General features: G+C 71.6%; 36 protein-coding genes and 1 pseudogene (1 of these 37 running past the window's edge). 10 read left to right on the forward strand and 27 right to left on the reverse strand.

Features of this window, described 5'->3' with window-relative positions; translation table 11 throughout:
- Window positions 1-164 precede the first annotated feature (164 nt).
- Window positions 165-1,037 (reverse strand): HPF/RaiA family ribosome-associated protein, encoded by an 873-nt coding sequence (locus tag ACGF13_RS35845; RefSeq protein ID WP_392883425.1) that lies wholly within the window; start codon window positions 1,035-1,037, stop codon window positions 165-167.
- On the opposite strand from ACGF13_RS35845, the gene ACGF13_RS35850 reads away from it, so the two are divergent.
- Window positions 976-1,851 (forward strand): universal stress protein, encoded by an 876-nt coding sequence (locus ACGF13_RS35850; protein WP_392883426.1) that lies wholly within the window; start codon window positions 976-978, stop codon window positions 1,849-1,851. The two genes, ACGF13_RS35845 and ACGF13_RS35850, sit on opposite strands and share 62 nt — an antisense overlap.
- Window positions 1,852-1,925: 74 nt before the next feature.
- Here ACGF13_RS35850 and ACGF13_RS35855 read toward each other — a convergent pair whose 3' ends face one another.
- From ACGF13_RS35855 to ACGF13_RS35865, 3 genes are all read right to left on the reverse strand, one after another.
- On the reverse strand, window positions 1,926-2,498 hold the full coding sequence (locus ACGF13_RS35855; RefSeq protein ID WP_392883428.1) for an SMI1/KNR4 family protein: 573 nt from the start codon (window positions 2,496-2,498) through the stop codon (window positions 1,926-1,928).
- Between the two features lie 89 nt (window positions 2,499-2,587).
- The gene (locus tag ACGF13_RS35860) at window positions 2,588-3,148 is read right to left on the reverse strand and encodes a hypothetical protein (protein ID WP_392883429.1); all 561 of its coding nucleotides are present in this window, start codon (window positions 3,146-3,148) and stop codon (window positions 2,588-2,590) included.
- A 412-nt stretch (window positions 3,149-3,560) separates the two neighbouring features.
- Window positions 3,561-4,283 carry an ArsR/SmtB family transcription factor gene (locus ACGF13_RS35865; protein WP_392883430.1) on the reverse strand — a complete coding sequence of 241 codons (723 nt, stop codon included), beginning with the start codon at window positions 4,281-4,283 and terminating at the stop codon, window positions 3,561-3,563.
- Between the two features lie 132 nt (window positions 4,284-4,415).
- Here ACGF13_RS35865 and ACGF13_RS35870 point away from each other — a divergent pair, with 132 nt between their 5' ends.
- Window positions 4,416-4,916 (forward strand): GNAT family N-acetyltransferase, encoded by a 501-nt coding sequence (locus ACGF13_RS35870; protein ID WP_392883431.1) that lies wholly within the window; start codon window positions 4,416-4,418, stop codon window positions 4,914-4,916.
- Between the two features lie 129 nt (window positions 4,917-5,045).
- Here ACGF13_RS35870 and ACGF13_RS35875 read toward each other — a convergent pair whose 3' ends face one another.
- On the reverse strand, window positions 5,046-5,324 hold the full coding sequence (locus ACGF13_RS35875) for an alpha/beta fold hydrolase (RefSeq protein WP_392883432.1): 279 nt from the start codon (window positions 5,322-5,324) through the stop codon (window positions 5,046-5,048).
- Here ACGF13_RS35875 and ACGF13_RS35880 point away from each other — a divergent pair.
- On the forward strand, window positions 5,313-5,681 hold the full coding sequence (locus tag ACGF13_RS35880) for a PxKF domain-containing protein (RefSeq protein WP_392883433.1): 369 nt from the start codon (window positions 5,313-5,315) through the stop codon (window positions 5,679-5,681). The genes ACGF13_RS35875 and ACGF13_RS35880 overlap by 12 nt on opposite strands.
- Window positions 5,682-5,878: 197 nt before the next feature.
- Here ACGF13_RS35880 and ACGF13_RS35885 read toward each other — a convergent pair whose 3' ends face one another.
- The 9 genes and pseudogenes from ACGF13_RS35885 to ACGF13_RS35925 form a co-directional block, all read right to left on the reverse strand.
- The gene (locus ACGF13_RS35885) at window positions 5,879-6,631 is read right to left on the reverse strand and encodes a thioesterase II family protein (RefSeq protein ID WP_392883435.1); all 753 of its coding nucleotides are present in this window, start codon (window positions 6,629-6,631) and stop codon (window positions 5,879-5,881) included.
- Between the two features lie 68 nt (window positions 6,632-6,699).
- Window positions 6,700-7,440, reverse strand: a complete 741-nt coding sequence (locus tag ACGF13_RS35890) for an alpha/beta fold hydrolase (RefSeq protein WP_392883589.1) — start codon at window positions 7,438-7,440, stop codon at window positions 6,700-6,702.
- A gap of 29 nt (window positions 7,441-7,469) precedes the next feature.
- A pseudogene (locus ACGF13_RS35895) lies at window positions 7,470-7,955 on the reverse strand (ATP-binding protein); the annotation flags it as partial.
- A 435-nt stretch (window positions 7,956-8,390) separates the two neighbouring features.
- On the reverse strand, window positions 8,391-9,704 hold the full coding sequence (locus ACGF13_RS35900; RefSeq protein WP_392883436.1) for a hemopexin repeat-containing protein: 1,314 nt from the start codon (window positions 9,702-9,704) through the stop codon (window positions 8,391-8,393).
- 45 nt (window positions 9,705-9,749) lie between these two features.
- Window positions 9,750-10,871 carry a hypothetical protein gene (locus ACGF13_RS35905; RefSeq protein ID WP_392883438.1) on the reverse strand — a complete coding sequence of 374 codons (1,122 nt, stop codon included), beginning with the start codon at window positions 10,869-10,871 and terminating at the stop codon, window positions 9,750-9,752.
- 30 nt (window positions 10,872-10,901) lie between these two features.
- Window positions 10,902-12,674, reverse strand: coding sequence for a hypothetical protein (locus tag ACGF13_RS35910; protein WP_392883439.1), 1,773 nt, complete (start codon window positions 12,672-12,674; stop codon window positions 10,902-10,904).
- Between the two features lie 22 nt (window positions 12,675-12,696).
- On the reverse strand, window positions 12,697-14,856 hold the full coding sequence (locus ACGF13_RS35915) for a hypothetical protein (RefSeq protein ID WP_392883441.1): 2,160 nt from the start codon (window positions 14,854-14,856) through the stop codon (window positions 12,697-12,699).
- A complete protein-coding gene (locus ACGF13_RS35920; RefSeq protein ID WP_392883443.1) occupies window positions 14,853-18,143 on the reverse strand; it encodes a DUF6603 domain-containing protein in 3,291 nt (1,096 codons plus the stop codon). Before ACGF13_RS35920 ends, ACGF13_RS35915 begins: the two co-directional genes overlap by 4 nt.
- 520 nt (window positions 18,144-18,663) lie before the next feature.
- Window positions 18,664-19,143, reverse strand: a complete 480-nt coding sequence (locus ACGF13_RS35925; RefSeq protein WP_392883444.1) for a hypothetical protein — start codon at window positions 19,141-19,143, stop codon at window positions 18,664-18,666.
- Window positions 19,144-19,578: 435 nt separating this feature from the next.
- Between ACGF13_RS35925 and ACGF13_RS35930 the strand changes: the two genes are divergently transcribed.
- Window positions 19,579-20,130: an EF-hand domain-containing protein gene (locus ACGF13_RS35930; RefSeq protein WP_392883445.1), complete on the forward strand. Its 552-nt coding sequence runs from the start codon at window positions 19,579-19,581 to the stop codon at window positions 20,128-20,130.
- Between the two features lie 420 nt (window positions 20,131-20,550).
- Here ACGF13_RS35930 and ACGF13_RS35935 read toward each other — a convergent pair whose 3' ends face one another.
- A complete protein-coding gene (locus tag ACGF13_RS35935; RefSeq protein WP_392883446.1) occupies window positions 20,551-21,264 on the reverse strand; it encodes a VIT1/CCC1 transporter family protein in 714 nt (237 codons plus the stop codon).
- Window positions 21,265-21,729: 465 nt separating this feature from the next.
- Here ACGF13_RS35935 and ACGF13_RS35940 point away from each other — a divergent pair, with 465 nt between their 5' ends.
- Window positions 21,730-29,355 carry a LamG-like jellyroll fold domain-containing protein gene (locus ACGF13_RS35940; RefSeq protein ID WP_392883447.1) on the forward strand — a complete coding sequence of 2,542 codons (7,626 nt, stop codon included), beginning with the start codon at window positions 21,730-21,732 and terminating at the stop codon, window positions 29,353-29,355.
- A 114-nt stretch (window positions 29,356-29,469) separates the two neighbouring features.
- On the opposite strand, the gene ACGF13_RS35945 is transcribed toward ACGF13_RS35940, so the two are convergent.
- The 4 genes from ACGF13_RS35945 to ACGF13_RS35960 form a co-directional block, all read right to left on the reverse strand.
- Window positions 29,470-33,789 carry a hypothetical protein gene (locus tag ACGF13_RS35945; protein WP_392883448.1) on the reverse strand — a complete coding sequence of 1,440 codons (4,320 nt, stop codon included), beginning with the start codon at window positions 33,787-33,789 and terminating at the stop codon, window positions 29,470-29,472.
- 82 nt (window positions 33,790-33,871) lie between these two features.
- The gene (locus ACGF13_RS35950; RefSeq protein ID WP_392883450.1) at window positions 33,872-35,407 is read right to left on the reverse strand and encodes a hypothetical protein; all 1,536 of its coding nucleotides are present in this window, start codon (window positions 35,405-35,407) and stop codon (window positions 33,872-33,874) included.
- A 198-nt stretch (window positions 35,408-35,605) separates the two neighbouring features.
- Entirely contained in the window at window positions 35,606-36,025 is a 420-nt protein-coding gene (locus ACGF13_RS35955) for a VOC family protein (RefSeq protein ID WP_392883452.1), read from the reverse strand.
- On the reverse strand, window positions 36,022-36,144 hold the full coding sequence (locus tag ACGF13_RS35960; protein ID WP_392883593.1) for a hypothetical protein: 123 nt from the start codon (window positions 36,142-36,144) through the stop codon (window positions 36,022-36,024). Before ACGF13_RS35960 ends, ACGF13_RS35955 begins: the two co-directional genes overlap by 4 nt.
- Before the next feature lie 521 nt (window positions 36,145-36,665).
- On the opposite strand from ACGF13_RS35960, the gene ACGF13_RS35965 reads away from it, so the two are divergent.
- Both ACGF13_RS35965 and ACGF13_RS35970 read left to right on the forward strand, forming a co-directional pair.
- On the forward strand, window positions 36,666-37,175 hold the full coding sequence (locus tag ACGF13_RS35965) for a hypothetical protein (RefSeq protein ID WP_392883453.1): 510 nt from the start codon (window positions 36,666-36,668) through the stop codon (window positions 37,173-37,175).
- A 438-nt stretch (window positions 37,176-37,613) separates the two neighbouring features.
- Window positions 37,614-37,757 carry a hypothetical protein gene (locus ACGF13_RS35970; protein WP_392883595.1) on the forward strand — a complete coding sequence of 48 codons (144 nt, stop codon included), beginning with the start codon at window positions 37,614-37,616 and terminating at the stop codon, window positions 37,755-37,757.
- Window positions 37,758-37,847: 90 nt separating this feature from the next.
- Here ACGF13_RS35970 and ACGF13_RS35975 read toward each other — a convergent pair whose 3' ends face one another.
- Window positions 37,848-38,543 carry an alpha/beta hydrolase gene (locus ACGF13_RS35975; RefSeq protein ID WP_392883455.1) on the reverse strand — a complete coding sequence of 232 codons (696 nt, stop codon included), beginning with the start codon at window positions 38,541-38,543 and terminating at the stop codon, window positions 37,848-37,850.
- A gap of 332 nt (window positions 38,544-38,875) precedes the next feature.
- Window positions 38,876-39,862 carry a hypothetical protein gene (locus ACGF13_RS35980; RefSeq protein ID WP_392883457.1) on the reverse strand — a complete coding sequence of 329 codons (987 nt, stop codon included), beginning with the start codon at window positions 39,860-39,862 and terminating at the stop codon, window positions 38,876-38,878.
- Window positions 39,863-40,481: 619 nt separating this feature from the next.
- Here ACGF13_RS35980 and ACGF13_RS35985 point away from each other — a divergent pair.
- Window positions 40,482-42,875 carry a CAP domain-containing protein gene (locus ACGF13_RS35985; RefSeq protein ID WP_392883459.1) on the forward strand — a complete coding sequence of 798 codons (2,394 nt, stop codon included), beginning with the start codon at window positions 40,482-40,484 and terminating at the stop codon, window positions 42,873-42,875.
- Between the two features lie 147 nt (window positions 42,876-43,022).
- Here the strand turns inward: ACGF13_RS35985 and ACGF13_RS35990 are convergent, their stop codons facing one another.
- Complete coding sequence (locus tag ACGF13_RS35990) at window positions 43,023-44,807, reverse strand: S8 family serine peptidase (protein WP_392883591.1); 1,785 nt, start codon at window positions 44,805-44,807, stop codon at window positions 43,023-43,025.
- 899 nt (window positions 44,808-45,706) lie between these two features.
- Window positions 45,707-46,081 (reverse strand): transglycosylase SLT domain-containing protein, encoded by a 375-nt coding sequence (locus ACGF13_RS35995; protein WP_392879002.1) that lies wholly within the window; start codon window positions 46,079-46,081, stop codon window positions 45,707-45,709.
- A 975-nt stretch (window positions 46,082-47,056) separates the two neighbouring features.
- Between ACGF13_RS35995 and ACGF13_RS36000 the strand changes: the two genes are divergently transcribed.
- Window positions 47,057-47,689: a hypothetical protein gene (locus ACGF13_RS36000; RefSeq protein ID WP_392883460.1), complete on the forward strand. Its 633-nt coding sequence runs from the start codon at window positions 47,057-47,059 to the stop codon at window positions 47,687-47,689.
- A 124-nt stretch (window positions 47,690-47,813) separates the two neighbouring features.
- On the opposite strand, the gene ACGF13_RS36005 is transcribed toward ACGF13_RS36000, so the two are convergent.
- The gene (locus ACGF13_RS36005; protein ID WP_392883462.1) at window positions 47,814-48,020 is read right to left on the reverse strand and encodes a hypothetical protein; all 207 of its coding nucleotides are present in this window, start codon (window positions 48,018-48,020) and stop codon (window positions 47,814-47,816) included.
- Window positions 48,021-48,099: 79 nt separating this feature from the next.
- Between ACGF13_RS36005 and ACGF13_RS36010 the strand changes: the two genes are divergently transcribed.
- The gene (locus ACGF13_RS36010; RefSeq protein WP_392883592.1) at window positions 48,100-48,993 is read left to right on the forward strand and encodes an IS5 family transposase; all 894 of its coding nucleotides are present in this window, start codon (window positions 48,100-48,102) and stop codon (window positions 48,991-48,993) included.
- Between the two features lie 43 nt (window positions 48,994-49,036).
- On the opposite strand, the gene ACGF13_RS36015 is transcribed toward ACGF13_RS36010, so the two are convergent.
- The 3 genes from ACGF13_RS36015 to ACGF13_RS36025 form a co-directional block, all read right to left on the reverse strand.
- Window positions 49,037-49,432: a contact-dependent growth inhibition system immunity protein gene (locus tag ACGF13_RS36015; RefSeq protein ID WP_392883463.1), complete on the reverse strand. Its 396-nt coding sequence runs from the start codon at window positions 49,430-49,432 to the stop codon at window positions 49,037-49,039.
- 1,529 nt (window positions 49,433-50,961) lie between these two features.
- Window positions 50,962-51,411, reverse strand: a complete 450-nt coding sequence (locus ACGF13_RS36020; protein WP_392883464.1) for a hypothetical protein — start codon at window positions 51,409-51,411, stop codon at window positions 50,962-50,964.
- Between the two features lie 9 nt (window positions 51,412-51,420).
- Window positions 51,421-57,671 carry the 3' portion of a polymorphic toxin-type HINT domain-containing protein gene (locus ACGF13_RS36025; protein WP_392883465.1) on the reverse strand. Its footprint extends 1,495 nt past the window's final position, so the window shows 6,251 of its 7,746 coding nt (coding positions 1,496-7,746); its start codon lies beyond the right edge, outside the window — the gene reads right to left on this strand; the stop codon is at window positions 51,421-51,423.

Consider the following 57,671-nt stretch of genomic DNA (forward strand, 5'->3'; position numbering starts at 1 on the left):
GTCTTCCGGGGCTTGACGCCCTGTCCGACGTTTCAAACTCTAGCCGATCCCCGCTCCGAAAAGCGAATCCGACCGCAACCCGATAAAACGAGCACGCCAAATAAGCGCCGAGCCGCGACGCGGAAATGCCGACGCGCCCCAGCCCGAACCTGGGAAGTGGAGTTTCAGAGGATTGGCCGCCCCGGGACCGTCCGCGCCGATGCGTGTCCGGTGCTCCCAGTCGAGCGACTTGGAGACAGTACTCCTCCTTGGCGCCCGAGACAAACGCCCTGCGCGAAGGGCCGTCCATCACGCCCTGTCCGACCCGTAGACGGCGATCCAGGCACTGAAGACCGCCTTCGGCTGAGCGCGCGACGGCTCCCCGGGCCGAGCGGCCGAGGGCGTGCACCCGGGATGTCCCGGTGCACGCCCTCGGCCGTCGGCCGGTGTTCGCGCCCGGCGGCCGGGGGTGGCCCGGCGTGGTGGCGGTGGTGCTGCCGGTGGGCCCGGACGCGGGCGATCCTGGCGTTCAGGCGGTCCTGGAGCAGGTCGATGGCTTCCTGGACGGTGGCGGCGGCGACGTGGGCGCGCACGGGACGGCCGTTCAGGTCGAGCGTGGCCTGGGCGGTCGACGGCTTGGCCACGGCGTGGTTGGGCTCCTGGGTGAGCCTCACCCGGGCGGAGAGGACCGGCTCGTCGAGACGTTCGAGTACGGCGAGCAGCTTGGTCCGGGCGTATTCGGGTGCGGCCAGGGAGACTTCACCACGGGTCGTCACCAGGACGTCGGCGGCGGGACGGCTCTGCAGACGGGTCATCGGAGTTCCTTTCCGGGTGGGCTCCAGCCTCCCGTGCGCCGACCGGCCGGGCCGAGGGCTGAAGGTCCCGGCGGTGGGTTCCGTCGGTCCCTGGGCTCCGACGGGGCCGGGCGGCAGATTGGTGGGGCAGCCGGGCGGCAGTCGCTCCCGGCGCTCTCCACTCGATCCCAGGGGGATACCTGTGACGACACAGAAGATCCTGGTCGGCCTCGACGGCTCACCGCGGAGCGAGACCGCCGCCATGTGGGCGGCCGCGCAGGCCCACCGGCTCGGAGCGCCCCTGCGCCTGCTCCACGTCTGGCCCTGGCTGAGCGGCGAGAACGTGGACCGGGCCGAGCCCGGGGACCTGCGGCCCGCCGCGCTCGACGCCCTCACCCGGGTCGCCGACCGGATCCGCCTCGCGCACCCGGACCTGACGGTGGAGACCGCGGTGCGGCCCGACGATCCGGTGGACGGGCTGGTCGCCGAAGCGCGGGACCAGGAGATGCTGGTGCTCGGCTCCCGGGGCCTCGGGGGGTTCGTCGGCCTGCTGGTCGGCTCGGTCTCCCTCGCCGTGGCCGCCCGCGCGACCGTTCCCACGATCCTCGTCCGCGGGGCCGCGCCCCTTCCCCACGGGAACGCCGGAACCCCCGGTGAGGTCGTGGTCGGGCTCGACTCCGACGATCCCGGGGAGGCCGTCCTCGCCTTCGCCTTCGCGGAGGCGGAACGCCGCGGCGCCGCACTGCGCGCCGTGCACGGCTGGGAACCGCTCCCCGCCTGGGCCTACGGCAGCATGCTGCCGCCCCCGATGGACCTCCCCGAGCAGGAGCGGACGGAGACGGCCCTGCTCTCGCAGCTCCTCGCGGACCACCGCCGGAGGCATCCGGACGTGGCGGTCGTCGAGGACGTCCGGCTCGGCGGCGGGGCGAGGGCCGTCCTGGACGCGGCCGCCGGAGCCGATCTGGTCGTCATCGGCCGACGCGAGCGCCGTCACCGGCTCGGCATGCTGCTCGGTCCCGTCGCCCACGCCGTGCTCCACCACTCCGCCGCCCCGGTGGCGGTGGTCCCCCACCCGTGAGGCCGGACCGCGCCCTCCGCCCTCCGCCGCCCAGGAGTACCAACGCGGCAGGAGGCGCCCGGCCGCCTGGTGCGTCAGAAGGCGGTCACATCGGCGCGGACCCGGGGAAGAGCCCAGGGTTCCAGCACGCCGCCCACCAGGTCGGCCAGGAACTGCACCGCTCCTCCGGTGTAGTGCCACCACGCGGAGCTCCTTGAGGCGACCGTGACCGTCCACTCCTGTGGGCCGGCGGGGCCGGTGGTCCACAGGAAGAAGTCCCCCTGGTTCGACCCGGCCCACGGCAGGAGGCCGCCCGGGGTCGGATACGGGTGCAACGGGTCGGTCAGGTCGGTCTCCTCACACCACTCCCCGACGGTCTCCAGTTCTTCCCTCATGCCCCGCAGCCAACGGTCCTCGTGACCTGGTGTCGGACCGCCGATGCCGAGGAAGTCGCCGAGCACGAAGGGCCGGTAGCGCTCGCACAGCAGCTTGTAGTCGGCGGGCAGAGCCGTACCGAGCCCGGCCTCCACCAGCTGCCAGTCGATGGACTCGGGAGCCGGGAGGCGGAGCTCGGACAGGCCCGGCACGACGGCCTCCAGAGCGGCGAGGGCCTCGTGGGGGTCGGTCAGGCGACGTGCCGGTGCCTGCGTGCCAACAAGATCGTCCATGCGATCAGGGTGCCAGCGCGGATGGCGGGTTCCGTCACCGGCCCGTTCGGGGGCGCGGGGCCGATGACGGGCTGTCGGGCGGGGTCCGCTCAGCCGACGGCCGGCCTCGGCCGGTGGGTCAGGCGGAGCACCATCGTGGAGGCGACCTTGCGTGCGGCGGCCGACGAGCCGCACCCGGTGCTGACGCCGGTGCCCACCCCGTGCAGCGTGTCACCGGCGAAACGCGCGCTGTCGGAGGTGACACCGCCGGCGGCGACCAGCGAGGCGGTCCCGTCGGCCTTGACGACGTCGGTGTGTTCGAACCCGAACGTGGAGACTGCGCCGTCGGCCCAGGTGACGCGGGTGGCCGAGGTGTCGCCGTGCTCGTCGGCGGTGCATTCGGTGCGTGGCAGGGAGACGGTGTGGTCGACGGTCCCGGCGGCGAGGGGTTTGCCTGCCGGGTCGACGCACGTCAGGGTGCCCGTCATGTGCAGGGTGTCGGCCTGGGACGCGTTGCCGCGGCCCGGGGCGGCGGGGCCGTCGAAGGTGCCGTGGAGGGTGCGCACGCAGGTGGCGTCGACCTCGGGCTCGGCGGAGGCGGCGAGGGCGGGGATCGCTGCTTCGAGGAGTGCCACGGCGGTCAGTGCGGCGCCGACGAGAACGGGTTTCATGGATCGGCTTTTCCTGTCGAATTCCGGTAAGAATGATGAAATTCCTGCGGCGCGATGTCGTTCCCGTATCTGGGAGCCACAGCAGGAGTTTCCCGTAACTGCGAAGTCCGTGATCGCGGTCGGACGGTCGTCACGCTGGACGGGGCCGTCGAGTCAATGCCGTCTCCACGCCGGCCTGTTGCGCCCCTGCGGCAGTGCGCCGGTGGACGGGCTCGGCTTGGCCCCGGCGCACGTCGCCGTCCCCGTCCCCGTCCGCACACCGCCACCCAAATCGGACACCGAGAAAATGCGACGTTTCGCATCATCGGACACGGTGGCCCCCTTCGGAATTCGGCTGCGGATTTCTGGAACCGCAGAATACCGAGGAGCAGTGGGCGGCGCCCCCGGCCACACCGTCGCGACCGCCGAAGGATCAGAGGTCGGCGGGCGACAGACCGAGGTGGTCGTGCCACGCCCGGCGGCCGGCGGGCGTCACGAGGAGAGCGCGGGTGGTGCCGATGCGCGTCATCCATCCGCTGGCGAGTGCGTGGGCGCACAGGGCGGCGCCCACGGCGCCGGCCAGGTGGGGACGGCGCTCCGTCCAGTCGAGGCAGGCGCGCACCGGTGGTCGGCGTGAGCCGGCGGGCAGCGTGACACCGGTCTCGGCGAGCCAGCGGGCGCCCTTGTCGGTCAGGCCCGGCTCGGGGCCCCACTCCAGCAGTCCGTGCTCGACCATCGCGTCGGTGATCGCCAGCGCGACGGTTCCGGCCAGGTGGTCGTAGCACAGTCGCGCACGGGCCAGTGCCTGCTGCCGGCCGGAGGCCGCCAGCGAACGCGGCGGGGCGCTGTGCCGGGGGGCCAGTGCGGCGAGGCTCTCGATCAGCTCGATCACCCTGCGGTCGGCCACCTGTACGTAGCGATGGCGTCCGTGCCGTTCCTCGACGAGGAGTCCGCCGTCGACGAGCAGGTTCAGGTGCGAGGTCGCGGTGGACGGTGCGACGCCGGCATGGCGCGCGAGCTCGTTGGCCGTCCACGCCCGGCCGTCGAGCAGGGCCAGGCAGAAGGCGGCCCGGGTGCCGTCGGCCAGCAGCCTGGCCACGCCCGCCAGGTCCACACCCACGTCCTGGCCCGCACGCTGAATGTCCACGGTGCCCATTGTCGTCGACGTCCCTTCGACCTCCGTCGAAGTGTCCCCGCCCTACCGTCGGGCTGCGCGCAGGGCTCACCGGCCCCGCGCCGTCATCCGCCCGCGAGGCCGTGCCGCCCTCGCTCACCCACTGGAGCCACCATGACCGCGTCCGACCCGACCGTCACCGCCTCCCGCCGTCCCGGACTCCCGATGGGCCTGGTGGTCACCGACGCCCCCACCCCGGCGGACGTCGCGGTGATCTCGGACGCGCTGGACCGCTTCAACACCGAGCACACGGGAGTCGCGGACCGCAGGCCGCTGTCCGTCCTGGTCCATGATCCCGAGACGCGCCAGGTGGTCGGCGGACTGACCGGGCGGACCTCGCTCGGGCTGTTCTTCCTCGACCTCTTCTACCTGCCGCCACGGCTGCGCGGCGGTGGGCTGGGAACGGAGGTCCTCGAACGGGCCGAGAGCGAGGCCCGCGCCCGCGGCTGCCGCACGGCCGTGCTCTACACGATTACCTTCCAGGCCCCCGGCTTCTACGAGAAGCAGGGATGGAGGCGTCTGGGAGAGGTGCCCTGCGACCCGCCGGGCGCCGGGCGGGTCTTCATGACCAAGGAACTCGCCGCCCCGACCGGCGAACCGGCTCGGTCGCGGTGACGTCGGCGGGCGCACGGCCGACCGGAGCGGTGGCGGATCGCCTTGGCGGTCGCGGCTGCGCCCGCCACGGCAGCACCACCGCTGCGGCGCCCGCCGTTCGGCTCCCCGCCCAGGAGGGTCCGGACGGTCCTAACGGGTCAGCAGCCCGGCCACCGCGTCGGCGAAGGCGGCGGGGACCTCCTGCGGGACGTTGTGTCCCACGCCCAGGAGGAGGCGGTGTTCGTACGGTCCGGTGAAGCAGTCGCGGTCCTCCGCCGCGCTCGGGCCGCCCACGCCGTCGGCGCCGCTTTCCAGCACCACGGTGGGTACGGAGACCGGCGGCTGGGCGGCGATGAGGTCTTCGGGACCCTGGTAGCGGGGGTCGCCCTCGACCAGGCCGTACCGGTGCCGGTAGGAGTGGATCACCACGTCGACGAGTTCCCGTTCAACGGCTTCCTGCCGCCGGTCGCCAACCCGCCCGCGGTCAACCGGGCCCACGCCGGACAGACCGTCCCGATCAGGTTCGGCCTCGGCGGCGACCGCGGCCTCGGCGTCATCGCTCCGGGGTACCCGACCGCGCAGCACGTCGACTGCACCACCGGCGCGCCGCTCGACCCGCCCACCCCCACCAGCAGCCCGGGCCACGTCGGCCTCCGGTACGACGACAGCACCGGCGTCTACACCTATCTCTGGAAGACCGACCGGGCCTACGCCCTCACCTGCCAGGTGCTCACCCTCGGCCTGGTCGACGGCAGCACCCACACCGCGCTCTTCCGGTTCGGCTGAACCTTCGGGACGGCCCGATGGCGTCGGCCCCCGGTGTGCGGACACATCGGGGGCCGACGGCGGTGCCGCGACGAGGGACCCGTCCTGATGGCCGCCCCATGAAGCCGGCGGCGCCGACCTCGTTGCCGGCGCGGCGGGGCCGTGCCGTGACGGCCCGGAGCGGTCGCTGCCGGTCCGGGCCGTCACGGGCGGGGTGCTCAGGCGGCGGCGGTCGGCCGGTCCGTCATCGTGCGGACGATCGCGGCCTGGTGGGCGGCCAGGTAGAAGTGGCCGCCGGGGAAGACCCGCAGGTCGAAGGGGCCCTCGGTGTGGTCGGCCCAGGCGGCGACCTCGTCGACGGTGGCCTTGGGGTCGTTGTCGCCGGTCAGGGCGACCAGCGGGCAGCGCAGGGCCTCGCCGGGCTCGTAGGCGTAGGTCTCGGCTGCCTTGTAGTCGGCGCGGGTGGCGGGGAGGATCATGCGCAGGATCTCCTCGTCGCCGAGCAGTTGGGCGTCGGTGCCGTTCAGGCTCCGCATCTCCTCGATGAGGCCGTCGTCGCGCAGGTGCACCGTCTCGTGGCGGTGGGTGGAGGGGGCGCGGCGGCCGGAGACGAACAGGCCGGCCGCCACCAGGCCCTTCTGCCGCTCCAGGCGCCGGGCCACCTCGAACGCCAGGGTGGCGCCCATGCTGTGGCCGAAGAACGCCAGCGGCCGGTCCGTCCACGGCAGGAGCGCGGCGAAGACCCGGTCGGCGAGGTCGGGGATGTTGTCGAGGAACGGTTCGGCGCGGCGGTCCTGGCGTCCGGGGTACTGGACGCACAGGACGTCCACGGACGGCGGCATCGCCTGGGAGACCGGGAGGAAGAAGCTCGCGGAGCCGCCGGCGTGCGGCAGGCAGACCAGGCGCGCCCCGGCGTCCGGGCGCGGGTGGAACCTGCGGATCCACAGGTCGTCAACGGGAGGGTTGTTCACGGGAGGTGTCGTTCCTTGCTTCGTGGACGGGAGGTGGATTCGGGGGGAGGGCGGCCGGCCGGCGGCGGTCACTCCCCCACCGGGCGGAGCTTGTCCAGCCACTCGTCGACCGCCGCGGCGGCCTCGTGGGCGTGGCGCTCCATCAGGGTGTAGTGGTTGCCGGGCACCTCGGTCACGGTGTCGGCGTGCTCGGGGGCGGCGGGGCGGTCGTCGGCGTCCGCATCGTTGCGGGCCATCCAGTCCGCGGCCCGGACGACCAGCGTCGGGGCGGCGGCCTGCGGGGCGTCCCAGTCCTCGAAGATCCGCAGGTACCCGCCCATCGCGGTCAGCTGGGTGCCCGGCGCGGAGACGAACTCGAAGCGCTCCGACTGCCCCTCCACCACCGCCGACTGGAAGCGCTCGCCCATGCGCTGACGCCGGGTGAAGCTGTCCAGCATGACGATCCCCGCCACCGGACGGCCGAGCCGCTCCAGGTGGCAGGCGACCGCGTGCGCGACCCAGCCGCCCGAGGAGTAGCCGACCAGCACGACCGGCTGATGGCCCAGGCTGCGCTCGATGGCCGTCGCGTGCGCCTCGATCAGCGCCTCGACGTCCCCGGGCAGGTCCTCCCCCGGGGCGAAGCCCGGCTCGGACAGCGCCCAGATGCCGCGCCGGCCGCCGAACGCGGCGGCGAACCGGGCGTACTGGTGGACTCCCGACGGCGCCATGTACGGGCCCAGGCAGACCAGTGCCGGGCCGTCCTGGCCCTGCGCGAACTGCACCGGCTCGGGCAGGTGGTCGGCGGCGGACGCGGCGTCGGGCCCTCGCACGCGGTGCGCTGGGACAGCAGCACCAGCAGCGGGCGCGAGGCCGCGCGGCGCAGCAGGAAGTGCACGCACCGCAGCGACTCCTCGTCGCACCACTGCGCGTCGTCCAGGACGAGCGCCAGCGGGCCGGCGGCCAGCAGGTCCACCGCGTGCGCGTAGACCTCGCGCTGGGCGACGAAGGCCGCCGCCGCGCTTCCGGCCCGGGTGAATTCCGGCTCCACGCCGAACAGTTCGCGAACGGAACGGTAGCCGCGCCCGCCTTCCTCCCCCGCGCTCCCCGGCGCCGGGCCCGTCGAGCGGCGCACCGTCATGCCACCGGCCGACATCCGCCGGGCCACCGCGTCCAGCAGCCCGGTGCGCCCGATACCGGCGGGTCCGCGGACCAGGACCGCCCGTGCGGCGCCCCCGCGCACCTGGTCGGCCAGTTCGAGCAGTCGCGCCAGTTCACCGGCCCGATCGATCCCGCGTTCCCCGGTTCCCCACCCCATGGCGCTGTGCACGCCCATGACGTCTCCCATCCCCGAAACCCTGCATCCCCGCCCCCGAGTGATAGACGTGATTCGGTCGGCTGCGGCTCACCGATGGAGCCGGCCATGTCCGATCAAAACCGATAATAACCTTAGTAAGACTGGCAATCCTTACCTGCGGTGATGAACAATCAACTTTGCGCTAGCGCGTCCGGAGCGCGCCCCTCCCCCGCAGCCGGGCCCCGGCCAGGCCCGATGCCCGGACGGCGACCGCACCGGACGCGACGGCGTGAACCGCACCACACGGACCCTGCCGGCCACGGGAACCGGGTGGCGCGGGCAGCCGTACGGGGCGGTACGGCCGGTCCTGCGGGGGGGCGCGGCAGGCGGTTCCGGCGTCGGATGACCGACGATCGGCGCGGTCAGCGCAGGCGACGGATCGCCGGGCTCGTCGCGACCGGGCCCGACCGACCGCGCACCGGCCCGTCAGCTGGTGGGGAAGGCGAAGAGGTCCAGGACCGGCCGGGGCCAACCGTCGAGCACGCGCTTGTTCACGAGGTCGTAGGAGAGCATCAGGCTCCCGGAGAAGAGCCACAGGCGATCGGGGTTCGAGTCGTCGCAGTCGTCCCAGACGGCGGCGTCGATGCCGCTCCGGAACTCGTCGGGAAGCCCGGGGAAGGCGTCCGTGGTCTTCGAGATCGAGTCGGTCTTGGTGTTGTAGACGGTGTCGCCGCGGAACGCGTAGGTCTCGAAGTCGATCGTGGCGTTCCCGATGGCGTCGATGCCCTGGTCGAACGGTGACGGCAGCCCGTGCAGCCACTGGAAGACGTCGTCGGTGAGGTCGGCCAGCTTGCCCTGGCGGCGGACCGCCTTCCCGAGGTAGTCGTACTCGACGAAGGCATCCTGCTTCATGAGGATGACGGTCGCGACGGGGCCGGGCTCCAAGTCGAAGTAGCTCGCGTCGATGTCGGACCGGAACTCCTCCGGCAGGCCCGGCAGTTCGTCGGCGATCAAACGGGGGTACCCGTCGTAGAGCCGGTGGTCCTTCCTCCCGAAGTACAGGCATCGGACGCCGCTGAAGAACAGGTACCCGTCCCGACCGTCGTCGTCGGTCATGGTGTACGAGTTGACCGCGTCGATGACCGGGCCGGCACCGCCGAAGGTCGACGGCAGGCCGGCCCACGCCGCGGCGATCGTGTTCGGCGCCGCCGTGACGGGGGCGTCCAGGCGGATGTAGTTCGGCACCTTGAAGAGGTAGCGCCTGCCGTCGGCCGAGTCGAGGGCGGCGTGGACACCGGTGGTGAAGTCGGGGCCGTGGTCGGCGAGCCCGGGGAAGGTCGCGGCGACGGTGTCCTCCCCCTGCACCTTCATGGAGCGGGTGTCGTAGAGCGCGCACCGGCCGCCGGAGAACAGGTACAGCAGGTGGGTGTCCGGGCCTCGCAGGGCCGCGTCGATGCCGCCGCGGTACGGGTCGGGCAGGTTGGGGAAGCTGTCGGCGATGGACGTCACGCCGTTCGCGTCCGGGGCGTCCTTCACGAAGTCGTAGCGCACCACCTGATCGCCGGAGAAGACCCAGACGTACGGGTCGGTGTCGAGCGCCGCGGCGTCGATGCGCGCACTGAACGGCGTGGGGAGGTTCGGCCAGCGCGTGGACAGGGGCACGGGCCTGCCCTTGGCGTGGTCGGTGTCGCCGAAGAGGGTGTACTCCTGCACCTGGTCGTCGCGGGTGAAGAAGACGGCGTGGTCGCCGAGGGCGCCGAGGGCGAAGACGGCGTCGATTCGCGGGGTCCAGTCGGTCATGTTCGGGCGGCTCCTGTCTGATGGTTCGCCACGTGGGACGGGTGGTCAGCTCGCCGGGTTCAGCGGTCCGCTGCCGAAGGGCAGCCACGCCAGGTCGAAGACGGCGTCCGGGTCCGATCCCGGCTTGCCCGACTTGGTGAGGCGCAGGGCTGCTCCGGCCGGCAGCGGGAGGGTGATCGGGCGTTCGTCGCCGTCGGTGGACGAGCTGTAGGTGCGCAGGTAGCTGTAGTCCGTGCCGTCGGGCTGTCCGCCGGGCACGGTGACCTCGGCCGTGACCTTGATCGAGCCGCCGTAGGGCGCGGCGATGCCGCCGGTGAGGAGGCCGTCGGTGGTCGCGACGTAGGAGCGGGACGGTGCGCCGAGCGGGTCGTCGACGAAATCGGTGAGGGGGACCACCCGGCGCAGCAGTTTGACCGTGCCGTCGGCGGACAGATCGCTGGCCGCCACGTCGGGATGGTCGACCGTGACCAGGGTGGTGAGGGCGTGGGTGACGGTGTCGCCGTGGTCGGTGTAGCCGGCCTGGAGCAGGAAGCCGGTGGTGTGGTGCAGGGAACTCACCGTGTAGGACTGGGTGTTGCTGACGTCGACCTGGTTGGTGTCGCAGTAGAGGGTGTAGCGGGCCGGGGAGTTGGCGACCCAGGTGAGGGTGCACGGGTCACCGTTGGCCACCATCGCGCGGTCGGGGCGGAAGTCGCCGAAGACGAACCCGGCGGGCCACTTCGACAGGCCGAAGGCCGCGGTCCTGGGCGCGTAGTCGGAGCCGTCGCCGGAGGTGGTCTCCTCGACGGTGACGGAGAGGTTGCCGACGGCGGTGTTGACGGGGATGGCGCTCAGTTCGATCGTCGCCGCGTCGTTGAGGGTCATCGAGGTTTCCCCGCCGCGCGGGGTGACGGTGAAGGTCCCGTCGCCGTCGGAGTCGATCGTCCACTTCTTCTGCGGGGTGACGCTGGTGTGGATGGCCTTGGGGTCGTCGGTGAGGCTGGCGGCGTCGGAGCCGACCGGCAGGGTGATCCTGAGGCCCCGCACGTAGGTCTTCGGGTTCGTGCCCCTGAAGGTGATCGTGAGGGTCGCGTCGGCCTCCTTGTCACCGGTGCTGACCTGGAGGGGGTCGGGGTCGCTGGTGACGGAGTACCGGAGCAGTACGTCGCTGTCCGCGGTCAGGCGCATCTGTCCGTCCTTTCGGGGAGTCCGGGGGTTTCAGGGGGTCGTGCCGGCCTGGTCGTGACCGGTCAGCGCGTCGGCCAGGAGAAGGAAGCCGGTGCGGGCCTCCGGTTGCGGGTCGGACAGGACGGCGGCCGGTCCGGCGGGGGTGATGGGGAGGTCGGCCCAGTCCGGTCCGGCCGAGCCGTCGGTGCCGGCCCGGGGCTCGGACCAGCTCCAGGTGCCCTTCCAGACGCCCGGACGCGGCATGACGATCACGCCGTCCGCGTTCGTCTGCGCCTGCTCCTGTGTCTGCTCCTGCGTCCGGCGGACCGGGGCGAGCAGCGGGGAGAGCCGGAAGGCGGCCTTGACGCGGGCGAGCGCGGCGGACACCTGCTCGGCGGGCAGCCGGGTCCGGACGGTCGGCAGGATGTCGGTGGTGGCGTGGACGGCGCTCCACGGGTCGGCGAGGAGGGTGACGTACGCACTGCGCGCCTGCGGGTCGCCGGCCGGACGGGCGGTCAGGCGCAGGTCGTCGGCCGTGCCGATGGGCGTCGGGTAGCCGCCGGCGGGGGTGCCGGGGCCGAAGGCGGTGCGCAGGCGGGTGTAGTCGGTGGCGGTGGGGTCGGTGGCGTCCGCCGGGGCGTCGAAGTAGCCGATGAGGCCGTCGTCGTGGCGATCCGGGTCGCCGAGGCGGACGTTCCAGCGGTAGTCGGCGAAGTCGGGGGCGGGCGGGTCGAGGACGGTGGCCCAGCTCGGGTCGGTCACCGGCGGGCCGGACAGCTCCAGGGTGAGCCGGGCACGCAGCAGAGCGAGGGGGCGGCCGAGCAGGACGGCGAGCGAGGCGTCGTAGGAGTCGTCGCCGGTGATGGTGAGCAGCCCGGCGTGCAGGGCGGAGAGCAGTCGGCCGGTCTCCGGTGATCCCGTGCGGGCGGCGGTCAGGGCGGCGTAGGCGTCGGCGGTGTTGTGGCCGACGGCGACCTTGACGTCCTGGCCCAGGGGCTTGGCCGGCCAGAGCGGCAGGTGCTGCCGTTCCCATTGGACGGCCAGCGCGGTGCCGGCGTACAGGGAGCGGCGGGCGGGCTGTGACCCGTCCGGTGCCGACCATCCCAGTGCGGCCAGGAGCGTGTCGAATTCACTCTCCCCGGCCAGGATGTCCTGGGCCGGGTCGGAGTACCAGCCGATGACCTGGTAGCTGAGGGTGTCGGTGTCCAGGACGCCCCCCAGCGGGTCGTGCAGGGAGAACACGTCCTCGTTGTAGGGCTGGTAGGCGGCGAAGGCGGGCAGGCCGGGGCCGATGGCGGTGAGGAAGAGGGGCCGCGGGTCGGGCTCCTGCCAGGGGCCGTCGGCGACGGGGTCCAGGTCGTGCTTGCGGCCGGCCCAGGTGCCGGTCGGCCGGTCGCCGCCGGGGCGGTCGGGCGGGACGAGGAACGGGGAGGAGCCACTCCACTGGGTGTCGGGGTAGTCCGCTTCGAGGAAGTCGCTGTGGACGACCCAGCCCGCCGCGGCGCGGGTGGCGCCGGTGCCGCGGTAGCGCACGACGAGCCAGCGGTTGGGGACGAGCGGGAAGACGGTCCGGCCGGTGGCCGGGTCCTGGTCGCCTCGGGCGAGTGCTTCCGGGAGCCGCCAGTGGACGAGGACTCCGTCGAGCTCGGGGTCCCCGGGGACGTCGTCGAGGTCCTCGAACGGGGCGGGCTCGGGGCTGAGCCGCCGGTTGAGTTTGTCGAAGTCGGGCAGCCAGCGCTGGAAGTCCTCGCTCTGACGGATGTCGTCGTTGATGACCAGGGCGTCCACCTGGAGGGGGACGACGAGCGGACCGGCGTCGGGCATGGCGGGTGTCCTCACGGCGGGATCAGCGGAAGGTGAGCGAGACGGGCGCGTCGAGCAGTTCCAGCGCGAGGTCGGCCGGGGTCAGTTCGGCGCCGAGAGCGGTGCCGAGTCCGGCCGGCAACCCGGAGGTTCCCGCGAGGTCCAGCACGGAGGGGGTGGCGCCCTCGGCGACCGGCCGCAGGTGGCGTCCGGTGACCGAGGTGCCGTCGTCCGGGTAGAGCGCGCCCGTCGGGGAGCCGAGCGGACCGCCGGCGTCGGCGGCGAGTCGCCGCAGCCGGATCACGTCGCTGCCGTTCGGACCGTCGTCCAGGCCGAAGTGCAGGCCCTGGTGGGGTTCGCGGAAGGTGACCTGGTCGGGCACAGCGTCGAAGAGGAGGAGGAGCACGTCGGGGGCGGGCGTGTCCCGGCGCAGTGTCGTCACCGGGTTCCCGGCCAGCGACGCCTGGACGGGCAGGGCGGGCCAGCCGCGTACCAGCGTCGAGCGCAGCAGCAGGCCGGCGGCCGGTACGGCGGCCGGCGCCGCCTCCTCGGCGATGAGGCCGCCCAGGGTGTGGTCCAGTGAGCTCGCGTCCGCGCCGACGCTCAGGCCGCCCGCGATCAGCGCGGTGATCCACTGGGCGTCGACGCGGAAGAAGCGCAGGCTCTCCGGCGGCAGGGCCCGCGCATCGGGCACGAGGTGGGGGAACGGGACGGGCTGGAGGAGCGCGAGCCGGTCGACCCAGTCGGTCACCGCGTCCGCCCGCGCGGCGACGGTTCGGCGCAGCGGGGAGCGCAGCTCCTCACGGTGCAGGTGGTGGTGCAGCTCCGCGAGCCTGGGTCGGGGTTGCGACGCCCGTCGGGTAACGGTGCCTCCGGTGATCAGCCGGGCGAGGGCGTCGTGGCCGGGGTGGGGCTGCGGGCCGCTCGGGTCGGCGCCGACGGCGATCCCGGCAAGCAGGGCGATCGCGTGGCCGCGTACCTGTCGGCGCAGGGTGGTCAGCGAGGCGGCGTAGGTGGTGTCGGCCAGTGCGGCGGCCCGGCCGAGGGTGAAGGCGCCGGCGTAGCCGACGTCGAAGATCCCGAACTCCTGGTCGTAGACGAGGGCTTCGTCGGCGCGGCCGAGGGTGACCGGCTGCGGCAGCGGCTGGGCGGCCACCGGGGTGAACGGTCCCCGGTACCAGGCGAAGCTGTGCTCGCCCGAGGCGGTGCGGTGGCCGACGGGGAACCATCCCGCCCGGATCCGGTCGAGTGCCGCCTGCTGGGCGCCGGTTGCCGGTGCGGGGGCATCGGCGGGGACGGGCAGGCGCAGGGTCAGCGCGGCCGGGTCGGTGCGCCCGGGTTCGGCGAGGGCGTCCAGCAGGGCCCCGAAGTGGGCGCCGGCGTCCGGCTTGCTGCAGAACGACCAGGCGCGCAAGGAGACGAGCCGGACGGCGGTGACGCCCTCGGGCAGGGTGCCGTCGAGGTGGTCGGCCAGCCCTTCCAGGGAGACCAGGTGGGCGGCGTACCAGCCGGGGCTGCGCGGCAGGCGGTTGCCCACCACGACGGCGAAGTCTCCCTCCGACAGGACCTCGCCGCCGTCCGTGGGCCCGGTGCTCTTCGGTTTCACCACCCTGCGCACGTGGGCGAGTCGGCGCAGTTCCGTGCTACGCGGGCAGACGGCGGTGAAGACGGCGGCCGGTACGTCGAGGGTGCGGCAGGAGGAGGTGAGGACGTCGGCGGGAACGGTGTTCGGGGAGATGGCCGGGGTGAGCACTCCGGCTCCGCCGCCGTTCAGCAGGTCGGCCACGGTCCGGGTGTCGGTGGAGCCCTGGGCGGCGGGGTCGCCGGGCAGCTCGCCCTCGGTGAAGAGCAGCAGCGCCAGCCACGGTGTGCGGCGCTCGGCCCCGCTCTCGTCGCGTTCCCAGGGCAGGGTCGCGCGGTCGAGGGTGACGTGCGCCAGGGTGGTGGCCAGGTCGGCGGTGGAGCCGGGCGCGGGGTAGGCGGCGTGCACGTGGCTCGGGTCGAGGGTGAACTGGGGGCTTCGGACGTCGATGTCCTGGTGGACGTCGGGCAGCGGGTCGTCGGCGTCGACGCGGCTGCCGTCCGGCGCGGTCAGGGTGTGGGCGACGGTGATGCGGTACTCACCGGCCGCGACCCGCGGGACGAGGTCGTCGTGCAGGTAGACGTCGAGCGCGGGCTCCTCGGCGGGCATCGTGGCGGTCACCTTCCGGTTCCGGCGGGAATGATCAGGGGGGCGGCGGTGAAGGCGTCCGCGGCCAGGGCGGCGTACGCGTCGAGCCGGTCGTTGCCGGGCGGCGTGGTGCCCAGACCGGCGAGGGCCGCGAAGAGGGCGTCGCGCTGCGTCGTGGTGGCGGCGGAGGCGATGCCGGTGGCGACGGCGGCGATGCTGTCGGCGGACTGCCGGGGCACGGGGCCGACGGGCGTCGCGTCGGTGAGTGGCCAGGGCGCGTCGACGAGCGGCTCGGTGTCCAGGGTCCGGGAGGTGAGCCGGCCCGGGGTGGATCCGGCGGCCGGCTCGGGAACGGTGATCACCATGCCCGTCAGCCGGTCGCCGAGGAGGGTCTCGTTCGGGTCGGATCCGTGCCCGTCGGGCAACGGCTCGCCCCACAGCGACCTGTGGACGGGGCGGCGGGTGGGGGTGATGCCCCATTTGCTCGCCACCAGGTCCACCTCCTGACCGTCGGCGGTCGCGAGGGTGACCCGCTGGCTGGAGGTGACGCCGGTGAGCGCCATCGGCCGGATGTCAACCGGCTCTCCGCTGGCGCAGGCGTCCTGGCCGCTGCCGAGGTACAGGTGCGAGAAGGGCACGGCCGACTCGGTGGCGAAGCTGAAGCCCAGGCAGGACACCAGCCACGGCGCCTTGTCCTCGCTCCGGGCGGCCAGGGCGTGGGCGGCCCCGGCCTCCGGGGCCGGGCCGGACTGGAGGCCTGCTGTGGGCTTGAGCTGGATCGGGGCGGGCAACTGGGACTGGAAGGTGGTCCAGGGCACCGGTGGCGGGGTGGCGCGGTCGTGCCCGAAGCCGAAGGTGAAGGAGACGAACCACACGTGGACGGTGGCCGATCCGCCCACCGGCGGCCCCCACAGGCCCAGGTCCACGCCGACCTCGATCGACAGCGTGGCGTGGACGAACCACACGTCGATCGTCAGCGAGACGCCGATGCTGATGCCGAGGTCGATGTCGAAGCTGAACGGCGCCCACTGGATCAGTGCGTCGAAGTGGGCGGTCAGCCAGGCCCTGAGCGGGCCCGAGTGGTAGACGATCGACAGGGCGGCGCCGACCATGAACGCCGAGTGCGTCAGGGCGACGTAGCCCTCGCCCTTGGCCGTCACCAGGTCGGAGATCGACCAGCTGTAGCCGACGCGCGGCACCTGCGGGTAGTGGTCGGGGCGCTGGAAGTAGGGGTGGTAGCCGCCGACCGTGAGGACGAAGTCGCCCTCGTGCGCGCTGTCGGGCAGCCAGGTGTACAGGGCCAGTCCGCCGGTGAGTTTGCAGGCCGGGTCGACGATGAAGGAGTCGCCGGTCAGGGCGGCCGCCAGGAACAGCAGCCCCTCGCTCGCCTTGTACCCGGCCTCCAGTTGCACTCCCACCCGGGCGTACAGCGGCGCGTCCCGGTCGCGGTTGCGGGGAAAGGTGACCGAGACCAGCCCGAGCAGCACCAGGGAGTCGAGCCCCTGGCTGCCGAACTCGACCACCGCCAGCGCCTGCGCCTCGATGAACTTGAACGAGGTGAAGCGCACGCCGACGGCGATCCAGTGGTGGTCGTCCCTCGGCTTCACCCACGGATCGGACCCGCCGGTGAGCACCTCCAGGGCCCGGCCTGCCGTGGGCGGGGAGATGACGTCCGGGTCGGCCAGCCCGGCGACCAGCGGGAAGCCGGCGACCTTGGCGAAGTCCGGGACGCGCAGGTCGCTGTGGTAGCCGCCGCCCAACCGCAGCCCGGTGACGGTGAACGGAGGAGGCCCGAACACCGCCTCGCCGTCCGGCACGTCCAGCTCCGCGAAGGCGAAGACCGACACCCACGAGCCCTTGCGGGCGTACTCCGCGGCCAGTTCCAGGTTGATCACGGGGAGTTCGGCGACGAGCATGCCCTTGAGCATGGTGTCGTAGCCCGACTCGGGGGCCCATTCCAGCGCACCGGAGATCCGGTCGGGCGGCTGGTCGTAGCTGAAGGCGGCTCCGTCGAGGGTCGGCCGCACCGAGAAGGAACCATCCCAGGAGATCACGAACCCGGCTCCGATGAGCTCGAAGCTCCCTGTCTCCAAGCCGAGTTCGGCGTCGATGCGGACCTCGATGCCGCCTTCGGCGGCGGAGATGCCGATGCCGCTCAGCTTCAGGGATCCGACGCTTTCGGCGAGCGCGCTCCACGGTCCGGCGAGGCCCGCGCCGCCCCCGCTCCGGGGTGCCCCGCCCGGGGCAGGGCGCGTGCTGCCGCCCTGTCGGCCTCCGAGCTGGACGGACAGGGCCGGGCGGGTCCCGCCACCGAGCTTGTACTCCAGGACGGCCAACAGCCCCTGGGGCAGGATGTCGTCCTCGGGGGTCGGCAGCTTCGGGAACGGCGGGTCCGCTCGCAGCCCGTCGATCAGGTCGTTGATCTTCTCGATCTCCTGCGGGGCGAGGCCGAAGGACAGGGCGCACAACTGAACGCCGGTCACCGCCAGGAGGTCCACGGGGATGCGGTCGCCCACCAGGGGAAGTCCGGACAGGTCGAGGTCGAGGTCGGTGCGGGCGAGGACGGCCCAGTGCCGGCGCCCCTCCACCATGCTGGACACCACGACGGCATCGACGTGCCGGGTGTCGGTCAGCCCCAGCCGGGCAGCGGCCACCACGGACTTGCCATTGGGCCGGTAGACCATCCGGAGGCCCTTGAGCTCCGGTGTGACGGGGCCGGGCAGCCGGAGGTCCTTCAAGCCGAGCACGGAGCTCAGGGACTCCAGGTCGGCACCGGAGGAGTCGGCCGTGCCCGCCGGCCCCAGGGAACCGTCCGCGCCCAGCGCGGCGGTGAACCGCAGGGGCTCCCCGCTGCCCGTCAGGCCTGCCCGCTCGACGGGCAGTCGGCAGGAGATCCAGGCTCCGTCGCCGGCCACGTCCGCGATCTCGGAGCCCCGGGGCCCGGCCACCAGCAGCAGTTCGGGACCCGTGAAGCCGCACTCCCCCAGCCCACCCAGGTCGACCGGGCACGCGGCGGTACGGATCTGCCACCCGCCGACGTCGACGGTCGCGCACAGGCCGGCCACCGTGGCGCCGGCCTCGTCCGCGCGGAAGCGGACGGCGACGTCGTAGGAGGTTTCGCCGTCAAGGGCGATCCGGCCGCGTGCGGACAGTTGCGCGATGTCAACGTCGGCCTGTTCGACGCAGAGGGTCTCGCCCGGCAGGTGGACGAAGGCCTGGCCCTCGCCGTCGAGCCAGCCCAGGTCCGTCCGGCCCAGCTTGAACGTGCCGCCGGAAGCCGCCTCGAGGCGTTTCCGCAGATCGTCGACAGGTAGTGCCATGGGGTCTCTCCTCCCTGGCCCGGCCACCCGCGGATGACCGGCCCTCGTTCGCGATTGCCCGTGACCGACCGCACCGTCACCGAGCACCGCCACGACCCGTCGCGACGGAGCACCGCTCCCGCCGATCCGGTTGCGGACGTGCGCAGCCCGCCGCATCGGCTCGTCCACCGACCGGCAACCAATGCGATCACCTACAGCGACGACGACACTACTCAAGGGAGCGGCCGCAGTGGAATCACCCCCGAACGTTGTCCACATTGCGCCCCCGCGGGCCTGAATCGGTCGGATTCCGGACGCCGACAGGCAGGAGAGGCCTCCGGACGGACACACCCGAGCTCTCCGGGCGGTCGGCCCCGGGCGCACCATCCGGGGCGGGGAAGGGCAGCCGGGGCCTCCGCGCCGGCCGGCCATGCCGGTGCCCCGGCCGGAGTGCACGTCTCCGGCCGGGGCACCGGCGGTTCGTCTACGGGTGTCGCTGCAGGCCTCGTCGCCCTTCGTCCGGTTCCAGAGCCTGCGGAGGCTACAGGCCGGCAAGCCCCGACCAGTACTTGGCGATGGCCCCCGTTCTGCTGACCGTGTCGTCATCCATGCGGTACTCCACGCACTGGTCCGCCTTGAAGAACCAGGCCCGGTCGCCCCACCCTCGGTACAGCGCCGCATCGATCCCCTGTGCGAACGGAGTGTCCCGGAGGCCGGGCCACTGACTGGCGATGGCGATCGGGCCCACGTCGAGGCGGTCGGAATCCATTCGATACTTCGCACACTGGTCGCCGGTGAAGAACCAGGCCCGGTCGCCCCAGCCCCGGTGCAGCGCCGCATCGATCTTCTCCGCGAACGGAGTGTTCCCGAGGCCGGGCCACAGACGGTCGATGCCGTCCGGACCCTGGCCTGTCGTGTCGCTCTCCATGCGGTACTCCACGCACCGGCTTCCCTTGAACACCCAGGCCCGGTCACCCCAGCCCCGGTAGAGGAAGTCCGAGATGTCAGTGGTCCAGCTCATCGCTCTCCCTGCTTTCCATTTCCGTGACGAGACTCCTCGACCGCAGTCGAGGAGAATAAGAGAGGACAAACGAGGGGAGGTCGCTCCCCTGGGACAGAAAGCCCTCAACACCATGTCCGACTACCGGAATTGATGCCGCCCAGAGGGCATGCCACTCTCTGGCCGAATTTCCCCTACCTCATGCTGCACTTGCGGTCCGACACGTGCAAACGGAAGCCCAAGTGAACTTCGGTCATGGGTATTTCGCACTCGAACATGAGTCTCCCTCGCGAAGTCTTTCGAATCGGGAACCGTGGGGCCGTCCTGCCGACGAGGTCGCGACTCTGTTCGGGGCATCACTGGATCGGGTGTCGCGTGCATGGTTCAGGACCTCCCCCGGCACCCGCTGCCACATGCTGGTGGAGCCATGAAGCAGGATCACCGAAGGGCTGACACATGACCGCGGCCACGCAGGACGTCATCACCACCAAGCTGGAGCGCCAGTTCGACGCGACGGATGCCAACCAGGACGGCTACCTGGACTGGACGGACTACCAGAAGCTCGCCGACCGCTACATCGAGGCCTACAAGCTCGACAAGAACGACCGTCGGGCCAGGGCGCTCCAGGTGTTCTGCCAGATCTACTGGCTGGAGCTGCTGCGGCACGCGGGCGTGGACGGCGACCGGCTCACGAAGGAGCAGTACGTCACCGCCAACCGCCTCGCGGCCATCGACACCAGCCGACTCAACGTGACCGAGGGCGGCGGCCACGCGATCTTCGACGTCATCGACGTCGACGGCGACAACGAGATCAGCAGGGACGAGTTCGCCCGCTTCCTGAGGGACGTCTGGAAGAGCGACGCGCCCGACGCGATGGACTCGTTCACCAAGCTGGACACCGACGGGGACGACGCGATCTCGCGCCACGAGTTCATCCGTGCGGTGCGTGAGCACTTCCTCTCGAACGACCCGGACGCGCCGGGCAGCCTGTTCTTCGGGCGCGTCTGACCCGTCCGGCTCGCGGTGCTTGACCGGTTTCACCGGTTTCACCGGTTTCACCGACGGGCCTCACACGGCCGCCCCTGGGCCCCGGGTACCAGCGGGCGGCCGTCACTGGCCACGTCACCGCCGTCACCCGGATCGGCTCAGTGCCGGCCGAGGTGTCGTGCGTCGGGCCGGATGCCGTCCCCGGGCATGTCCAGCCGGTCGGTCAGCGGCCGCCGCCACGTCGGGGTGGCGGTCGGCTCGTTCATGGCGCTGGTTCCCTTCCGGATGCCACGGGCGCGGTAGGACGCCCACCTCGGTCAGGACGGCACTCGTCCCGGGGATCGAGCGCGGGCCCGCGCGGGCTGTGCACACCAGCGGCACCGCCTTCCCGGTGTTCCCGGCGTTCCCGGTGCCGATCGGGCACCGGCCACACACCGCGGATCAGACACCGGAGACCCGGGCGATCTGGCCCACCGAGGCGGTGACCGCCATGGCCAGGCCGCCGCCGATGACGACCCGCAGGGTGGGCCGCAGCACCCCGGTTCCGGCGGTGCGGGCGGCCAGCACGCCGGCGACGGCGAGGCCGCCCAGGGTGAGCAGGACGATCAGCCAGGCGCGGGTGGTGCTCGAACCGCCGAGCAGCCCGAGGAAGGGAACCAGGCCGCCGACGAGGAAGCTGGCGGCGGAGGCGCCGGCTGCCTGCAGGGGGCGGGCGGCACTGTGCTCGCTGTGTCCGAGTTCGTCGCGCAGGTGCGCCTGGAGCGGGTCCGCCTCGTGCAGCGCCTCGGCGACCTTCCAGGCCAGTTCGTCGGGCACGCCGCGGTCACGGTAGATGCCGGCGAGTTCGGCCAGTTCCGCCTCCGGCCGCTCGACGAGCTCGCGGGATTCCTTGGCCCGGTCGGCGTTCTCGATGTCGACCTGGGAGCTCACGGACACGTACTCGCCGGCGGCCATGGCCAGCGCGCCCGCGGACAGGCCCGCGAGGCCGCCGGTGGCCACGACCGACGTGCTCGCGCCGCTCGCCGCCAGGCCGATCATGAGGCTGGCGATCGACACCAGCCCGTCGTTGGCCCCGAGGACCGCCGCACGCAGCCAGCCCGCCCTCCCGGCGCTGTGGCTCTCGTCGTGCGGATTGAGCAGGTGGAAGAACGCCATCGCGCTCAGGCTCCTTCCAGGAGCTTCCGCGTCGGTTTCCCGTGTCCTGCCGATTCTCGGCCACGGCCCGCCCGGCCGCGCGGGGGGCCATCGCCACCGGGTCCGGCCGACCGGCGCGCGGGAAAGCCGTTCGGAGTCTGCCGGTCGGGGCGGCCGGCCAGGTCTGCGACACGCCGATCACTCGTTCGAGTGAGTTTCGCCGGACGGCGGCGAGCCGGCCCGGGACTGGCGATTGGATGGCCCGCGGCGGTCGCCGGACAAGCCGTGTCCGGCGGCCGCCGAGCGGCTCGTTCCGGCCAAGTCGAGGGCGAAAGTGGTTCTTGACGATACGTCATATTTCATTCGATCGTTTGATCATCAGAGTCCGTTCCCGTCAGCCCGACCGGCCGACGGCGGCTCCCGCGCGGTCCCGACGGCCGTTCCGTCGCCCGCCTCCCTGACACCGAGTTCCACCGAGGAGATCCCTTGCCCGGCGAGCAGCACCTGCTCAAGGTCTACAGCGACCGCACCTACGTCCACACCACCACCGTCCGACACCAGGGCACCACGGTGGCCCTGTCCATGGACGACCAGCGGCGGATCGTCTACGGCGTGCTGGACCTGTCCCGGCACGACGAGGCCAAGGGCGAACTCGACGCCGCCTACTGGTCGGAGAACCCGCTCCCGCTGCGGTTCCCCTCCGAGGTCACGGACACCGGCTACGCGGTCGCGGGAGCCACCGCGCTGCCCGTGGTCAAGAACGGCGGGCGGGTCGAGGCGGCCCCGGGCGAGCGGCTGGACGAGGACGAGGTGGACCCGTTCCTGTCCACCACGGCGCGGCTCACGGCCCCCGTCCCCTTCCACGCGCTGTCGGACGGCACCCACATCGTGGTCCTGCGCCAGTCCATCGGCGCCGACCACCCGGACGCCGTCCACCGGCTGGCCGGCGGCGGGTCCTCCGGCGACCGGGCCCGCGGCGGCTACGCCACGGACGGCGCCGGCGCCCCGGTGCCGCTGGTGGCGGACACCCTCCTGTGCGACCGGTTCCTCCTCGTCGGCGGAGAGCTCAAGCCCGTCCTGGAGGCGCGCTTCCGCCGCAGCCGCCACCGGACCCGCCCGGACTCGGCCAAGGACAGCCTGGGCACGACCGACATGGAAGGCCGCCCCTTCCACGAACCGACGCAGCTGCTGTCCTTCGTCCGGCGACTGTCCGACGGTCGCTTCACCGCGCTGCTCGTCCCCACCGCCGTGCACGGCCGGCAGCGCTGGCAGATCTTCGCGCACAACGACGCCAGCGGCCGCATCGACTCCTTCAGCGTCGAACAGGGCCGCGACGGACTGTTCGACCTCCAGGGCACCCAGGCCTGGACCAGCCCCGACCCGGCCCACCGCGACGCCGTCTACGAACCCGCCCCCGGCACCTGCCCGTTCACCGGGCAGCCGCTGGTCCCCGTGACGAGCACCGAGGGCCACGCGGAGACCGCGCTCGCCTTCGGCGACGGCGGCGCCCACGTCCGCGTCACCGACGCGCCGGGCCTGGCCGGCCGCGACTTCACCCTCGAGTTCTGGGCCCGGCGCACCGCGACCGGGCGCGAGGAGTACCTCGTGGGCCACGGCGACCCGGCCGGCACGGTCCGCGGCTCGCTGCACATCGGCTTCCGCTCCGACGACCGCTTCACCTTCGCCTTCTTCGGTGACGACCTGAACACCGACGTGCGGACCGGCGGCACCGGCTGGCACCACTGGGCCTGCGTCTACGAGCACGCGACGCGCCGCCAGAGCGTCTACCGCGACGGCGAGCGGGTCGCCACCCGCACCACCGGCGGCGGCTACGCCGGCACCGGGCCGCTGGTGCTGGGCAAGGCCCTGCTGTTCGGCAGCGCCCACGCCGAGCTGGACGAGGTCCGGGTCTGGGACCGTGCCCGCACCGCCGAGGAGCTCGGCCGCGACCGGGGCGTGCGCCTCATCGGCAACGACCCCGGCCTCGTCGCCTACTACCGCTTCGACGAGGGGGCCGGCACCCGCCTGCACGACCAGACCGACCACGCCCGCCACGGCGAACTCGTGGGCGGCCCGGAATGGGTGACGTCCGAGGCGCCCGTCGGCGACCACCCGGGAGTGCGCCGGGACAGCTTCGCCGTCACCGGCCGGACGGCCGTCTCGGGGCTGTCGGCCGTCCTCTACCACCAGCAGGAGGCCACCAGCGCGGGCTACGACAAGGAGGCCAAGCCCACGAAGCGCCAGGCCCGGGTGCTGCTCTCGTACGCGACCTCAGGACCGGACCCGAGGACCGGCGCGGCGAGCGACCAGGCGTACCTGGCCACGGTGGACTTCGGGGTGGGCCGCGACGGACGGCTCGCCGAGATCCCCGACGAGCTGGCCCTGCCGGTGCTCGCCGCACCGGACGGCACCGCCGACGTCGAGACGATCAGCGAACTGGACGCCCGGATCCGCCAGTCGGTCCAGGACGTCACGACCAAGGAGGCCCAGGCCGCCGACCTCGCCCGGCAGACCGCCGACCTGCCGGAACTGGAACGCCTGCGCGAGATCTTCCACGCCAGGTCGCAGGACATCACCGGCTGGACGTTCCGGCTGCGCTTCAGGAACCCCCGGGGCGGCAAGCCGCAGTACCTCGCCGTGCGGGGTGACGAGACCGGCAACGAGGCGCCGCTGGTGCGGACCGCCGACCCGAACGCGAAGTCCGCGCTGTGGGCGGCCGTCGAACCCCCGGGGTCGGGCTGGAACGGATCCATGCTGTACCACCTGCAGAACCTGAACTCCGGCAAGGACATGAACGTCGCCGGCGAGCGGCAGGACAACGACGCCCCGCTGATCATCTGGCCGCGCCAGAACGGCCACTGGAACACGCTCTTCGGCATCTACGACCACGGCGACGGCCTCAGCACCCTGGTCAACCGGTACAGCGAGCGTGCCGTCTGCGCCCCCGACCGGCTCGGCGACCGCGTGGTCCAGTACGACGCCGACCCTGCCGCCGCGTCCGGTGAAGGCCTGATCGCCATCGAGCGGGTCTCCCTCAACGACCTCGGGCACCCCGACATCCGCGACGCCGGCGAGCGGGTGGCGGCCCTCGACCTGCAGCTCGCCGAACTCCGGCCCCAGCGGGAACTGCTGGACCGGCTGCGGCGCGAGATCGCCGCGCACCAGGCCGAGCTGGCCTCGGCGCGGGAGGAGCTCGCCCGGCTCACCGGCGGCCTCAAGGGGGCGGACGACATCGCGCTGCCCGTCCCGCGGCTCTCCCTCGACCGCACCGGCCTGAGCTGCACCGGCGCCCTGCTGGCCTTCGCCCGCTCGGCCGACCGCCCGTACCTGCTCGACAGCGCCACCGGCAACGTCGTGCTGTACTTCCGCGGCACCAACGGGCAGTTCTTCGCCGCCTACTACGACACCACGGTCGCCCGCTCCTCGCGCCGCCTGGCGCAGGAGCACGGCAAGGCGATCACCTTCACCGCCCGCGACGCAGGCACCCCGCTGGACTCCGTGACCATCCGCATCGCACCGGGCACCCGGCCCGAGCTGTGCGACCTCACCGTGGAGCACGGCGAGGAGGTCGAGACCTGGGAGCAACTGCCCCGCCGCGCCGCGGACTTCGCCGCCATCGTCAACGGCGCGGCACAGGAGCCCGTCCGGATCGGCACGGTGAAGTCCTTCGACGCGACCTTCCGGATGCTCCGCGGCGGCCGCTCCGGCAACATCGCCGGCGGCGTGCTCGAACTCGCCGAACCCCTGCCGGCCGCCCTGCCGGCCGACACGCCCGTCACGGTCGGCGGGCACCTCTACCTCACGGAGAAGGACCACGCGTCGGGAACCGCCACCGTACGCCTGAGCGGCGGCGAGGGCGGGCCCCAGCCCGAGCCGGGCGAGGTCGTCCAGCGCCTGCGCTACGACCACCGCCAGGCCTACTCCAACCGCCCCGGCACCCCGCTCGCCGCGGGCTCCCGGCTGGTGGTCGCCGACCCCGAGGGGGCGCGCGAGATCCCGCTCGGCGAGGTGGCGGACCTGGTCACCGGGCAGGGCTGCCGGTGGCGCGCGGACACCCCGGGCCGGGCCTACTCCTTCGACGGGCAGGCCGCCGTCCTCACCCTGCCGCAGGCCCAGCTGGACCGGGTGGCAGCGGCCCACGACCTGACCCTGGAGGCGTGGGTCAACCCCGAGCAGGTGTCCGGCGCCGCCAGGATCGTCCACGCCGGCGCCGGAGACGCGCCCTACACCCTGGGGCTCCTCGCCCCGGCCGCCCCCGTCGTGCCCGCCCTCGCCTTCGACGGCAGGTGGGGCCTCGCCCCGACCGAGCGCGGGTTCAGCCTCGCCGACCAGGACTTCACGGTGGAGTTCTGGGCACGGCGAACCACCGAGTGGGACGGCCGGGCGCAGTACCTGGTCGGCCACGGCAGCTCGAACGCGAGCGACCGGGGCAGCCTGCACATCGGCTTCCGCGAGACCACGGCCTTCACCTTCGCCTTCCACGGTGACGACCTCACCACCCCGCACGGGTACAACGACACCGACTGGCACCACTGGGCCTGCGTCTTCGACGCGGCCACCCGGGAGCAGGTGATCTACCGGGACGGCGTCCGGGAGGCCCGGCGCACCGCGACGGGCCCCTACCGCGGAGACGGGATCTTCAGCTTCGGCAGCCACTTCGCCTCCTGGGTCCCCGACTACGCGGCCGTCGAGATGGACGAGGTCAGGCTCTGGGGCACCGCCCGCACCGCGGCCCAGGTCCGGGAGCTGAAGAACCGGCGGCTGACCGGCAAGGAGACGGGCCTGACGGGGTACTGGCCCTGCGCCGACCCGATGGACCGGGTGAACGGCAAGCCGGGCGTCCTCGACCGCTCCGGCCAGGAGCGGCACATCGTGTTCCGCGACGGTGTCAGCGCCGTACCGGCACCCACCGCGCTCCGGGCGGCGGCGGAGACCTCCCACCACGTCGTCGCCGGAGTCGGCGACCGGCTGGTGGCCACCCGTGCCACCTTCCCCCCGCACGAGTGGGCGCACCTCGCCGTCGCCTACGAACAGTCCTGGGCGGTCGAACTGACCGACGGCGCCCACCTCGACGTGCCCGACGACGACGCCCTCGACATCGTCGACGACCTCACCGTGGAGGTCTTCTGCCGCGTCGACGCCCTCGGTACGGCCCAGGGCCTGGTCTCCAAGGGCCGCGCCGCCGACGGCGCCGGCGGAAGCGTCCCCTACCGGCTGCTGGTCCTGCCCGACGGGAAACTGGAGTTCGGCTTCGAGGAGCCCGACGGCAGGCTGGTGCGGTTCACCTCCTCCGAGGCCGTGCGCGCCGGGGCGTTCCACCGCCTCGCCGTCGTCCGCAAGAGCGGCCGGTCGATGCAGGAGCGCAAGGGCGGCAAGGAGGTCACCGCCACGAGCGCCGACGGCAAACCCGTCCTGCAGAACGTCGAGCTGGTGGAGTCCGTCGACGTCCGGGACTGGCAGGACATCCGCTTCTTCGTCGACGGCCGGGAGGCCGGCACCGCCCGCTACGAGGGGCCGGGCGCCCGGGGCAACTCCGGCACACTCGACATCGGCCGGGCGCGCGAGGGCCTGGAGACCCACGCGCTGACCGGCGTCGTCTCCGAGGTCCGGCTGTGGAGCACCGCACGGGACGCGGCCCGGCTGGGCACCCCCGTCTCCGCACGCGACCGCGGCCTGACCGCGCGGTGGCGCTTCGAGGAGAACGCCGGCAGCACCGCGGCCGACACCGGCGGCTCCCACCCCGCACGGCTGCGCGGCGCCCGCTGGACCCGCAACCCCGACCCCCGCGGCAGCCTCTTCCGGCTGTACCGCAACGGTGTCTCGGTGGCCTGCGACCCGCTGGAGAACACGGCCTTCGCCGGCTACGGCGACCAGGCGTTCGCCCTCGGCGCGCGGCTCGAAGGCGGCCGGGCCACCCAGGCGTTCCACGGCGTCCTGGAGGAGGTCCGGGTCTGGCGCACCGCCCGCACCCAGGAGCAGGTCCTCGACAACCTCTTCACCCGCCTCAAGGGCGAGAAGGAGGACCTGATCGCCTACTGGTCCTTCGACGACGCCTCCACCGACGGGAGCACCCGACTGGTCCGGGACGAGGGCCTGCGCGGCAACCACCTCACCGTGCCCGAGGCGCCGCGCCGTCCGGCGGCCGTGCTGTCCACGGCGCCCGTCTCCAGCGACACCGCGCAGGTCCGGTCGGCGCTCGCGGCCATGCGCACGCCGTTCCACGAGCGGATCACCGGCTCCCCCGCCGTCACCGAGTACGCCGACATGCAGTACTCGACGAGGGGCGAGGCCTTCGGCGTGCTCAAGCGGGCCTACGGCTACCTGCGCGAGGGGCGCTGGCACCTGGTCACCGGCTACAAGGTCGGCAACCTGGTCAGCGAGTGGGTCGGCCAGGTGCAGTTCGACCCCCAGCTGGTCGGCTACGTCGAGGGCGCGCCGCCCGTACCGTCGGAGAACCTCACCCCCAACACCGTCGACCCCGACAGCGCCACCTACGACAGCGCCTCCTCGGTGGAGTTCACCGAGGCGGAGGAGGTCGTCCACTCCCTGTCGTCGGCCAAGGAGCGCAGCATCGACGCGGCCTTCGGGTTCGCCCTGTCGAACGAGGTCGACGTCGACATGTGGGTGATCACCGCGCCGCTGGGCTTCGGCGTCGCCAAGTCCATGGCCAAGGCCAAGGTGTCGGCGGGAGTGCGCGGCAGCCTGGAGTTCTCCAACAGCTGGGCCGAGGAGACGGCCGTCTCCCAGGGCGAGAACACCGCCCGCGCCATGAAGGTGGAGCTCTCCGGCAGCTGGGAGGACCCGCGCAAGCCGCTCAACGCGGCGCTCGGCCGCCGCTACGTGCCCGCCAACACGGGCTTCGCCCTGGTCCAGTCCCAGACCGCCGACGTCTTCGCCCTGCGCCTGGCGCACAGCGGGGCCCTGGTCTCCTACCGTATCCAGCCCAACCCCGACATCCCCAAGGACTGGAACGTCATCCCCTTCCCCCTCAACCCCCGCTACACCAAGCAGGGCACGCTCGACGGCACCGTCGGCTACGACGAGCGCGGCAAGGTCCTCGACCCGGACTACAACACCGGCACCCGGGACAACGGCGAGTACAGCTACTACAAGCCGCGCGAGGCGTACGCGATCAAGCGCCGCATCCAGCGCGAACAGCAGCGGCTGCGCAGCTACTACGAGACCGTCTCCACCGAGACCCACGCGCCCGACCCCACGGCCGAACGGGCGGGCCGGGTCCTCGGCGGCGCGATCGGCGGCGACGCGTCGCCCGGCCGGGGCAGGGACACCGCCGACAGCAGCACCGGCGCGGGCTTCTCGCGCCGCGACCTGGTCAACACCTACGTGTGGACGGCGGACGGCGGCTTCTTCGCCGAGACCACCGAGACCACCGACGCGGTGAGCGAGACGACCTCCGGCTCGTACTCGTTCTCCGGTTCCGTGGGCACCTCCGTCGGCACCTCCTTCGACGTCATGGGCGTCGGCGTCAACGCCCAACTGGACGCCTCCATCGGCGGCGGCATGACCGCCACCAGGGCCCGCGGCCGGCAGGCCACCCGCTCCTTCGGGCTGAACGTGGTCTGCGCGCCCTCCGGGAACCTCCAGACGTACGACACCAGCCGCAAGCCCGTCTACGACGCCGACGGCAAGCCCGTCAACACCCCCGGAAAGGTCGACGCGTACCGGTTCCTCAGCTTCTACCTCGGCGAGGACACCGAGCACTTCGACGCCTTCTTCCACAAGGTCGTCGACCCGCAGTGGCTGGACAACGGCACGGACCCGAACGCGAGCGCGCTGCGTGAGGTCCGCCGCACCGACCGCAAGCCGCCGTGCTGGCGCGTCCTGCACCGCGTCACGTTCGTCAGCAGGCTGCTGCCCGCCGTGCCGCCCGTCGGCGCCCCGCCGCTCCAGCGCACCATGCGGGAGCTCGACCTGGAGAGCAACTACGACCTCGTCCGCCGCCTCGACCCCTACGTCAAGGCCGCGGCCACCGGCCGCACCGAACTCGCCGACGCCGTGCGCGCCGCCCTGTCCGTCCACCTGCCGCAGCTGACGCCGCACGCGGAAGAGGTGATCGAGTTCCTCGCGCAGTACTACGGCGTGGAGGACTGACGCTCCGGACCGGTACCGCGCGTCGCGCGGCCGGGCACGGCCTCCCACTGCTCGGGAGGCCGTGCCCTTCACGTGCCAGGGCTCAGGCGCCGGCGCCTGAGCCCTGGCACGTGGTCACAGCGGGGCGTCCGGGGTGCCGGTGCCGGCGGGGTCGGTGGGCAGGGACGCGATGTCGATCGCGAGGTAGCCCGACCGGGTGCCCGCGATGAGCAGTCCGTGGCCTTCCGCCAGTGCCTCGACTCCGTCGGCCAGGTTCAGTGTCTGCCCGGTCCGGGTGTGCGGGTCCCAGATCCGCACCGTCTTGTCGATGCTGCAGCTGGCCACCCGCGCCGTGCCGTCGGGCGCGTCGAACGCCACCACCGCGCTCACCCAGTAGTCGTGGCAGGTGAGGGGTGCGCCTTCCAGGGCACCGGTGGCCGGGTTCCAGACCCGCACCGTCCCGTCACCGCCGCCGACGGCCAGGCGCGGCGTGCCGTCGGCCGCGTCGAACACCGCCGCTTTCCGCGCCCCGCTGGTGCTCCCGGTGAGGGGGCCGCCCTCCTGGGTGCAGGTGATCGGGTTCCAGATCCGCACGTTCCCGTCGCCGTCGCCGGCGGCCAGGCGCGGCGTGCCGTCGGCCGGGGTGACCACCATCAGCGAATCCACCCCCCTGCCGTTCCCGGTGAGGGGCACGCCCTCCTGGGCACGGGTGGCGGGGTTCCAGATCCGCACCGTCCCGTCACCGTCACCGGCGGCCAGGCGCGGGGTGCCGTCGGGCGCGGTGAACACCGCCATCGCACGCAGCCAGCTGGTGTGGCCGGTGAGGGGCGCGCCTTCCTGCCGGCCGGTGGTCAGGTTCCAGATCCGCACCGTCTTGTCGTGGCTGCCGGTGGCCAGGCGCGGCGTGCCGTCGGGTGCGGTGAACACCACCACCGCCATCACTCCGTAGATGCCGTCGTCGACGGGTTCGCCTTCCTGGGGGCGGGCGGCCGGGTTCCAGATCCGCACCGTGTGGTCCTCGCCGCCCGTGGCCAGGCGCGCGGTGCCGTCGGCCGCGGTGAACTGCACCAGCGCACTCACCCAGTGGTCGTCGCTGGCGACGGGTACGGCTTCCAGGGCGCCGGTGGCCGGGTTCCAGACCCGCACCGCCCCGTCATAGCTGCCGGTGGCCAGGCGCGGGGTGCCGTCGGCCGCGGTGAGCACCATCATCGCCGCCACTCCGAAGTTGTGGCCGGTGATGGTGTCGCCGTCCTGGGTGCCGGTGGCGGGGTCCCAGATCCGCACCGTCCCGTCGCCGCCGGTCGTGGCCACGCGCGTGGTGCCGTCGGGCGCGGTGAACGCCACCACGGCGAGGACGACGCCGCTGTGGCCGGTGAGGGTTCGGCCTTCCTGGGCGCCGGTGGCGGGGTTCCAGACCCGCACCGTCTTGTCGTCGCTGCCCGTGGCCAGGCGCGCGGTGCCGTCGGGCGCGGTGAACACCGCCACCGCGTTCACCTCGTCGGTGTGGCCGGTGAGGGTTCGGCCTTCCTGGGCGCGGGTCGCCGGGTCCCAGATCCGCACCGTCTTGTCGTCGCCGCCCGTGGCCAGCCGCACGGTGCCGTCGGGTGCGGTGAACGCCGCCACCGCGGCGACTGCGCTGCCGTGGCCGGTGAGGGGGACGCCGTCCTGGGTTCCGGTGGCCGGGTCCCAGATCCGCACCGCTCCGTCGTCGCCGCCCGTGGCCAGCCGCACGGTGCCGTCGGCTTCGGTGAACACCGCCACCGCACGCACCTTGTCGGTGTGGCCGGTGAGGGAGGGGCCGTCCTGGGCGCGAGTGGCCGGGTCCCAGATCCGCACCGTCCGGTCCGCGCCGGCCGAGGCAAGGCGCGGAGTGCCGTCGGGCGCGGTGAACAGCGCCACCGCGTTCACCTTGTCGGTGTGGCCGGTGAGTTGCAGGTGGAGTTGACGTTGCCGGACTTCGCCGACGGTCAGTTCCGGAGGCCATCCGCTCGGGTCGCGGGGGCGTGCTTCGGCCGGGGGCGGGGCGCCCTGGATGTAGCTGGTGCCGAGCCGGCGCCACCAACGGCGCCAGCCAGCCGCACTGTCCGCCGACTGCTCGGTGGCGGCGGTGTCGCGGGCGTGGTGCTGGAGCAGGACGGTTCCGGCGATGGCCGGGGGCAGTTCGTGGGAGGGCAGGCCGTGGTCGAAGGCCGCGGCGGTGATGCTGGTGAGGTCGAGGGCGTCGAGGACCTCGGTGTGGTCGGCGAGGGTGTGGAGGGCTCCGGCGGTGTGGCCCAGGCGGGCGTGGGCGGCGAGGTGGTGGCGGATGTACGGGCTGACGACCGCGTCCGGCGGGGCGGCGGCGTCCTCCTGCGTACCCAGGCTCTGCCGGCCGTGCCGGGCGAGGGCGGCGGTGAGCAGGGCGTGGCCGCCGGCCGTGTCCGGGTCGGCGGTGAAGTGTTCGGTGAAGGTGCGGTGGGCGAGGCGGTAGACGCTCCGTTCGTGTTCGTGGTCGAGGGTGAGGTAGGGAGCGGCGTCCCGGAGCAGCTCGGGGATGCCTGCGCCGGTGTCGGTGCGGCTGTCGAGGGCGTGGACGGCGAGGGCGTCGGCGGCAAGGGCCCAGATGCCGTCCTGGGCGGGCAGGCCGCGGCCCTGGGCGAGGCCGAGGGCGCGCAGGAGCGGGGCGTAGTCCGGGTTGGTGCGGTGGAGTCGCTGGAGGGCGCGGGTGAACAGTTGGCGGTGGGTGCGGCCGATCAGGGGGGTGGGGTCGGTGAGGAGGCCCGGGTCGTTGAGGAGTTCGTGGGCGGCGAGCCGGACGTAGAGGAACTGCTGTGGTTCGGCGCCGTGTTGCTGGTGGTCGGCGACGAGGCGGTGGACGGCGTCCTCGATGGTCGCGTCGTCGGCGTCGAGGGCGCCGCGTTGTCTGGCGGCGTCGAGCTTGGCGCGCAGGTATCCGGCGAGGGCCTGAGGGTCCTGCTTCACCTCGACGTGTTCGACATCGGCCCACTGTTGGACGTCGGCCCACGGTCCGGCCTCGCGACGGGTCTGCCGGGGGCGGTCCGACCGGGGGCGGAGCGCGTCGAGGATGTCGGTGTCGGTGGGGGCGGGCTGGTCGGGGCCTTCCTGGGTGGAGCGGCGGGTGCCGATGACGACCCGGACGGCGGGCAGGGCGGCGAGGGGGCGCAGCAAGAGGGCGGCGATGAGCAGCGGCTGCTCGGCTTCGTCGAGGGCGTCGAACAGCAGCGTCAGCCGGGTCGGCCGGGCGCGCAGCCGGGCGACGACTCGGGCGGCGAGGACGGCGGGTGGCTGACCGTCGTCGGCGTGCCGGACGAGGTCGGGCAGGCCGACGGCTTCGGCGACGAGCTGGACGGTGCGGGCGAGGCTGAGGCCGGAGAGGTGGGCGACGAGGTCGAACGGGTCGTCCGGGCAGGGCACTTCGGCGGGCAGCGCGGTCAGGTGGCCGTGGCGGACGAGGACGTCGCGCAGCCGGGTACAGGTGTGCAGCAGCACGTGGCCGAGGAGGGCCGACTTGCCGGAGCCGGCGGGGCCGGTGACGACGAGGGTGCCACGGGTCGCGGTGGCCAGCCAGCGCAGGATGTGGTCGCGCTCCTCGGTGCGGCCGTGGAAGTACCAGGCGAGTTCGCCGAGTTCGGCACCGGACGCCTTGGGGAGGAAGTGGCGCTGCTCGTCGGTGGGCAACCGGTCGATGACGTCCTGGAGTTCGGCGAGCTGGTCCAGCGGCGCGGACACCGTGGTGGCGGCATCGGGGGTGAGCCGCACGAGCCGGTCGCCGGGCACGGCCCGGTCCCCGCGGTAGCCGCCGCGCAGTTCACGGTTGAGTTCGACACCCAGTTCGGCGAGGCCGATGTCGGGCTTCCCGCGGAAGGTGACGCTCAGGACGCGGCGGAGGGCGCCGGTGAAGGCCCCGAGTTCGGTGTAGCCCTCGGCCGCGGTGGACAGCAGCAGGTAGCGGCCGGCATCGCGGTACTTCCTGCCGAGGAGGACGCGGTGCACCTCCTGGGCGAAGCCTTGGGAGAAGCAGGCGTCGATGACGACGATCGCCCAACTGTCCTCGCTGTCGGGGTGGATCTGGCGGCTGCCGATGGCGCGGGCGACCTCCTCCGGGGAGATCCCGTCGTCGATGGGGGCGGGGGTGCAGTGGTGGGCGAGGTGTTCGGCGCTGCCGTGGCCGACCCAGTAGAGCACCGTGTTGCCGCCGCGGGAGGCGGTGGGCCGCTTCCACTCGCCGAGCCGGTCCTCGACGGCCTGCCGGTCCCGTTCGTCCTCGGGGGTGGTCCAGCTGTTGACGCGCGGACCGTAGGGAGCGAGCAGGTCGGCGATCGCCCGGACGTGGGCCTCGGTGTCCAGGGCGGGGTGCTGCCGGTAGGCGGTGAAGTTCACCGGGAACAGCTCGATCCCGCCGCCCTCGGGGGGCGGTTCGGTCGGGTTCCGGTCGGTGCCGACGGGTGTGGCCAAGGCGGGATTCCGATTCAGGCGTCGGGCGGGCTGGCGAGGCGGAGGTTCGGGCGTCGGGTGCGGTCGAGGCCGGGTTTCCGGTTCAGGCGTCGGGTGGGCTGACAAGGACGAGCTGGGTGATCGGTACGTGGTCCTCGACGTCCAGGGTCACGCGGTACAGGTCGGGCGCGTCGGCGGTGAAGCGGGCGGCGAGGGCGCCGTCCGTACGGTCGGGGTCGCGGCGGAGGGTGAGGGGGTGGCCCATACGGCCGGTGGTGGCGCTGCGGACGGTGAGGCTCCCCCTGGCCGGCGTGTCGAGGCCGGTCGCGTGGAGGATGAGCGGCTGCCCGAACGACCCGCCGAGCTGCGGAGTCTCCAGGCCCGGTCCGGCGCTGGTGCCGGAGAGGCGAGGCCCCTGGGGGCGTTCCAGCGCGATGTTGCGGAGCTGGCGCAGGACGTCGTCGTGGCGCATCAGGGTGCCGTGCTGGCCGAAGACGTAGGTGCGTGCCTCGGTGCCGCCGGCCTGGGCGGACGGGGTGTGGACGGTGCCGTCGCCGCGCGAGTCCCGGCGGGCGGGGATGCCGGTGGCCGGGTCGCGGACGAGTTCGCCGTCCTCGCCGGCGTCGAAGGAGTGGTGCCGTCCGACGGCGACCGCGTGCCCGGCGTACTGCTGTTCGTCGAGGGTCTGAACGGTGGGCTGTGCCTCGCCGACGATCGCGCGGTGCCCGGGCATCGCGAACGGGTGCTCCCAGCGGCGGGTGTGCTCGTCGAGCGAACGGGCGGCCAGGTGTTCGTCGCCGCCGAGCCGGGCGACATCGGAGGGGGTGAGCCGGTCGACGTCCAGTCCGCGGTCCAGGCAGCGGTAGCCGGGCAGCAGGTCGTGGACGCCCGGCAGGGTCGCCGCCATCGCCTGCACCTGTCGCAGCAGCCTGGCCGGCTTCGCCCCGGCGTGCAGGAGGTTGAGAGTGAGGACGGACTTCACGGAGCCGAGGAACGGGGTCCCGACGGTGACCACCGCCCGGGTGTCGGCCGCGAGTTCGGGGTCCTGCTCCAGCGCGGCCCGCACCACCAGCCCGCCCATCGAGTGCGCGGCGAACAGCAGCCGCGGCTGCCGCCCACCGGCGGCCCGCCACTCGGGCCGGGCGGCGACCCGCTCCCGCCAGCCGGTCAGGTGCGCGCGGGCCGCCCGGGCGAGCACCGCGCCGTTGTAGGCGACGGCAAGGCGCCAGTCGTACGGGAACGGCGCCACCGCCTCCGGCGCCAGCGTGACCTCCCGCAGGGCCTTGACCGCCTCGCCGTAGGGGTCCAGGCCCTCCAGGACGGGCAGCCACCACGGCTTCGCCAGCAGCCCGGTCGCCCGCACGCGGGTCAGCGGCGCCCGCCGGAAGGTGTCCGCGTCGGCGGCCCGCTCCGACTCGTCCGCCCGCAGCGCACCGAACAGCCCCCCACCGGCCGACGCACCCGTCAGCGTCCCGAGGTCCACGCCCCACAGCGGGCGGCCCGTCGCGGCGTCCTCCAGGACGCTGCCCATGATGCCCGGCACCACGACACACGCGTCCGGCGTCCGGTCCTCGAACACCGGCGGCACACCCGAGTAGGGCACCGCGCCGCCGAACCCGCCGTCCCCCAAGCTCCCCATGGCACCCGACGATAGGGGAGCAGACCCGCCACGCGTGCGGCTTCGTCAAGAACGGCCGCGGATGACCGTTGCCGGGCGTGCGGCGCCGATGCCGCGGCTCACCCCGGGGTCGCCAACTCCCATAGCCGCACCGTCGTTCCGTCCTTCGAAACCGTGTACCAGCTGCCGCGTCACGACCTGTGGCTGGGGTGATCGTCGTCAGTCCGGTTCGGACGGGTCGATGGCGACGAGTTCGACCTCGAAGCCGTCGGTGTTCTCCAGGTAGGCGGCGTAGCTCTGTTCACCGCCGGCGTGCGGGTGGCGGTCGGGGAACATCAGGTTCCAGCCGTGCCGCGGCGCCTCGGAGGCCAGCGCCGCCACGGTGTGGTGGTCTTCGACGTGGAACGCCAGATGGTTCAGCCCGGGCCGGCACCGGTCGTGCCGGCCGGCGGTGAGGTCCGGGGACTGCTCGAAGACCAGGTAGGTCGCTCCGAGCTTCCAACTGCGGCCGTTGCTCCAGCTCTGGAAGAGCGTGTAGCCCAGGGCCTCCAGCAGCCAGCCGAAGGAGACGACGGCCCGCTCCAGGTCCGGCACCCAGATCTCGACATGGTGCAGTGCCCCGTTGGTCGGCCGGATCATGCCGCCACCACCGGGGCCGGTCCTGCCGGGCGGCCCGCGCCGGCGAACATCGACCCGATCGGATCGGTCGAGCGCAGGTGGGCCCGGTGCTCGGCCGGGAAGTCATGGAACGTCAGCAACTCGTCCTCATCATCGTGGGTGATCTCGCAACGGCTTCGGGGAACGTCGCCCCATACTGCCGGACAACCGCCTTGACGGCCCCGGCCGCGTGCTCGCGGAGCCCCGACGACTCCCCCGACCCGGACCTCGACCACGCTCGCCACCTCGCTCACAACCTCGCTCACCACATCCGCCGAAACACCGCCCCGAGCTCGGCAAGCCGCCGCGGACCAGCCGGGAACACCGGCGCGCCCTCGGGCACGTAGGGTTCCGCAACCGACCCAACGGCCCGCCGGGACTGCCGCCCTCGGCCCGCACCCGGCCACCGTTGTCGGCCTCCTCCTCGCGCCACCGGCCACTGACCGGCGTCCGTCGTCGACCGGCCTTGGCTGATCGGACTCACCGACGCGGCACGGCGCACGGCCGGCCGTGGCGCCCGCCCACGAGTGCCTTCAGCCCGGGGCCGAACCATGCGCAAACCGCACCAATCCCCCCAAGGAAGCGGTACGTTGGCGCTGCCGACCATAAGGAGAACCACGACGTGACCATCGACCAGGCTGCCCTCGGCAGCGCCGTGAAGGCCGTCGCCGCCGCCGCGCGCGACGATGACGTGGCTGCGCTGTACCAGGCCGTGATGCCGCCGACGGGCGTGGACACCCCTCCGCGCGAGGCCGCCCAGTGGTTCGGGTTGCTCCTTGTCCATCTGGCACTCACCGCCGCGAACGCTTCGAAGCTGGAGCAGGGCTGCTCCCGGGAGGCCGTGTCGGCGTGGATCAAGGAGACACTGGGCCCTGTACCCACCCCGGCGCTGCTGCGTGCCGAGGATCCTGTCCGCATCGACCACGTCGAGGCGGTGAGCGCCGCAGCGAGCTACTCCCAGTGCCACGAGTACGCCGTCGACCTGGTCCGGTTGGGCCTGACCGACCCGGATGCGGCACCGGACGAGCGGGGCGTCGACGCCCACTGCGCGGTGACGAACGACAAGAAGACGCGGATCATCGTGATGGCGATGCTCGGCCGCCTCGCCGCCGATTCCGGCGGGCGAGGCTGACGGCGCCGCTTCGGTGGAGCGCGGGCGCCGGGCCGCCTTCGGGCTGCCCGGCGCGGTGGCCCAACTCGACGTTTAACATCCGGCTGCGCTCGGACTGTGTCGATTGTCGGTGGATACTGCTATGACGCGGCGCTCTACAGCGACGGGCGGGTGAAGACGCTGGTGGACCTGGCGCTGGCGCCCGAGCACCGGCGCGGGCACGGAGCCCTGTGCGACACGTTGAACCGGGGCCGCCTGGACGTCGACAGGCTGGACCGGATCCCACTGGGAGAGCGCCGGCTGGAGTGGTGCCGCCCTTCAACTGGGGCTGCACGCTGTGGTAGATGGTCGGCTTCCGCGACGTGGACGGCGCGATGTGGTCCAACCCAGAGGGCTGACGTCGACCGACGCGATCTGCGGCCGGCGTCCCCCGAGGGGCTGTTCGGGCTACGCCGATGGATGCACGAGACGGCCGTCCGGGACGGGCAGGAGGAACTCGCCCGCGCAATCACCTACCTCTTCGGCGACGCCGAATGCCCGCGCTGTGCCAGCGTGTTCAACATCGCGGACGAATACGCGTTCGCCAACTGCCCCGGCTCGTAGCGACCCACCGGTCCGCAGTCCACGACGTCCCGGCAGGCTTCCTCCGGTTCGTGCTCCGATCGCCGGCCCGGTTCTCCTCCACGGCTGTCGTCACAGGCTCAGCAGCAGGTCCCGGACCGCCGCGGGCTGGGACAGGAAAGGGTGGTGGCCGGCATCGAGCTCGACGACGCGGCCGGCGCGACGGGCGAACTCGCGTTGCAGCCGCGGCGGGGTGCCCCGGTCCTGAGCGCAGACGAGGTAGATGGAGGGCAGTTGCCGCCATGCGGCCGCGCCGACCGGCTGCCCGGTCACCTGGAGGCTCTGCCGGGCGAGGTGGTCGGCCGCCTGCGCCTGGACCTCCGGGTCGCAGTCCTGCAGGAAGGTGTCCGCGAGCGACTCCGGGCGGACCCCGAACGTGCCGCCGTCGGGGTCGACGTCGAGGAAGGGGGCGGGGCGGCCGTCGCCGAACTGCGACAGGCTCTGCCCGACCTCGGGCAGGTAGCTGGAGACCAGCAGCAGGTGGCGCACCGACCCGACTCCCGCGGCGGCTTCGGCGGTGACGATGCCGCCGTAGCTGTGGGCGACCACGACGGTCGGCTCGTCACTCGCCCTCAGCATCTCCCGCACCGCGGCGACGTCCTCCGGGAGACCCGGCCCGCCGAGGCCGCCGGGCACGCCCGTCTCGCCGCAGCTGGGCAGCGCCGGGGCCGCGCTGGGCATCCCCCGTTCCCGCAGCAGCTCGGCGGTGCGGTGCCACCACCACGACCCGTCCCGAACGCACGCCCCGTGCACGAACACGACTCTCATCGCCACCTCCACGTCGGCCTCGACAGATCACGTTCACCACCCGGGGCGGCGGATGCCGCACGACGCGCCGGTGACGAGCGGACCTGCTCGCCGCGGCATTTCGGCAGAGGCATCACGTGATCGGTTCAGCGGGCTGTCGCGCTCCTCCGCTTCCCCTTCGGGGTGAAGGCGAAGGTGTCGGGAACCGGGCCCTGCCCGAATCGCACCGCCGGAAGGCGGCTTCCCGCGGACTCGGTCACGTCGCCTCCGTCGTCGAAGGCCTGCTCCCCGGCCGGGTGCCACGGTGTGTTCCGCTCCCGGAACCACGGTGGCACGGGCCCGCGCCATGAGGGCTACTGCATGACCTCCAGGTGCGGGTGGTCGAAGGAGACCGGGCAGTAGTAGAGCTGCATGTTGTAGCTCCGGCCGATCTGGATGCCGATGTCGTCATCCGCGCCCCGGTCCTCGACGGGGTCCCAGCCGCTGCCGTCCAGAGCGCCGGAGCCGATCGTCAGCAGCGGGTTCATGACCGACTCGCAGGCGCGGCACCGCATGACCCACGCGTCACGGAAGCTCCACGGCCCCCAGCCGCCGACCTTCCAGCCCGGAGCGACCGACAGCTCGAACTGGTAGTAGGCCCGGAACTCGTCGGCCGACCGGTACCCGGGGTCCTTGCCGGTGAACTCCTGCTCGCACCAGTCCGCGATCCGGCTCGCCAGGCCCGGCTCCAGTTCCAGCGACGACGGGTACTCCGTCACCACCTCCGGGTGCAGGACGCACGGCTCGGGCACGTACTGACCGTGGCTGGACACGTCTGCAGGCTCCGGCTGCACGGCCGACACCCCGCCGACCTCTGCCGAAGAGCGCCACACCAGTCGGGTCGCCGGCATCCACTCCGGTTCGTGTTCCAGGGGGCACCACAGCACCTGGAGCAGGTCCGCCCCGTCGGGGCAGGGCAGGCCGGGGACGTCGCGCGCGTAGAGCTGGGCCACCGGCACGAGGAGGTTGGGCTCCCCGCTCCACGGATGCCCCTCGTACGTCGCCTTCAGGGCCGCTTCCTCCTGTGCGGTGCGCGTCCCGCCGGCCCAGCCGATGTCGATGAGTCTGCGGCGCAGCCGAACGTCGGCGGGCGACACGGGCGGCTCGTCCTCCGGATGCGGCTCGGTGCACGCGGGCCAGGGCTCGTCGGCCGGCCACAGCAGTGGGCCGCCGACGGAGCTGTCTCGGGCGGTCGGCGTGCCCAGGCGCGGGTGCAGGCGCACCGTCCGGCGGGCCAGGGGCGCCAGTTCGGGGAAGACGGCGGCTATGTCGACCGAGCGCGGTGGGGTGGTGCGGGCCATCGGAACCCTTCACAGGAGCGGGGGAGGCTGACGAACGGACCCTAGCCGTCACCACGGACAAGACTGTCCCGGCATCCTCACGGCACCCTCGCCTCCGGCGGCGACACCGACGGCGCGCTGGACCTGATCGCCGACACCCTGCCCGGGGACCCCTGGGAAACCATCGTCACCACCTGCCTGGCCGCGCTGTGCCACCGGCACGCCGGACACCCCGCCACCGACCCCGCCCACGCCCACGCCCCGATACTCGACCGCTACGAGCAGCACCAGCGCGAACCGCAGTCCGCCGTCTTCGACACCCGCCTCGGACTCTCCCTCATCGAGTGCGCTCGGGGCTCGGTTCGGCGGCCCCGGGAACGCGCAAGTTGCGATCACCCACACGGGGTAACAGGCTGAAAGCGGAAGCGGGACGGGTGTCGAACCTCGCCGTGCTCGTCGCATCCGGCAGGGGTGAGGGCTGGGCCCACGAGCGGCTCGTCTCGGGTCGGCGCCCGCCGTTCGGCACCGAGCCCGGCTCGGCCTCTCGGTTACCCGGCCACTCGACCACTCGGCCACTTGCGCCGCGACGACGCCCCCGTACCGGGGCCGGTGCCGCGGTGGACGCGGATGAGGTTTTCCCATGCCCACACCCACACCCTTCACCCTGCGCGGCCTTCGTCGAGGTCGTCTGCCGCATTCCTTCCGGGCGGGCGCGCCGGCCGCGGCTCTCCCCGGGGTCGTCACCGAGTACGCCCTGTCCACCCCGGGTAGCTCCTCCTACCCCTGGGACCTGGCGGTCGGGCCGGACGGCAATCTGTGGTTCACCGAGTACGAGAGGGGGTTGGTCGGGCGGATCACCCCGGGTGGGGCCGTCACCGAGTATCCCCTGCCCACCGCGGACGGCGGGCCGACGGGGATCACGGCCGGGCCGGACGGGAACCTGTGGTTCACCGAGTACGACAGCGGCATGATCGGGCGGATCACCCCGGCCGGTGCCGTCACCGAGTACCGCGTCCCCAGCCCGAACAGCTTCCCGTGGGGCATCACAGCAGGCCCGGACGGCAACGTGTGGTTCACCGAGTACAACAACGGTGTGATCGGGCAGATCACCCCGGGCGGGTCCATCACCGAGCACCCGCTGACCGACGCGGGCAGCGGGCCGACGGGGATCACGGCCGGGCCGGACGGGAGCCTGTGGTTCACCGAGTCCACCGGCAACCGGATCGGACGGATCACCACCAGCGGGAACATCACGGAAAACCCGGTCCCCACCTCGGACAGTTCCCCGTGGGACATCACGGCGGGGCCGGACGGCAACCTGTGGTTCGTCGAGGGCGCCGGCAACCGGATCGGACGAATCACCCTGGGCGGGGACATCGCCGAGCACCCGGTACTCACCGCGGGCGCCCAGCCTTCCGGGATCGTGGCGGGACCGGACGGGAACCTGTGGTTCACCGAGTACCTCAGCGGCAAGATCGGGCAGATCACCCCGGACGGGTCCGTCACCGAATTCCACCTGCCCCCCGCGGACAGCGGGCCGACCGGAATCGTCGTGGGGCCGGACGGCAACCTGTGGTTCAGCGAATACGACAACGGTGTGATCGGGCAGATCACCCCGGGCGGGTCCATCGCCGAATACCCCTTGCCCGTACAGAACAGCCATCCGCTCGGGATCGCGGCCGGGCCGGACGGCAACCTGTGGTTCACCGAGTCCACGGGCAGCCGGATCGGGCGCATCACGTCGACGGGATCCGTCACCGAGTTCCCGCTGCCCACCCCGGTCAGTCTCCCGTTCGGCATCACCGCCGGGCCCGACGGAAACCTGTGGTTCACCGAGTACTTCGGCGGTGCCGTCGGACGGATCACTCCGGCCGGGGACATCGCCGAATTCCCCGTGCCCCACTCGAATGCCTTCCCGTTCGGCATCACGGCCGGGCCCGACGGAAACCTCTGGTTCACCGAGTACTGGGACGGCACGATCGGGCGGATCACCCCGGCCGGGGACATCACCGAGTTCACCCTGCCCACCGAGGGCGGTCGCCCGCTGGGGATCGTGGCGGGGCCGGGCGGAAACCTCTGGTTCACCGACTACTGGAACGGGACGATCGGGCAGATCACCCCGACGGGATCCGTCACCGAATTCTCCCTGCCGACCCCCGACAGCGGGCCGACCGGCATCGCGGCCGCCCCGGACGGGAGCCTGTGGTTCACCGAGTCCAGGGCCGACCGGATCGGGCGGATCACATCCAAGGGATCCGTCACCGAACACTCACTGCCCAACCCGGGCAGTTCCCCGTACGCCATCGCGTTCGGCTCCGACGGAAACATGTGGTTCACCGAGTCCACGGGCAACCGGATCGGGCGCATCACGTCGACGGGATCCGTCACCGAATACCCACTGCCCACCGCGGACGGCCACCCGTACGCCATCGCGTCCGGACCGGACGGGAACCTGTGGTTCACCGAGTACTTCAGCGGAATGATCGGACAGATCACCTCAGGCGCCGGTCCCGCGCCGAATCCGCTGGAGCAGGAGCTCTTCGACCTGGTCAACCGGGCACGGACGCACCCGGAGTTGTACCCCCTTCTCGAACCGGACCCGCAGGGAGAGGCGAAGATGAGCGCCTGCCCCAGCCCCTTCCAGTTCTCCCAGCAGCTCAGGAACATCGCGTACGACCACAGCAGTTACCTGTCCACCGTTCCCAGCGCCCAAGTCCAGGTGGACCCGAACATGCATCTGGGGCCCGACGGGAAACTGGTGTGGGACAACGGCGAACCCATGGACCTCGCGGGCTACCACACCTACCGCGGGGAGAACGTCTACTTCCAGCAGGGGCAGCCCGAGCCCGCCCCCGATCCCGCTCAGGCCGTGGAGTTCTGGATGCAGCGGGACTCGGCATGGCACTGGGCGCACCGCAACCTCATCCTCAACTGCGCGGCCCTGGAAGCCGGCGTGGGCTACTACCACCAGGCCCGACCGCCGGGCAGCACCGAGATCCAGCACTACTGGACGCTGGACGTGGGGACGCGCTGATCCGACGCGGCGTCGCCGGGTACGCCACCCCGGTGGCAGTCGGCGTCCCGCTCCCTGCCGACTCGCGAGACCGGCCGCCCGACGCCGTGGGGCGTCGGGCGGCCGGGTGCAACGGGGAGGTTAAAAGGTTCGGATGGTTCAGAGGGTTCAGAAGGTGAGGTTCCAGGCGTCGATCGTGCCGGTGTCGCCGGCGGCGCCGTCCTTCACCCGGAGCTTCCAGGTGCCGTTCGCCGCGCTCGCGGCGGCGTTGACGGTGTAGGTCTTGGCGACGTTGTCGGTGCTGTCGCTGTCGGCGAAGTCCTCCAGGAGGTAGACCGTGCCGTTCGGGGCGACGAGGGAGAGGACGAGGTCACCGCGGTAGGTGTGCTTGATGTCCACGCCGACCTTGAGCGTCGCGGGCGCGTTGCCGGTGACGCCGGTGACGGTGATCGGGCTCTCCACCGTGGTGTTGTCGGGGATCGCCACGTCGGCGGTGTTCTCGAAGTACGTGCCGGTGGGCGGGGTGGCGCCGCCGACGGCCTTCAGCGCGTCGACCTGGCCCTCGCCGAAGAAGCCGTTGTTGGCGGTGGTGCCGGTGCAGCGGCTGTCGGAGGCGGGGCAGGCCAGGTCGTTGGCCTGGCTCGCGAGGCGGGCCCGGATGTCGGCCGGGGTGAGCGTCGGGTCGGCGCTGGCGAGCAGCGCGGCGACGCCGGTGACGTGCGGGGAGGCCATCGAGGTGCCGCTCTTGGTGCCGTACTTGCCGCCGGGCAGGGTCGAGTAGACGCCGGTGGCGCCGTCGCCGCCGGGCGCAGCGACGTCGATGACGCCCCGGCCGAAGTTGGAGTAGGAGGCCTTGCCGCTGCCGCTGCCCGTGGCAGCGACGGTCACCACGCCGGGGAGTTCGGTGGGGATGTCGAGGCAGGCGTTGCTGATGGTCCGGGTGGTCGGGGTGGAGTCGTTCGGGCTCGCGGTGTCGGTGGTCTTGTTGGCCAGGTCGTAGTTGGAGTTGCCGGCCGCCGCGACCTGCAGCGAGCCCTTGCCCTCGGCGTACTCCTGGGCGCGCTTGACGCCCTCGATGAGGGCCGCCTGGTCGAGGTCGTTCGGGCAGTTGAACTGCCACGGGTCGGTGTAGTAGCTGTTGTTGGTGACCTTGAAGCCGTGGTCACCGGCCCAGACGAAGCCGCAGACGGTGTTCTCGGCGAAGAAGAGGGTGCTGGTCGGCTCGGCGATCCGGACCGAGGCGATCTTCACGCCCGGCGCGACGCCGATGACACCCTTGCCGTTCTTCGCGGCCGCGATGGTGCCCGCAACGTGGGTGCCGTGGGTGTCCACGTCGCGCCAGGCGCCGCTGCGGGTGTCGGGCTTGCCGTAGGCGCAGGAGACCGAGTCGGCGGCGTCGAAGTTCGGCGCGAGGTCCTGGTGCTGGTCGTCCACGCCGGTGTCGAGCACGCCGACCTTGACGGACGGCGAGCCGGTGGTGACGTTCCAGGCCTGGTCGGCCTTGATCTGGGTCATGTCCCAGCGGTTGGACTCGGTGAGCGTGGTGACCGCCTGGGCGGGGTTGGCGGGCAGGGCCGGGCTGTAGGCGTCGGCCGGCACGTCGGAGGTGCGGGTCGCGCCGACCTGCTGGATTCCGGTGACGGTCCGCAGCGCGGCGGCGAAGCCGGTGCTGGTGGAGTGGGCGACGATGACGCCGATCTGGTCGTAACTCGCGAAGACCGTACCGCCCTTGGCCGCGACGGCGGCCTTGGCGGCGGCGACGTCGGCCGGGGCGCTGATCACCAGGTAGGCGCGGGTGCCGGCGGCCCAGCCGGCCGCGGAGCCCGCGACGGCGGGGGCCTGGGCCGCGGGGGCCTGGGCGACGGGGTCTTGGGCGACGGGTGCGGAGACGGCGCCGGGGACGGTGGGGGTGGTGGCGGCGGTCGCGAACGCGGTGGGGGTGGCGAGCGCCATGGCCGAGAGCACGGCGAGGGCTGCGGCCGGGCGGCCGAGCCGCCGGGATATCAGGGGTGACACGTGTCCTCCGATTCGGCCCGCGCGTGAGGGGGATCGCACGGGAATTGAAGGAAACATGCCAGATTGAACAGGAGTTGGGGAAGACTTTACGCCTGACGACTTTTCACGGAAGCGTTACGTTTTGATGTCATGGGGCCCCGGCGCCCCGGGCGGGGCGCTTGCGGCAGCCGACGGGAATGCTGCGAGCCGGCCACCGGTTTCCGGACGGCGGTCGGCGAATGCCAGCGCAGAGCATCGCCGCTCACCGACCGGCGTCCGTCGCCGCCCAGCCTTGAGCGATGAACCTGCCCCTCGCGTACCGGACCGCCGAGTCGCTGCTCACGGGCATCCCCCAGCGCTGGGCGCACTCCTGTCGAGCCCTGGAAACAGGCCCGACTCCTCGCCCCGACCCTCGGCGCCGATGAGGAGCTGGTGCGCGTCGCCACGCACCTCCACGACGTCGGGTACGCGACCTGCGCGGTCGACACCGGCCAGCACATGATCGACGGCACCCGGCGGGAGATCCTCTCCGATACGGGGACGGCCTGCCATCCTGTGGAAAAGTCCCGGGCCGGAGATGCCCGGTTCACCGACGCCGGGCCACCGCCCCTGGGCGTCGACTTCCGAGCACAGGGACCGACGACCCGTCCCCGTTCCCTCGCGCCCGGCCGGGTGGTGGCAAAGACCTCGGGACCGCGGCGCTGCCGTACCACGGTGATGCGCCGGACGACTGCGTCCCGGCGGGTCGGGAACGGGGCGAGGGCCCGTGTCGCGCGGTTGCGCGGCACGGGCCCTCGTGGGTCACTCCGGTGGTCCCTGTCCGGCCCCCGGGGTGTGGGGGAAGCCGAGGGGTCGGCTTAGTACCAGTGGTGGGACTGCCAGAAGTTCCAGGCGGCGTTGGGGCTGCCGTAGCGGGTGTTCATGTAGTCCAGCGCCCACTTGATCTGGGTGGTGGGGTTGGTCTTCCAGTCCGCACCCGCGGAGGCCATCTTGGAGGCCGGCAGGGCCTGGCCCAGTCCGTAGGAGCCCGAGCTCGGGTTGGTCGCGGTCACGTTCCAGCCCGACTCGTGGGAGATGATCTGGCTGAACGAGGCCAGCTGGTCCGCCGGCACGATCTGGGCGGCGAGGGCCTGCGGGGAGGCGTCGGCGGCCGAGGCGACCGTGGGGACCACGGCGGCACCCAGGGCGGTCAGGCCGGCGGCACCGGCAAGAATCGCGGCAGAGGTGCGCATACGGAGCTTGAAAGCGGGCATGTAGAGCAGGACCTCAATCGGGTTGGGCCGGTGTCACGCCCCGCCCCGACCGTGGCCGGACAGGGGCCGAACGGTCGCGGGGTGTGACTCGGCGGTAAGCCGCATCCGGCGGGACAGGAGCCGGTGTGGCTGGCGACGAATGCAAAGTTGCCAGACCGCAACGGGCCCCGCCAAGACCCCCCTGCTACGATCCGCCGTCGTAGCGCAGCGGCCGTCTGTGATTCGAAGGGCGGGCCCGTCCGGAGCGGTTGACCCTCCCTGACCTGCGCAAACGCCACCCACCACCCGGCAAAAAGCGGGCAAAACGGACATTCCTAGCCGTCGTCGTGCACCGCAACCGCATGTGAGCGCACTCACCGTTTGAACCCCGACGGCATCACCACCCGGCCCGCTGCCACCACCCTGAGTCACCGCCGACCGGGCCGTCACCGAGACCGCGGTCACACCCCGCCGATGCCGCAAAGGCGCCACAGCGCGTCGCCACCGCCGCCGGCCCGCCCGGTCGGTACGGCCCCGGCTGCGCTTCGCCCGTCACGGATCCTTGCCGTCGGCGAGGCTGCGCACCAACCTCAACCCGAACGGCCCGGCAACGGGGTGCCGCTCTTCGACTTCCACCAGCCCGGCTGATGCCGATCAAGATTGTTTGGCAAACGATCAAGATCCCTCAGCCGTCGGCGCCCAGGCCTCCACCCGCAGGTCAGCTGTGTGCGGCACACTCCGATGGCCGCCGGCAGACCGGCCCGCAGGCTCGCCTCCGTCCACGAGCGACGCCTCCCACACCCGTTGCCGTCTTCCCTCCTGCGTCATCCCGCGAGCCGCCCGGCGGCAAGTGCGGGCCGTGGCTCGGCCTCGTCGTCACCAGCTCCGCCGCCAGCCGCGCCTCGGCACTACTCAGACGGCCCTTGAGTACGCCCGCTCATGCACTCCGACCGGCCGCTTCCTACCGTGATCCGCATGGACACGAACGCGGCTCCCAGCCACCCCCAGCCCTCCGCCAACCCACGCTGGGCCACCATCTGCGGGATCGTGCTGGCGCTCCTCACCGCCCTGGCCGTCCTGGGAGCCACGGCGCTGGCCAAGTTCGAGGACTCCCTGACCCAGCACGGGTACGTCAAAGGCCCCGGAACCGTGGTCGAGCCCCAGCGCGCCGGCGGGACCGTCCGCTACGACGACGGCCTGAGGATCACCGTGAGCCCGCCCCACCGGGAACCCGACAACAGTTACAGTTTCACGATCACCTACGACAACGGCACAGACAGGGAACTGCGCCCGGGCGGGACGTCCCCCACCACCGGCCTCGGCACGACCGGTGGCTCCGCCCCCGTCGTGGTCCGCGCGGGGAAGGCCATCGACTCCGGCACCCCGTCCCCCACCTCCGGCGCCGCTCCCGCCTTTGCTCCCGGCATGACCTTCCTGGACCGGTCCGAGTCCTTCACCGCCCTCACACCGCCCCTCGGCACGGAGCAGAAGCGCACCGTGCCGGTACGGGTGAAGCCCGACAGGGACGGAGGCCCGGTCACGGTGGAGGTCGCCCCGAAGTCGCCCGGGTACCGCGACACCGCGTACTGGCAGTTCGACCTCGGCTGACCAGCTGACCCACGCACGGGTACCGCGCCTGCCGGCCCCATGCTCATCGGGCGGACCCAGCGCTCACGGGCGCGTTGCGGGGGTGCGCAACGCCCGGGAAGCACCACGGGTGAGCGGCCGGCGGTCAGGCGGTGCGCGAGGACTCAAGCACGTGCGAGAGCTCGTCGATCGGATGCTTGGCCTGACGCCTCAGAAGGGTCACGGTTCTGATGAGACTGGCGCCCACGTCCACGGAGAAGGCCATCACGACCTCTCGGAGCTCCAGGCTCCGGGCATCGTCGGACTCGATCTTCGCCAGAAACTCCTCAGTGACGCCCGGGCGGGCACCCACGTCAGACAGGGTGCGGCTCTGCCGGCTGCGGGCCGCCTGCAGCAGCCGGCCGACCACCTTCTCAGACCGCGTTTGAGATCTGCCGTGTCCAGTTACTGAAGGGTTCGTTGAGCTCTCTGTGAGCGGCGTTGGGGGTGGGTATCCGTCGGACCTGACGGACGAACAGTGGGCGCTGGTGGAGCCGTTGCTTCCGCCGGCGCGAGTGGGTCCGAAGGGTGGGCGGCGGGAGAAGCACCCGCGGCGGCGGATCGTGGACGCGATCTTCTACGTGGTGCGGACCGGCTGCGCGTGGCGGCAGTTGCCGAAGGACTTCGCCCCGTGGCCGACGGTGTACTGGTACTTCACCTGGTGGCACGACGACGGAACCGTCGAGCGAATCCATGACGCCCTGCGCGGCCGGGTCCGTGAAGCCGACGGCCGCGCCGCGGAGCCGAGCGCGGGCCTGGTCGACTCGCAGTCCGTCCGCACCGCCGACACCGTCCCCGTCGCCACAAGGGGCTTCGACGCGGGCAAGAAGGTGAAGGGCCGCAAGAGGTTCATCGTCACCGACACTCTCGGCCTGCTCCTGGCCGTCCACGTCGTCGCGGCGAGCATGCAGGACCGCGACGGCGCGAAGCGGCCGCTGCTGTGGACCCGCCTCGACCACCCCAGCGTCAAAGAGATCTGGGCTGACCAGGGCTTCGCCGGCCGCCTGGTCGAATGGACCGCCCAGATCCTCGGCCGCGACCTTGAGATCGTCCGCAAAGACCCCGACCAGCGCGGCTTCCGGGTCCAGCCCAAGCGGTGGGCGGTGGAACGCACCTTCTCGTGGATCACCGCCCACCGGCGCCTCGCCCGGGACTACGAGACCAGCCCGGCCCACTCCGAGACGATGATTCGATGGGCCATGATCGGCGTCATGGTCCGCCGGCTCACCCGGGGCCGACCGGCAACCCGGCCTGGCCCACGACCGCTCGTGCGGCAATCCTCGTAGTGAGCCCGTCGACCCCCCGCCGGCGGCAGTTGCAGTCGCCGAGCTACCGAGCCGGGAACCGCTCGATCTCGCGTTTCAGGGCCGGCGGCACGTGGGCCAACTCCGAGACGATCAGGCGGACCTCCTGTCCGAGGTCGGGGAACTCGCTCCAGACCTCCGCACTCCTGGTGAGCACGGCGGCCAGCAGGTCACCCTCGTACATGTCGCCTTCCGCCAGTGGGTCGGCCCGGAGGACCTCCAATGCCAGGGGCAGGAGATAGGCAAGGCCCACGTCTTGCCTGATCAGCAACCGCATGTCCTCGACCGTCAGGCCGCCGATCGGCTTGCGCCGAAGCTCGCGCACGGTCGCCATCAGCCGGGTTTCCCCGCCCGACGGGGCCGACCAGCGGTCGCGCTCAAGCTCCTCAAGGGAGCGGTCACGGTTCACGAGTCGAGTCACCGACCGATCGTCCCATGGCAGATCTCAAACGCGGTCTCAGATTGACTCTTCCGACACCTGTTGGAGCAAGCCGACTCACGGAGACAGCCATGATCTACCGCCTCGCCGCACCATCGTCCGTTGGTGTTTGCCGTCAACTACTGCCGTCAAATGCGCCTGAGGCTACATCAGTAGCCTCAGGTTCTCGAAAGCGAACGAATCAGCGCTCACCTACTGGACGCCACGCGTAGCCGTCAACCGCCCTACAGCAACCCGATGACATCATATGGAGATTCAATTTCCGACTCCCCCAGGAGATCCAGAAAGAGTTGATATTGAACAAAATTACCTCGGTCAATCATTCCGTTTTCTGGCCAGATCGCATCGCATTCTGGGCACTTTGCGAGCTTGATCGAGAATCGTGTTGCCCGCACTCTTTCAAGTAGCGCCTGCCCGCAACGAGGACACTCCACCGACACCCCTCCCACTTCAGTAGGGATATGCACTAATCACCTCCGTTGTTCCTGGCTTCACGATGACGCGGACCGAGGCCTGGCCACCATCGCCAACCACCCGCCCCATAGGCACCGCGTAGGCGAGTCTGTCCGAGCGGCGCTATACGGCAAGCATTCGGACAGTTCCAGAACCCAGGTCGCCGTTACACGTCAGCAGTGCCCGCCCTCACCGCAGGCCTCGCCTACACTGTCGCCCTGGCACGCGTCGCCGATGCGAGCGCACCCATCACGCTCAACAATGGATACCGGCCATGCCGACTGCACTGTCTCGTGGACCTAATACTGCCATCACCCCACGCAGAAGCCCCGCCGGAACCGGCGGGGCTTCTGCGTGGGCCATCACGTACTTGGCGCTTGGGGATCTAGCTGGTTCAGCTTTGGCTGCTACTCCCAGAGGCCCAGTCGAGCAACTTCTCGAACTCCACCCTCAACTGACCGGCATGCATATCGGACAAATGTTTCTCTCGGGGGGAGGGGTCGACTTCGTAGTTAATAGTCGAAACCTGAACCTCGCCTGACTCCCAGACCGTCAGGTAGAACCCTCTCCCTTCCCTCTCCACATAGACTCCGAATGATTTCTTTTCCGTGTACTCCAGAAGCAGGCTTCATGCAAGAGCATGGCACATCGAACTCAACGTAGATCGATCCTGGCGCAGCCTGCTTCTGATAGGCATCAGGGCTGGCTGGATTCGCTACGTAAGTTGAAGTTCCCCCACTTCCCGCCTGCACCTTTCCCGTGTCACGCATCGCCTGATACTCATCTTCCGACATCCAGCGACCCACAGTGCAGTTGTCGTTGTGAACAAGTACCGGAGTCTTGCCAGCCAGCACATAGTACGTGTGGAGGTCGGAGGTGGTAAGGCTGCGGGCACCCTCTAGACTGCGTGCTGCAGGCGCGGAGGCTCCGCGGGCAGTGATGGCGCTGCCGTCTGCGGTCAGCGGGTGATCTACTGCCCGCAATGTCCTTGCTTGGGTGATATTCTATGCAAAAGCGGCCCACCAGTAGGTAGGTGGGCCGCTTTTGCATTGTTGGGGCTAAATGAACGGTCCGTCCAAGACTTCGAATGAACAGTCCCGTGACAAAATATACTGCTTGGAATAGCTGTTCGCCGCGTCGTGGATCGACCGGGCTGACCATTCATCCGGGCCTGGATCCAGATCCAGGGTGAAGAGGCCGTCTTCGTAACCGATCTTCAGGCCGTCAGAGAGAACCTGCAAGGGGTATGCGAGGCTCTCGGCAAGGCGATACTCGGTCATACCGCGCATAGCGATTCTTACCAGTTTCCATCCAAACAGGCGACTATTTGCTCCCCCCTCCCCCTGGCTTGTGCGGTCCAGCGCCTGGACCTCTACCTCGATGGTGCGGGCAGCTCGATCGCCCCGCGGGAGAAAGATGGAAATATTGGTAATGACACCGTCCTCGAACCCCAGGAACCTCTCAAGGAATTCTGGAATGGATTCCTGGGAGAGATGGGCTCCAGTCATTCTTCTCACTCAATTCCGGGGTCGGAGATTCCAGCCTGGCGGCAAGTTGGATTCTGGAATATGGGGAGCGCCTGCGCCATGCCCCCCGCCGGGCGTCCCTGGAGGATCGATCACGTGGCCGTGGGGTCCACCAGTGCCATGATCCTTGAAGTCGAAATGGCCGACCGCGTTTCCATCCTTGTCAAATATCGTGTTCTGTACAGGGGTGCCGTCCTTTCCTGTTCTTGTGTATACCGAGTCCGGCGTTCCGCCAGTCCACGGAGGCCTTGCCGTTCCAGAAGAATATCCCCCCAGCGGCTCGGTACCCCCGCCACAGGGGTTGTAAGGGGTGGCCCCTGTGTTGTGAACCAGGACCGGCGTAGCCCCCGCGAGCACATAGTACGTGTGGAGGTCGGCGATGGTGAGGTCATAGGCGACCTGGGGAGCGGTGTCGTAGTTCCGTACTGCCAGGACGGTGGGAGTGCGACCGTCTATGGTGCGGACGGTGTCGCCGGGGGTGAGTTCGGCGACGTTGGTCCACTGGCGGGTGGTCTCGTCCCAGAACGGGTGGTGCTGGGTGCTGGTGAGGGTCTCTACCGTTCCGGGGCTGCCGTCGAGGTCGTTGACCTGCAGCTGTAGGTCGGTGAAGTGCTCGTCATCCGGCGTTCGGATGGTGCGGATGACCGACTTGTTTTCAGTTTCTCCCGTTGTCGGATCCGTTGCCTGGACCTGGTCCCCGAGCTGGAGGGACTCGATCGTCTGGGTCGTGCCGTCAGCCAGGAGGACACGCGTGCCGGGCGGGAAGCTGTGTGTCGCACCCGCCTGGGCGCCATCGCACGAGATCATCGACAGGGCGTCGGATGCCTGGTCGGCTACGTGTTCGGCCTTGTCCACCGCCAGGGCGGCTTTCCCGGCCTTGCCGGCCATCGCGAAGAGACGCTCGCCGGGGATGGCGCCCATGAGGTTCTGGGCCGCACTCATGTAGTGGCCGTCGTACGCGTCCATGACCGCGGAACCGACAGCGCCGACGGCGCTCACTGCAGGGATGGTCTGGATCGAGTCGAAGATTTCGTGGATGGCGGACTTGGTCGTTCCGCCGTGATAGATGATGTGGACGTGCGGGCTTACGACATTGGGGTGTTCCTTGCTCCCGCTCCAGTGGTTCCAGTAGTTCTCGGTCCAGGTCCCGTCACTCTCGAGTTTGAACGTTTCGGTGGTGACGTTGCCCTTGTCGTCGTAACAGGTACCGAATCCACCGCAGACTCCCTCGGGACGCAGTCCGCTGGGGTCGCTGAGGTTGACGGGGTTGTTGTTGCCGTAGGTGTAGCCGTTGATCTGTTGCGGGTCGGTGAGGTCGAGGACGGGGTCGACGGAGATGAAGCGCCCGTTGGCCGCGTCGTATTCGCGGGCTCCGAGGTGGGTGAGGCCGGTGGTGGCGTCGTTGGTGCCGCCGACGAAGCCTCGTTCGGTGGGCCAGGAGGCCGGCTTTTTGCCCCGAGGGGTGCCGAAGGCCGTGGTGTCGCCTCGGGTGTACGCCAGGTTGTCGGCGCTGATGGTGAGTTGGGCGGTTCCCTGCTGGTCGTTGATGAGGTAGTTGAGGGTTCCGTCGGAGGCCTTGACGATGGTGGCGTTGGCGACGGCGATGTACCGGGTGCCGGTGACCTTGTTGGCGGTCTTGTCGAGCTTGAGTTCCTGGCCGTCCAGGTAGAGGGTCACCGATTCGGGTTCACGGCGCAGGAGGCGGTTGCCGTTCGCGTCGTACAGGAAGGTGGTGCTCTTGCCCGCGGTGGTGGACTTGGCGAGGTGGCCCTCGGTGTCCCATTCGAGGGCCTGGTCGCCGTCGGCGGTAACGCGGCGGACGGTGTTGCCGGCCTCGTCGTAGGTGAAGGTGTCGGTCCGGGCGCCGGTGCCGGTGATGTCGACACGGCTGAGTGCGTGGGGTCGGGTGCCTCCGGGGGCGGGGTAGGTGGAGGTGCGCTGGGTCTGGTCGCTCGGCGGGTTCTCGGGGACCTGCGTGAGCTGGTTCCAGGGCAGCCAGATGCCGGTGGAGTAGGCCCGCTTGGTGTAGTTGAGCGTTCCCCCGGCGATCGTGACGAGCTTCAGGTCACCGCCCGAGCTGACGACCGACGCCGACAGCGGCTGGCTGAGCTGACCGACGACCTGACTGACGTTGCCCCAGCCCGCCCAGACGCCGTCGGGCCTGCGGATGGTGTGCCAGATGCCTCCGCCGGCGATGGCGGCGACTTCGAGGCCGGCGCCGGTCGCGGTGGCGGTGACGCCGGTGGGCGTGATGAGAGCGCCGGTCGCGCCGTAGACGTTGCCCCACTTCTGCCAGACGCCGTTGCCGAAGCGGATGGTGTGCCAGATGCTGTCACCCGCGACCACGACGACCTCGAGGCCGGAACCGGTGGCCGCACTGGCGACACGGGTGGCTCCGGTGAGGCTGCCGGTCTCGCCGTAGACGTTGCCCCAGCCCGCCCAGACGCCGTCCGGCCTGCGCAGGGTGTGCTTGAGCACGCCGTCGGACAGGGCGAGGACCTCCAGGCCGGAGGCGGTGGCGGACAGCGACAGCTGGCTGGGGTTGGCGATGGGACCCACCACGCTGGTGACGTCGCCCCACCCTCCCCACTTGCCGTCGGCGCCGCGCAGGGTGTGCCAGACCCGGCCGCCGGCGATGGCCATGATCTGCAGGGTGTTGTCGGCCCAGGTCGCCGCGACGAAGTCGACGGGGGCGGGCAGAGGCCCTGCCTGGGTCTTGTGCAGGTTCTCGAAGTTGGCCCAGGTGCCGTCGGCACGCTGCTGGGAGAGGTAGACCTGGCCGTCGGCGACCGCGACGGCGCTGGTCTGGCCGTCACCGGCGATGGCGACGGAGGTCACCTTGCCGGTGTCCATCAGTGGGCCGGGGGCGGCGCCGAAGGTGCGGTTGGTGGCCTGGGTGCGGTTGCCGGCCGCGTCGTAGGTGTAGCTGCTCCAGTACGGGTCCACTCCGCCGACGTGGGGGTCGCTGGTCGGGGTCGGCTCGACAGCGCAGTTGTCGGTCGCCGACCAGGCGTTGGTCAGGCGCTGGGCGAAGTCGTACGTGTAGCACTGGGTGTCCGTGACGGTGGCGTTGTCGCGGTCGTCGCGGACCCGGGTGATGTTGCCGACCGGGTTGTAGGTGTAGGTCTTCTTGTTGAGGGTCTGCGGTCCGCTCTTCTCCCGGTCGGTCTGGACCAGCGCGAGTCGCTGGGTCGCGTCCTCGTAGACGTAGGTCTGAACGGCACCGGATCCGAATCGGCCGATGGTGCTCTGCTGGAGCTGGCCGAACGGCGAGTACGAGTTGCCCCGGGAGTAGACCTGGTAGCCGCCGTCGCTGACCGTGGTGGGCAGGCCCAGCAAGGTGTAGTTGCGGTGGATTGTCTCCTGCGGGAGTCCTCCGCCGGCCGGGTAGGTCGTGGTGTCGACCAGGCCGGTGTCGGGTGTGTAGGTCTGGGCCGTGGTGTAGGTGCCGGCGAGGAGCCCTTCGCTGTCCGGGACGGTGACGGTGTTGCCCGTGGGCCGCGCCGCGCTGTCGAATCCGGTGACGGCGGTGGTGTAGGCCTTGCCGTTCTCCCAGCGGGTGCTGCCGGTGGCCATGCCGTTACTGCCGGGCAGGCTGTCATAGGCCCACTCGGCCAGCTTCGGGCCCGCTGCGGAACCGTCGAACATCGCCGTCTTGCGGCCGAGGATGTCGTAGGTGTACGCGAGCGTCTTACCCCGGCCGTCGGTGACGGTGGCGAGGGTGCCGTCGGGGTTGTAGGCGCTGGTGGTGGTGCCCTTGTCCGGGTCGACGGCCTTGGTCTGGCGACCGAGCAGGTCGTACTCCCAGGTCCAGGCGTTGCCCGCGGCGTCGGTGAACCGGGTGAGCTTGCCGGCCGGGTTGTAGGTGTACTTCAGGGTCTCGTACGCCGACGCGGCAGCGTCGAAGTCCGGGCTTCCACTCTTGTAGTGCCGCACCTCGGAGGTCCGACCGTGGGCATCGGTGATCGTGAGTGTGGGGGTGCCGCCGTTGGGCGGGGTGGTCGCGCCCCAGTTCACGCCGTAGCGTGTGGTGGCACGCCACTTCTCCACGTTCAGGGACTTGAAGATGCTTGCGGTCGGTCGGTCGAGGCCGTCGAACTCGGTCTCGGTCTGGGACGGGACCTTGTTGTCCAGACCGATCCACAGCGCCGCTTCCGGCACCCCGGTCGTGTAGTAGGCAGCGTTGGCGCGGTAGACCCGGCCGTGGCTGTCGTAGAAGCTGTCGGTGATGGTGCGGCCGCCATTGTGGGCAGTGCTGCCGCCGTGGGCCTCCTCTTGGACCTGGCGCGGGCGGAGCAGGCCGTCGTACAGGGCGATGCTGGTGCGGTAGTCGCCGCCTCCCAGCAGGGTCCTGGTCGTGACGGCAGGCTGCTTGCCTGGCTCGATGGTGTACGCGTACGTGGCATTGGGCGAGGCGTTCTTGTCCCGGCCCGGGTTCCACACGGCCGTGGTGCGGCCCATGGCGTCGTAGTCGACGTACGTGGTGCGGTTGTTGGCGTCGACGACCTTCACCGGGAGGGCCAGCAGGCCGTCGTAGGTGGTGGTGGTCGTGAACTGCTTGGGGTTGGTGGACTGGACGACGGTAGCCTGGGAGCCGCTCGCCGGGGTGTAGGACGTCGTGGTCTCCGCGTTGTTGACGTCCTTGACGGAGATGGCACGCCCGTACTGGTCGTACGCAGTGGTGCTGACCGTCACGTAGTGCGGGGTGGTGCCGTCGTAGCGGTCCAGGGCCTCCGTCGCGGTGGCGTAGCCCTTGCCCGGTTCCGGAGCGGACCCGAGCGGCTTGCCGTCGTAGACCGTCCTGGCTTCGCTCGTGACGGTCGCCGGTGTGGCGTTGATCGAGCAGAGCGTGCTGGCGGTCTGGACGGACTGCGGGTAGGAGATCAGCCAGTTGACGGTGTCCGGGGTGACGTAGGCGGTGCGGGTGCACTGCTCGTCACCGGTGACGTTCGTGTCGCCTTCGTCGGAGACCGCCGTGGTCTGGCCGTAGCCGTCGAAGGTGCGGCTCTCACGGAGCGTGCGGGCCGTGCTGCCGTCCGGCTGGAACGCGTTGGTGGTCACGCTCTCGGTGCGGACCATCGTGGCGGTCACCGCCGGCAGGGCGGCGGCCTCGGGTCGGCCGGTTTCGCCCGGCGGGGTCGCGGTGGGCTTGCCGTCCTTACTGGGCAGGGCCTTCACCGCGCGGCTCGCGGTGCTGCGGAGCCAGGGGGTGTTGACCGTGCTGGTGAGGGGCTTGCCGCCGTCCTGGTCGTAGACGATGCTCTCGCGGCCGAAGCCGGCGAGTTCGTTGCTGTCCTTGATGCCCTGGAGGGGGTTGACCGGGCGGGACTGGCCGTTGGCGAGGGTGTCGCCGTCCATGCCGCGGAAGTAGACGGTCTCGGTCAGGCTCTTGCCGGAGTCCCCGACACGGGTGCGGACCCGCTGGTAGCCGCGGAAGTCATTCCAGGTGCGCTGCTTGTCCGGGGTGAACTCGGAGTTGTCGCGCCGCCAGGCGGCCCCGTCGAGGTACTCGTAGGCGGTGACCTTGTCGGGGGAACCGGACCCGGCCACCATGTCGTGCTCGGTGACCTTCTCCACGAGGTACTTGTGGAACCAGTCGAGGACCGGGTCCGCCGCGTCCTCGGGAGTCCACCAGGTCGGGTAGCAGCGCCTGGTGTTGCTGTCCGGGGCGGGCAGGGCACCCGCGACGCAGTCGATGTCGGTGTACTTGATGTCGGTGTTGGAGCCGGTCTCGGAGGTGATCCGGTTGACGCGGTACCGGTTCATCGGCGGACGGCCCTCGGCGGAGTCGACCCGGTTGGGACGCAGGTCCCCGCCGAACGTCACCGGCTGGAGGGTCAGCGCGGTCGCGCCGGCCTTGGCGGTGCGGGTGATGGACTGCAGCCACAGGGCCCGGCCACCGCTGTCACCGGTGGCGGGGAAGTACTGGTCCAGGCTCCAGGCGTCGATGTCCCGGTAGCTGCCGTTGCTCTGCAGGGCCTGCGTGCTGATGCCCGTCAGCCGCCTCTTGGACCAGAAGGTCGGGGCGCCGTTGCGGCAGTCCTGGTCCTTGTCGCAGGACTGGTCGACCGGGGTGTCGTACCAGTTGGCGGCATTGGCCTTGGTGAAGGAGCAGTCAGTCGCCACGCACCGGTCGGTGGTGGAGAAGGTCACCTTGCCGGCGGGCGAGGCACCGTAGACCTGGCCGGAACGGTGGCCGTACTCGATGCGGTTGAGCGTGACGGCACGGGTGTAGAGCGCGT

This window comes from Kitasatospora sp. NPDC048286, assembly GCF_043201735.1.
Lineage (GTDB): Bacteria > Actinomycetota > Actinomycetes > Streptomycetales > Streptomycetaceae > Kitasatospora.

Coding starts and splice junctions, on each gene's coding strand:
- ACGF13_RS35845 (WP_392883425.1), bottom strand. CDS start 1,037: ATGGCGGCGGTCTCGCTCCGCGGTGAGCCGTCGAGGCCGACCAGGATC.
- ACGF13_RS35855 (WP_392883428.1), bottom strand. CDS start 2,498: ATGGACGATCTTGTTGGCACGCAGGCACCGGCACGTCGCCTGACCGAC.
- ACGF13_RS35860 (WP_392883429.1), bottom strand. CDS start 3,148: ATGAAACCCGTTCTCGTCGGCGCCGCACTGACCGCCGTGGCACTCCTC.
- ACGF13_RS35865 (WP_392883430.1), bottom strand. CDS start 4,283: ATGGGCACCGTGGACATTCAGCGTGCGGGCCAGGACGTGGGTGTGGAC.
- ACGF13_RS35870 (WP_392883431.1), top strand. CDS start 4,416: ATGACCGCGTCCGACCCGACCGTCACCGCCTCCCGCCGTCCCGGACTC.
- ACGF13_RS35900 (WP_392883436.1), bottom strand. CDS start 9,704: ATGACCGACTGGACCCCGCGAATCGACGCCGTCTTCGCCCTCGGCGCC.
- ACGF13_RS35905 (WP_392883438.1), bottom strand. CDS start 10,871: ATGCGCCTGACCGCGGACAGCGACGTACTGCTCCGGTACTCCGTCACC.
- ACGF13_RS35910 (WP_392883439.1), bottom strand. CDS start 12,674: ATGCCCGACGCCGGTCCGCTCGTCGTCCCCCTCCAGGTGGACGCCCTG.
- ACGF13_RS35920 (WP_392883443.1), bottom strand. CDS start 18,143: ATGGCACTACCTGTCGACGATCTGCGGAAACGCCTCGAGGCGGCTTCC.
- ACGF13_RS35925 (WP_392883444.1), bottom strand. CDS start 19,143: ATGAGCTGGACCACTGACATCTCGGACTTCCTCTACCGGGGCTGGGGT.
- ACGF13_RS35930 (WP_392883445.1), top strand. CDS start 19,579: ATGACCGCGGCCACGCAGGACGTCATCACCACCAAGCTGGAGCGCCAG.
- ACGF13_RS35935 (WP_392883446.1), bottom strand. CDS start 21,264: ATGGCGTTCTTCCACCTGCTCAATCCGCACGACGAGAGCCACAGCGCC.
- ACGF13_RS35950 (WP_392883450.1), bottom strand. CDS start 35,407: ATGGGGAGCTTGGGGGACGGCGGGTTCGGCGGCGCGGTGCCCTACTCG.
- ACGF13_RS35955 (WP_392883452.1), bottom strand. CDS start 36,025: ATGATCCGGCCGACCAACGGGGCACTGCACCATGTCGAGATCTGGGTG.
- ACGF13_RS35970 (WP_392883595.1), top strand. CDS start 37,614: ATGCACGAGACGGCCGTCCGGGACGGGCAGGAGGAACTCGCCCGCGCA.
- ACGF13_RS35975 (WP_392883455.1), bottom strand. CDS start 38,543: ATGAGAGTCGTGTTCGTGCACGGGGCGTGCGTTCGGGACGGGTCGTGG.
- ACGF13_RS35980 (WP_392883457.1), bottom strand. CDS start 39,862: ATGGCCCGCACCACCCCACCGCGCTCGGTCGACATAGCCGCCGTCTTC.
- ACGF13_RS35985 (WP_392883459.1), top strand. CDS start 40,482: ATGCCCACACCCACACCCTTCACCCTGCGCGGCCTTCGTCGAGGTCGT.
- ACGF13_RS35990 (WP_392883591.1), bottom strand. CDS start 44,807: ATGGCGCTCGCCACCCCCACCGCGTTCGCGACCGCCGCCACCACCCCC.
- ACGF13_RS35995 (WP_392879002.1), bottom strand. CDS start 46,081: ATGCGCACCTCTGCCGCGATTCTTGCCGGTGCCGCCGGCCTGACCGCC.
- ACGF13_RS36000 (WP_392883460.1), top strand. CDS start 47,057: ATGGACACGAACGCGGCTCCCAGCCACCCCCAGCCCTCCGCCAACCCA.
- ACGF13_RS36020 (WP_392883464.1), bottom strand. CDS start 51,411: ATGACTGGAGCCCATCTCTCCCAGGAATCCATTCCAGAATTCCTTGAG.